This is a genomic window from Streptomyces sp. LN549 (assembly GCF_043203805.1).
Lineage (GTDB): Bacteria > Actinomycetota > Actinomycetes > Streptomycetales > Streptomycetaceae > Streptomyces.
In genome coordinates, this window is the sequence record NZ_JAZHRI010000002.1 from 3,491,339 (window position 1) to 3,548,480 (window position 57,142).

At 70.2% G+C, this 57,142-nt stretch carries 51 protein-coding genes, 1 tRNA gene, 1 pseudogene and 1 riboswitch (2 of these 54 cut by a window edge); of the genes and pseudogenes, 11 read left to right on the forward strand and 42 right to left on the reverse strand.

Annotated features, from left to right (window positions below):
- On the forward strand, positions 1-675 hold the 3' portion of the coding sequence (locus SH922_RS15590; RefSeq protein WP_393058559.1) for a hypothetical protein. It extends 195 nt beyond the left edge of the window; only the last 675 of its 870 coding nucleotides appear in the window; its start codon lies off the left edge, out of view; it ends in the stop codon at positions 673-675.
- Positions 676-867: 192 nt separating this feature from the next.
- On the opposite strand, the gene SH922_RS15595 is transcribed toward SH922_RS15590, so the two are convergent.
- A complete protein-coding gene (locus SH922_RS15595) occupies positions 868-1,185 on the reverse strand; it encodes a hypothetical protein (RefSeq protein ID WP_393058560.1) in 318 nt (105 codons plus the stop codon).
- 124 nt (positions 1,186-1,309) lie between these two features.
- The gene (locus SH922_RS15600) at positions 1,310-2,197 is read right to left on the reverse strand and encodes a Bax inhibitor-1/YccA family protein (RefSeq protein ID WP_393058561.1); all 888 of its coding nucleotides are present in this window, start codon (positions 2,195-2,197) and stop codon (positions 1,310-1,312) included.
- A gap of 194 nt (positions 2,198-2,391) precedes the next feature.
- On the opposite strand from SH922_RS15600, the gene SH922_RS15605 reads away from it, so the two are divergent.
- Entirely contained in the window at positions 2,392-2,835 is a 444-nt protein-coding gene (locus tag SH922_RS15605) for a GAP family protein (RefSeq protein WP_393058562.1), read from the forward strand.
- Positions 2,836-2,907: 72 nt separating this feature from the next.
- Here the strand turns inward: SH922_RS15605 and SH922_RS15610 are convergent, their stop codons facing one another.
- Positions 2,908-3,891, reverse strand: a complete 984-nt coding sequence (locus SH922_RS15610) for a transcriptional regulator (protein ID WP_393058563.1) — start codon at positions 3,889-3,891, stop codon at positions 2,908-2,910.
- Between the two features lie 59 nt (positions 3,892-3,950).
- Here SH922_RS15610 and SH922_RS15615 point away from each other — a divergent pair, with 59 nt between their 5' ends.
- Positions 3,951-5,216, forward strand: a complete 1,266-nt coding sequence (locus SH922_RS15615; protein ID WP_393058564.1) for an MFS transporter — start codon at positions 3,951-3,953, stop codon at positions 5,214-5,216.
- Positions 5,217-5,237: 21 nt separating this feature from the next.
- Here the strand turns inward: SH922_RS15615 and SH922_RS15620 are convergent, their stop codons facing one another.
- Positions 5,238-5,846, reverse strand: coding sequence for a DinB family protein (locus SH922_RS15620; RefSeq protein WP_393058565.1), 609 nt, complete (start codon positions 5,844-5,846; stop codon positions 5,238-5,240).
- Between the two features lie 170 nt (positions 5,847-6,016).
- Between SH922_RS15620 and SH922_RS15625 the strand changes: the two genes are divergently transcribed.
- Positions 6,017-6,559, forward strand: a complete 543-nt coding sequence (locus SH922_RS15625; protein ID WP_393058566.1) for a GNAT family N-acetyltransferase — start codon at positions 6,017-6,019, stop codon at positions 6,557-6,559.
- 321 nt (positions 6,560-6,880) lie between these two features.
- On the forward strand, positions 6,881-7,387 hold the full coding sequence (locus tag SH922_RS15630) for a cupin domain-containing protein (protein ID WP_393058567.1): 507 nt from the start codon (positions 6,881-6,883) through the stop codon (positions 7,385-7,387).
- Between the two features lie 127 nt (positions 7,388-7,514).
- Here the strand turns inward: SH922_RS15630 and SH922_RS15635 are convergent, their stop codons facing one another.
- Positions 7,515-7,898 (reverse strand): tautomerase family protein, encoded by a 384-nt coding sequence (locus SH922_RS15635; protein WP_393058568.1) that lies wholly within the window; start codon positions 7,896-7,898, stop codon positions 7,515-7,517.
- A gap of 247 nt (positions 7,899-8,145) precedes the next feature.
- Here SH922_RS15635 and SH922_RS15640 point away from each other — a divergent pair, with 247 nt between their 5' ends.
- On the forward strand, positions 8,146-9,081 hold the full coding sequence (locus SH922_RS15640) for an aldo/keto reductase (protein ID WP_393058569.1): 936 nt from the start codon (positions 8,146-8,148) through the stop codon (positions 9,079-9,081).
- A gap of 22 nt (positions 9,082-9,103) precedes the next feature.
- Positions 9,104-9,451: a MerR family transcriptional regulator gene (locus SH922_RS15645; protein WP_393058570.1), complete on the forward strand. Its 348-nt coding sequence runs from the start codon at positions 9,104-9,106 to the stop codon at positions 9,449-9,451.
- A gap of 73 nt (positions 9,452-9,524) precedes the next feature.
- On the opposite strand, the gene SH922_RS15650 is transcribed toward SH922_RS15645, so the two are convergent.
- From SH922_RS15650 to SH922_RS15670, 5 genes are all read right to left on the reverse strand, one after another.
- Positions 9,525-9,899: a DUF4259 domain-containing protein gene (locus SH922_RS15650; protein ID WP_393058571.1), complete on the reverse strand. Its 375-nt coding sequence runs from the start codon at positions 9,897-9,899 to the stop codon at positions 9,525-9,527.
- 88 nt (positions 9,900-9,987) lie between these two features.
- On the reverse strand, positions 9,988-10,401 hold the full coding sequence (locus SH922_RS15655) for a DUF3592 domain-containing protein (protein ID WP_393058572.1): 414 nt from the start codon (positions 10,399-10,401) through the stop codon (positions 9,988-9,990).
- Between the two features lie 10 nt (positions 10,402-10,411).
- Entirely contained in the window at positions 10,412-10,867 is a 456-nt protein-coding gene (locus SH922_RS15660; protein WP_393058573.1) for a hypothetical protein, read from the reverse strand.
- A gap of 36 nt (positions 10,868-10,903) precedes the next feature.
- Complete coding sequence (locus SH922_RS15665) at positions 10,904-11,494, reverse strand: hypothetical protein (RefSeq protein ID WP_393058574.1); 591 nt, start codon at positions 11,492-11,494, stop codon at positions 10,904-10,906.
- Positions 11,495-11,519: 25 nt separating this feature from the next.
- Entirely contained in the window at positions 11,520-13,076 is a 1,557-nt protein-coding gene (locus SH922_RS15670; protein ID WP_393058575.1) for a hypothetical protein, read from the reverse strand.
- Between the two features lie 241 nt (positions 13,077-13,317).
- On the opposite strand from SH922_RS15670, the gene SH922_RS15675 reads away from it, so the two are divergent.
- A complete protein-coding gene (locus SH922_RS15675) occupies positions 13,318-13,545 on the forward strand; it encodes a hypothetical protein (protein WP_393063581.1) in 228 nt (75 codons plus the stop codon).
- A gap of 23 nt (positions 13,546-13,568) precedes the next feature.
- On the opposite strand, the gene SH922_RS15680 is transcribed toward SH922_RS15675, so the two are convergent.
- The 11 genes from SH922_RS15680 to SH922_RS15730 form a co-directional block, all read right to left on the reverse strand.
- Positions 13,569-14,714, reverse strand: a complete 1,146-nt coding sequence (locus tag SH922_RS15680; protein ID WP_393058576.1) for a PP2C family protein-serine/threonine phosphatase — start codon at positions 14,712-14,714, stop codon at positions 13,569-13,571.
- Positions 14,715-14,940: 226 nt separating this feature from the next.
- Positions 14,941-18,330 carry a S8 family serine peptidase gene (locus SH922_RS15685; protein WP_393058577.1) on the reverse strand — a complete coding sequence of 1,130 codons (3,390 nt, stop codon included), beginning with the start codon at positions 18,328-18,330 and terminating at the stop codon, positions 14,941-14,943.
- A 232-nt stretch (positions 18,331-18,562) separates the two neighbouring features.
- Positions 18,563-19,591 carry a helix-turn-helix domain-containing protein gene (locus SH922_RS15690; protein ID WP_393058578.1) on the reverse strand — a complete coding sequence of 343 codons (1,029 nt, stop codon included), beginning with the start codon at positions 19,589-19,591 and terminating at the stop codon, positions 18,563-18,565.
- Positions 19,592-19,855: 264 nt separating this feature from the next.
- Positions 19,856-19,941 (reverse strand) — tRNA-Leu (locus tag SH922_RS15695).
- A gap of 248 nt (positions 19,942-20,189) precedes the next feature.
- Positions 20,190-22,598: a glycoside hydrolase family 2 TIM barrel-domain containing protein gene (locus tag SH922_RS15700; RefSeq protein ID WP_393058579.1), complete on the reverse strand. Its 2,409-nt coding sequence runs from the start codon at positions 22,596-22,598 to the stop codon at positions 20,190-20,192.
- The gene (locus tag SH922_RS15705; RefSeq protein ID WP_393058580.1) at positions 22,595-23,503 is read right to left on the reverse strand and encodes an ATP-binding cassette domain-containing protein; all 909 of its coding nucleotides are present in this window, start codon (positions 23,501-23,503) and stop codon (positions 22,595-22,597) included. The genes SH922_RS15700 and SH922_RS15705 overlap by 4 nt, the downstream gene beginning before the upstream one ends.
- Positions 23,488-24,429: an ABC transporter ATP-binding protein gene (locus tag SH922_RS15710; RefSeq protein ID WP_393058581.1), complete on the reverse strand. Its 942-nt coding sequence runs from the start codon at positions 24,427-24,429 to the stop codon at positions 23,488-23,490. Before SH922_RS15710 ends, SH922_RS15705 begins: the two co-directional genes overlap by 16 nt.
- Before the next feature lie 4 nt (positions 24,430-24,433).
- A complete protein-coding gene (locus SH922_RS15715) occupies positions 24,434-25,345 on the reverse strand; it encodes an ABC transporter permease (RefSeq protein WP_393058582.1) in 912 nt (303 codons plus the stop codon).
- Positions 25,342-26,337, reverse strand: coding sequence for an ABC transporter permease (locus tag SH922_RS15720; RefSeq protein ID WP_393058583.1), 996 nt, complete (start codon positions 26,335-26,337; stop codon positions 25,342-25,344). Before SH922_RS15720 ends, SH922_RS15715 begins: the two co-directional genes overlap by 4 nt.
- 217 nt (positions 26,338-26,554) lie before the next feature.
- Positions 26,555-28,282 carry an ABC transporter substrate-binding protein gene (locus SH922_RS15725; RefSeq protein WP_393058584.1) on the reverse strand — a complete coding sequence of 576 codons (1,728 nt, stop codon included), beginning with the start codon at positions 28,280-28,282 and terminating at the stop codon, positions 26,555-26,557.
- Between the two features lie 220 nt (positions 28,283-28,502).
- Complete coding sequence (locus SH922_RS15730) at positions 28,503-29,495, reverse strand: RNA-guided endonuclease InsQ/TnpB family protein (protein WP_393058585.1); 993 nt, start codon at positions 29,493-29,495, stop codon at positions 28,503-28,505.
- 374 nt (positions 29,496-29,869) lie between these two features.
- Between SH922_RS15730 and SH922_RS15735 the strand changes: the two genes are divergently transcribed.
- Together SH922_RS15735 and SH922_RS15740 are read left to right on the forward strand one after the other, a co-directional pair.
- Positions 29,870-30,640 carry an ABC transporter ATP-binding protein gene (locus tag SH922_RS15735; protein WP_393058586.1) on the forward strand — a complete coding sequence of 257 codons (771 nt, stop codon included), beginning with the start codon at positions 29,870-29,872 and terminating at the stop codon, positions 30,638-30,640.
- Positions 30,641-30,695: 55 nt separating this feature from the next.
- Positions 30,696-33,224, forward strand: coding sequence for an ABC transporter permease (locus SH922_RS15740; protein WP_393058587.1), 2,529 nt, complete (start codon positions 30,696-30,698; stop codon positions 33,222-33,224).
- 66 nt (positions 33,225-33,290) lie between these two features.
- Here SH922_RS15740 and SH922_RS15745 read toward each other — a convergent pair whose 3' ends face one another.
- The 19 genes and pseudogenes from SH922_RS15745 to SH922_RS15835 form a co-directional block, all read right to left on the reverse strand.
- Positions 33,291-34,595 (reverse strand): class I SAM-dependent methyltransferase, encoded by a 1,305-nt coding sequence (locus tag SH922_RS15745; RefSeq protein ID WP_393058588.1) that lies wholly within the window; start codon positions 34,593-34,595, stop codon positions 33,291-33,293.
- Between the two features lie 363 nt (positions 34,596-34,958).
- Positions 34,959-36,344: an NAD(P)/FAD-dependent oxidoreductase gene (locus SH922_RS15750; protein ID WP_351395635.1), complete on the reverse strand. Its 1,386-nt coding sequence runs from the start codon at positions 36,342-36,344 to the stop codon at positions 34,959-34,961.
- 435 nt (positions 36,345-36,779) lie between these two features.
- Positions 36,780-37,724, reverse strand: a complete 945-nt coding sequence (locus SH922_RS15755) for an exopolyphosphatase (RefSeq protein WP_393058589.1) — start codon at positions 37,722-37,724, stop codon at positions 36,780-36,782.
- A 62-nt stretch (positions 37,725-37,786) separates the two neighbouring features.
- Complete coding sequence (locus SH922_RS15760; protein ID WP_393058590.1) at positions 37,787-38,326, reverse strand: DUF501 domain-containing protein; 540 nt, start codon at positions 38,324-38,326, stop codon at positions 37,787-37,789.
- Positions 38,327-38,409: 83 nt separating this feature from the next.
- Positions 38,410-38,880 carry a septum formation initiator family protein gene (locus SH922_RS15765; RefSeq protein ID WP_393058591.1) on the reverse strand — a complete coding sequence of 157 codons (471 nt, stop codon included), beginning with the start codon at positions 38,878-38,880 and terminating at the stop codon, positions 38,410-38,412.
- Between the two features lie 118 nt (positions 38,881-38,998).
- Entirely contained in the window at positions 38,999-40,279 is a 1,281-nt protein-coding gene (gene eno, locus SH922_RS15770) for a phosphopyruvate hydratase (RefSeq protein ID WP_073738482.1), read from the reverse strand.
- A gap of 286 nt (positions 40,280-40,565) precedes the next feature.
- A pseudogene (locus SH922_RS15775) lies at positions 40,566-41,322 on the reverse strand (transglycosylase family protein).
- Between the two features lie 4 nt (positions 41,323-41,326).
- A riboswitch (cyclic di-AMP (ydaO/yuaA leader) is annotated at positions 41,327-41,498 on the reverse strand.
- A 300-nt stretch (positions 41,499-41,798) separates the two neighbouring features.
- The gene (locus SH922_RS15780; RefSeq protein WP_393058592.1) at positions 41,799-42,746 is read right to left on the reverse strand and encodes a transglycosylase family protein; all 948 of its coding nucleotides are present in this window, start codon (positions 42,744-42,746) and stop codon (positions 41,799-41,801) included.
- Positions 42,747-42,851: 105 nt separating this feature from the next.
- The gene (locus tag SH922_RS15785) at positions 42,852-44,177 is read right to left on the reverse strand and encodes a cytochrome P450 (protein ID WP_393058593.1); all 1,326 of its coding nucleotides are present in this window, start codon (positions 44,175-44,177) and stop codon (positions 42,852-42,854) included.
- Positions 44,178-44,200: 23 nt separating this feature from the next.
- Complete coding sequence (locus SH922_RS15790) at positions 44,201-45,169, reverse strand: nucleoside triphosphate pyrophosphohydrolase (RefSeq protein ID WP_393058594.1); 969 nt, start codon at positions 45,167-45,169, stop codon at positions 44,201-44,203.
- A 32-nt stretch (positions 45,170-45,201) separates the two neighbouring features.
- Positions 45,202-45,858 (reverse strand): SurA N-terminal domain-containing protein, encoded by a 657-nt coding sequence (locus tag SH922_RS15795; RefSeq protein WP_326736601.1) that lies wholly within the window; start codon positions 45,856-45,858, stop codon positions 45,202-45,204.
- Positions 45,859-46,227: 369 nt separating this feature from the next.
- Positions 46,228-46,671: a hypothetical protein gene (locus SH922_RS15800; RefSeq protein ID WP_393058595.1), complete on the reverse strand. Its 444-nt coding sequence runs from the start codon at positions 46,669-46,671 to the stop codon at positions 46,228-46,230.
- Positions 46,672-46,839: 168 nt separating this feature from the next.
- A complete protein-coding gene (locus SH922_RS15805) occupies positions 46,840-47,241 on the reverse strand; it encodes a GtrA family protein (RefSeq protein WP_327710767.1) in 402 nt (133 codons plus the stop codon).
- Positions 47,238-48,206 carry a glycosyltransferase family 2 protein gene (locus SH922_RS15810; RefSeq protein WP_326736604.1) on the reverse strand — a complete coding sequence of 323 codons (969 nt, stop codon included), beginning with the start codon at positions 48,204-48,206 and terminating at the stop codon, positions 47,238-47,240. The genes SH922_RS15805 and SH922_RS15810 overlap by 4 nt, the downstream gene beginning before the upstream one ends.
- A gap of 233 nt (positions 48,207-48,439) precedes the next feature.
- Positions 48,440-49,015 carry a suppressor of fused domain protein gene (locus SH922_RS15815; RefSeq protein ID WP_393058596.1) on the reverse strand — a complete coding sequence of 192 codons (576 nt, stop codon included), beginning with the start codon at positions 49,013-49,015 and terminating at the stop codon, positions 48,440-48,442.
- A 76-nt stretch (positions 49,016-49,091) separates the two neighbouring features.
- Positions 49,092-49,541 (reverse strand): SUKH-3 domain-containing protein, encoded by a 450-nt coding sequence (locus SH922_RS15820; RefSeq protein ID WP_393058597.1) that lies wholly within the window; start codon positions 49,539-49,541, stop codon positions 49,092-49,094.
- Positions 49,542-49,581: 40 nt separating this feature from the next.
- Positions 49,582-51,114, reverse strand: a complete 1,533-nt coding sequence (locus SH922_RS15825; RefSeq protein WP_393058598.1) for a protein kinase — start codon at positions 51,112-51,114, stop codon at positions 49,582-49,584.
- The gene (locus SH922_RS15830) at positions 51,111-51,782 is read right to left on the reverse strand and encodes a hypothetical protein (protein WP_393058599.1); all 672 of its coding nucleotides are present in this window, start codon (positions 51,780-51,782) and stop codon (positions 51,111-51,113) included. Before SH922_RS15830 ends, SH922_RS15825 begins: the two co-directional genes overlap by 4 nt.
- 121 nt (positions 51,783-51,903) lie before the next feature.
- The gene (locus tag SH922_RS15835) at positions 51,904-54,072 is read right to left on the reverse strand and encodes an N-6 DNA methylase (RefSeq protein WP_393058600.1); all 2,169 of its coding nucleotides are present in this window, start codon (positions 54,070-54,072) and stop codon (positions 51,904-51,906) included.
- 227 nt (positions 54,073-54,299) lie between these two features.
- Here SH922_RS15835 and SH922_RS15840 point away from each other — a divergent pair, with 227 nt between their 5' ends.
- Complete coding sequence (locus tag SH922_RS15840) at positions 54,300-55,184, forward strand: DUF4190 domain-containing protein (RefSeq protein ID WP_393058601.1); 885 nt, start codon at positions 54,300-54,302, stop codon at positions 55,182-55,184.
- An 89-nt stretch (positions 55,185-55,273) separates the two neighbouring features.
- On the opposite strand, the gene SH922_RS15845 is transcribed toward SH922_RS15840, so the two are convergent.
- Positions 55,274-56,248: a HEAT repeat domain-containing protein gene (locus SH922_RS15845; protein WP_393058602.1), complete on the reverse strand. Its 975-nt coding sequence runs from the start codon at positions 56,246-56,248 to the stop codon at positions 55,274-55,276.
- 96 nt (positions 56,249-56,344) lie between these two features.
- Positions 56,345-57,142, reverse strand: the 3' portion of a protein-coding gene (locus SH922_RS15850) for an MsnO8 family LLM class oxidoreductase (protein WP_393058603.1). The gene runs 204 nt beyond the window's last position; only the last 798 of its 1,002 coding nucleotides appear in the window; its start codon lies off the right edge, out of view; it ends in the stop codon at positions 56,345-56,347.

Below are 57,142 nucleotides of genomic sequence, written 5' to 3' on the forward strand. Positions count from 1 at the left end.
ATACGCGCGGCGGTCGCCGAGGCGCTGGCCGAGGAGCGCGAGCGCGAGCTCGCCGAGGCCCGTGCCTTCTGGGCCACGCAGGAGGCGCGCGACGCCGCCGACGCCCCGTCGCTGCTGGGCGGTCTGGCCGGGCTGGGCGAGGACGCCCCGTTCTTCGTCCCGCGCCAGAGCGACTTCGCCGGTCTGGAGTCGATGGACCTCGACGCCACCGAGGCGTTCGAGGAACTGACGGAACTGGCCGAGCTGACGGAACTGGCCGACATGGCCGAGCTCCCGGAGACGGCCGAGTTCGCCGAGGACTCCCCCGAGCTGGCCGCTGCGCGGCGCCGCCACCCCTCGCACCCGGACTTCGTGCCGGTGCAGACTCCCGTCGTCACCGATCACGAGCGCACGGTGAACCGCCTGGAGGAGCTGGCCGACAGCCGGACGGAGCTCTCCGACGTGCGCCCCGGCCCGCTCGGCACGCTCGACGTGTACGTCTTCGCGGACGGCACCACGCTCTGTATGACCCCCGGCCACCGCGAGACGGCCGAGCAGCTGGCCGCGTCGCTGCGGGCCGGCGAGCACCCTGTGCTCCTGGGCGGTTCCGGTGTCTCCGGCGCGTACGCGCTGACGTTCTCGTGCGGCAAGGACAACGTCTACATACTGGCCGACCGCGTCATCGCGAGCTTCTAGCCCGCGGACCGGTCTCCGGCCCCACCCCAGGTACAGCGGCCCTCGCCGGCCGCTGCCGCAGGACAGCGCGCGCGGTCACCGGGCGCGCACCACCCGAGCGAGTTCTCGCGCCCTTCCATGCGAACGCCGGCCCGCACCCCTCCTGGCGTACGCCCGCACGCACCACTTACGCGAAACGCCCGCACGCACCGCCTACGCGAACGCCCGCACGGCCGCTTCCTCGACGAACTGCACGGCCTCGTCCAGCTCCACGGACGGGGCCATTTCCAGTGCCACGGCCAGATCCCGCCCGGCGACGGCGAGCTGGTCGCCGATGGCGAAGATCCCGGCGTCCGGCATGATCCGCAACTCCCGCCCCGGCGCCTCGACGCGCTGGGCCCGCACCGCCAGTTCCCTGGCCACGGCCAGCCCCTCGGCCGCCGCTCCCCGCTGCAGCCTGCTCTGCGGGGCGGCGCGCAGCCGGTCGGCGAATCGGTCCACGGCGGTGATCAGGGGCGTCGTATCAAGCACCCCGCGACCCTACGCGCCCCTCCCGGACGGTTGCCAACGGGCCGAGGCGAACGAGAAACGGGCCGCAGGCTCCGTCGTTCCGGAGCCTGCGGGCCGTTCCCGCGATCAGGTGTCGGCGTGGTGACTAGTCGTCGCCGCTGAGGATGGAGAGCAGGCGCAGCATCTCCAGGTAGATCCACACCAGGGTCATGGTGAGGCCGAAGGCCGCCAGCCAGGACTCCTCGCGCGGAGCGCCGTACGCGATGCCGTCCTCGACCTGCTTGAAGTCAAGGGCCAGGAAGCACGCGCCGAGGATGATGCCGATGACACCGAAGAGGATGCCGAGGCCGCCGCTGCGGAAGCCCAGACCGTCCCCGCCACCGAACGCGGCGAACAGCAGGTTGACCATCATCAGGAGCATGAAGCCCATGGCGGCGGCCATCACGAAGCCGTAGAACCGGCGGGTGACGCGGATCCAGCGCATCTTGTACGCGAGCAGCACACCGGCGAAGACACACATGGTGCCCATCACCGCCTGCATCACGACGCCCGGTCCGATGTAGGTGCTGACCGCGCTGGAGATGACCCCGAGGAACACGCCCTCGAAGGCCGCGTACGAGATGATCAGCGCGGGGACGGGCTTGCGCTTGAAGGACTGGACGAGCGACAGCACGAAGGCGATGATCGCGGCGCCGATCGCGATGCCGTACGACTTGCCCAGGTTGGCCTCGTCGACCGGCAGCAGGGCCCAGGCGGCCGCGGCGCCGAGCACGACCGTGCCCAGCGTCAGCGCCGTGCGGGTGACGACGTCGTCGATCGTCATCGCACCGGAGCGCGCCGGCGCCTGCGGGGCGCCGTACTGGGTGTCCTGCTGGGCGTAGGGGTTGGTGGCGTACGGGTTCGGGGCGGTGCCCTGTGCGTACGGGTTGGCACCCGCTACGGGGGCCCCGGCCTGCGGTGACGCGTTGAAGCCCGCGTGACCGTTGTCGCGGCTGAAGCCCCGTCGCGAGAAGACCGGGTTGCTGCTCCTCATCTCACTCCTCCATGGCCACCCAGCGTGGCCTTCCCACAAGAGTAATGGCTAGGCAAAACAATCTCCCTAGTGCCAGGGGAGGATCTTTCCGCGATCGAAACACGGCCCGTCGGAAGACGCCGGAGGCCAGGCGGAGCATTACGTTCCGGAGGAATCCCCGGACCGGCCGGGCACCGGCAGGCAAGGGGCGTCCGTTGCTACTCCAGGCGATCGGGGCCGTGCTTCCCGCGGCACTCGCCGTCGCGCTCAGCCCGTTTCCCGTCATCGCCGTCGTGCTGATCCCGGCCGGTAGGCACGGCCGCCGGGACGGTCCGCTGTTCGCCGCCGGGTGGGTCGCCGGGCTGGCGGCCGTGGCCATGCTGGTCGTGTGGGTGTTCGGCGGCGCCGACGATCCCGACAGCCCCTCTTCCGCGATCGCCGACTGGGGGCGCGTGACCGCCGGGGCCGGACTCGTCGTCCTGGGGGTACGCAAGTGGCGAGCCCGGCCACGCGCCGGCGAGGAGGCTGCGCCCCCGCGCTGGATGGCGTCGCTGGACGACACGTCAGCCGCCCGGTCATCGGGCCTCGGCGCGCTGCTGTCCGGCGCCGACCCGAAGAAATTCGCCCTGACCGCCGCGGCCGCCGCGGCCGCGGTCTAAGCCGACGCCCACAACGCCGACCGCGCGGTGGCCGTGATCGTCTTCGTGCTCCTCGGCGATCAGGTCGCGCGGTCAGATCGCGTGCCGCGCCGCGAGGCGATCGCCGGTCTCGGTGCGCCGGTAGACGACGCGCCGGCCGACTCTCGTACCCACGATCAGGTCGGCGTCGCGCAGGACAGCCAGGTGGCCCCCGATGGTGCCGAGCGACTGGCCGAGGTGGATGGCGAGTTCGGTGCTGGTGGCGGGGCGTTCCAGCTCGTGGAGCAGGGCGGCGCGACCGGCGCCGATCAGCCGTTCCAGGGCGCGGGCGGGTCCCCGCTGCCCCGTGGGGTCAGCGGCGGACCCGCGAGCCGGGTAGACCAGGGCGTACCGGGCGGGTGGCTCCTCGGACAGCCAGGTGCCGGTCGTCACGCAGATCGGCACGAACAGCATTCCGTCCTCGCCGACGACACGGTCCGGGCCGGGCTGGTGGCTGAAGCGGATCGCGTCCGCGCCGACCCAGGCGCTGCGGCGGTTCATCTGCTGCAGGGCGCGGGGCCAGCCGTAGGCGGCCAGCAGCCCTGCCCGGTAGCTGATGTCTCGTTCCAGCAGCGCCCGGCGGCGCGTCCAGTCCGGAAGGACGTGCTCCTCCCACGTGTACCGGAACAGGTCGGCCGTCCGGGCCCCCCAGCCGTGCCCGGTCAGCCACCGCAGGTCGTGCCGCTCCCAGCTGTGTGCCACCGCGGCCTCCAGATCGACGCGCACGGTCTCGTCCCGTGCGGCCGCGACCGGCTTCAGCTCATCGGCGAGGGCGGTGCGCATCCCGCCGGACGGCGGGAGGGTCACGTAGCCGGGCAGGTACTTGGTCGAACAGATCAGCTCGACCAGCCCCTTGGCGAAGGGGTCGGCGTCGAGAACGGCATGGAAGGCGTCGTGGTGGCGGGTGTACCAGGGAGTGAGCCACGGATCGGAGCACGGCTTGGTCAGTACGCTCATCGACCCCAGGGTCTCGGCCAGCGGCGACAGCGCGAACCTGGACCGGGACAGGGCCATCGAGCTGAGCCGCAACAGCACCATCTTTCGCCTCCTGCCGAAACGTTAGCGCGCACCAGGAGGGTCTCCGCAGAATCCGGCCGATGTACTCCCTTCCTCCCCTCCTCAAGCAACCGCGGTTCCGTGCGTTCTACGCCGGACGTCTGGTGTCGCTGCTCGGCAGTTCGATGGCTCCGGTGGCGCTGGCATTCGCTGTCCTGGACGCCTCCGGAAGCGCTCAGGACCTCGGGGTCGTCCTGGCCGTCCACATGCTGCCGCTGCTGGCACTGCTCCTGGTGGGCGGGGCCGTCGCCGACCGCTCCTCACGCCGGAACGTGCTGGTGGCCGCCCACCTGGGCTCGGCGCTCACCCAGGGCGCCGTCGCGGCGCTCCTGCTGACCGGCCACTACTCACTGATGCCGGTGGCCGTACTGGAGTTCCTCAACGGCGCACTCGCCGCGTTCACCACCCCGGCCCTGCGCGGAGTCGTACCGCAACTCGTCGACAAGGCCCGGCTCCAGCAGGCGAACGCGCTGCTGGGAACGGCACGCAACGCCACGAAGATCCTCGGGCCGAGCCTGGCGGGCGTGCTCGTGTCGGCGGTCGGCAGCGGCCCCGCCATCGCCGTCGACGCGTTCAGCTACCTGCTCGCGGCAGGCTTCCTCGCGCGGCTCACGTTCACTCAGGACACGAACGCGGCGTCGCACCGGCCGACCACCCTCCTGACCGACATCCGTTACGGGTGGACGGAGTTCCGTGCGATCCGCTGGGTCTGGGTCGGCACACTGTCCTTCTGCCTGATGAATCTGGCCCAGACCGGCACCTGGCAGATCCTGGGCCCCCAGCTCACCCGTCAGATCAGCGGCGAGGCGACGTGGGGATTCGTGCTCAGCGCCCGCGGCATCGGCCTGCTGATGTCGAGCCTGCTGATGTACCGGCTGGTGGTCCGGCACCTGTTGCGGCTCGGGCAACTGACGAACGCGCTCGCCGCACTCCCCCTGCTCGCGCTCGGCGCGCATCTGCACGCCCCGTGGCTGCTCGCCGCCGCGTTCGTCGCCGGCCTCGGCTCCGCTGTGACCGCCGTCGCCTGGGACACCTCGCTGCAGGAGCACGTCCCGCCCCACGCGCTCTCCCGCGTCGCTTCGTACGACGACCTGCTGTCGTACGTCGCGATCCCGGTCGGCCAACTGTCCGTCGGCCCGCTGGCCCGGACGTACGGGGCCTTCCACGTCGCCGCAGTGGCCGGCATCCTCTCCGCCGCCGCGGCCGTCCTCCCCCTGGCCTCCCGCTCCGTACGCCGGCTGCCCCACGCCGGGCCCCCGCGACCCGAGCCCGCTCAGCCTGCCCCCGACCCGTCCCCCGCGGCGTGAGCCGGCCCGGTCCGGCCGCCCCTACGCGCTCCCGGACCCGCCCGAAGCCTCCCGAGCCGCGCGCTCCACCCGGCCCCGATGGCTCCCCCACCATGCCGAGTCGCCGGGCGCCATGTTCTCGCCCCCGATCCGCTGGCCCGTGGTCCCGTCGATCAGTTCCCGGACGATGTCGGCGTGACCGGCATGCCGCTGGGTCTCGGCGACCATGTGGACGAGAGCCCGGTGGAGCGTCAGCTCGTTCCCCTCTCCCCCGGGGAGCAGACCGGTCGCGTCGAGGTCCAGCGCTCCGATCGTCGCGTCGGAGTGGGCCCACACGCGCTTGTACTGCGCGACGATCTCGTCACGCGACTCGTCGGCCGTCGCCCACAGATCCGCGTTCGGCTCGGCGTCACCGGCGATCCAGAGCTCCGGCGCGTCGACCGGCCGCCCGAAGACATCGCCGAAGTAGAAGCCCTCGGCTCCGGTGACGTGTTTGACCAGGCCCAGCAGATTGGTGCCGGTGGCGGTCATGGGCCGCCGGATGTCGTACTCCGACAGCTCCTCCAGCTTCCACAGGAACGCGTCGCGGGCGTCCTGCAGGTACACGTGCAGGTCCTTCTTGTAGTCGGCCTCCTGGCCTGTCCCAGTCATGAAGCAACTCTGCCGGGCACCCGATCCGCATCCAAGGACTTTTCTCCCGGGAGGCCGGCAAAGGTGGTGTACCGCACCGCAGTTGGGACACGAGCGCAGCCGGAGCGCGAGATCCGGCGGTCGGTCCTATTGGTTTGCCGCCGGCCGGACGGGTCGGATAAGAAGCTTGCATGCTTAGCGGTAGCAAGGTCGGGCTCAGGGCCCGACACGAGGACGACATCCCGATCCTGCGGGCCGAGCTCTACGACGACGTGGTCAACGCCTCGCGGGCCGAAGGTGGACCGTGGCGGCCGATCACCCCTGGCACGGACGATCCGCGGCTCGTGGTGAACGACAAGGAGCAGGGGCATGTCCCGTTCTCCGTGGTGGAGCTGAAAGGCAACACCCTGATCGGTACCGCGACGCTGTGGGGCATCGACAACCACAACCGGTCCGCGCACATCGGGCTGGGGCTGCTGCCGTCCTGCCGCGGCAAGGGCTACGGCACCGACGTGGTCGCGGTGCTGTGCCACTACGGCTTCGTCGTACGCGGCCTGCAACGGCTGCAGATCGAGACGCTGTCGGACAACGCCGCGATGCTGCGCTCCGCCGAGCACAACGGCTTCGTCCGCGAGGGCGTACTGCGCGCCTCGGCCTGGGTGATGGGCGAGTTCCTGGACCAGGTGCTGCTCGGGCTCCTCGCCGCCGACTGGAAGCCGGACCTGAAGGCGTAGGCGACCGGCCCGGACCGTACGGCCGGGGCCTTCTCCGACGGATCATCCGCAAGGCCCGTACGGCCGGGAGCGTCACGTCCGACGGAGTACGCGCACAGCCTCGTGCCGCACAGGTCCAGCGCGTGCTGCGTGGCCGAGTTGGGCTTCCGCCGCCGCCCGTCGCGCGTTGGATCGCCCAGCCAGCCTGTCCTCCATGTGCAGAGGGGATCCAAGGACCAGGGATCTGTTCCGACGAGCTCAAGCTCATCCTGCCGGGCCCCTCCCAGCGGCGTAACGTTGAAGGGTGGCAGGTTCCCCGCATCGCGAGGGAAGGAGTCCGCCATGACCATCGATGTGCTGCACCCTGTCGTGGAAGCCGGTAAGGGCGAACGGGTCCGGCTGGGCGGAATCGGTGTCAACTACAAGGTTCCGGCGGAGGCCACCGGTGGCGGGTTCGCGATAGTCGAGCACCCGGTGGAGCCGGGTGTTCTGGTGCCTCCTCACGTACACACCCGCGAGGACGAGTTCTCGTTCGTCATCGAGGGCGAGGTGGGCGTGCGCATCGGGGACCACGTGTTCACCGCCAGGACCGGCGACTACGTGGTGAAACCCCGCGATGTACCGCACACGTTCTGGAACTCCGGCCCGGCGCATGCCCGTCTCCTGGAGATCCTCTCCCCACCGCAGTTCGGCCAGTACTTCCGGGAGATGGCCGCAATCCTGGCTGAGGGCGGCGAACCCGACTTCGAGCGCATCGCCTCGCTCGCCGGCCGCTACGGCGTGACCTTCCTGATGGACTGGGTGCCGGAGCTGTCGTCGACCTATGGCGTCACCGTGCTGGGCCGCTGAGTACGGCCCGGGGCTCCAGGACGGCATCGGCCGCCCCGCCCCGCCCCGTCCCGTTCGGCATGGAATCCGGAGGCCCGACGCAGGCGCGCCGTCGGGCCGGATCTGTGACCCTGGGCGGGATGTCCCGTCACGAGGCGTACTGCGCCACCCCGTTGCCGAACGACCAGTCGATCGACTCGTTCTCCGTCAGCGTGACGAACATGTTCCGCGGCTCGGTTCCCGCATACGTGCAGCCGAGTTCGGCGATCCGCCGGTACAGCGCCTTCTTCTGTTCGGGTGACCGTCCGGACCGCATCGTGATCGCAACGAACACGATGTCGTCGTCCCGGTGCACTCCGAGGTAGTCGTCGTAGCGGAGTGTGCTGCTGGTTCCGTCGTGACTGACCAGGACCTGGAACCGGTCATCGGGCGGAAAGCCGATCACCTCGCCCAAGGCGTCGTGCACCGCCCGGCCGAGCGCGTCGAGCCGTTCGGCGTCGGCCCTCAACGCGTCTATGCGAACAAATGGCATACCGACTACTCCCTCGTGGTCGAGGCCAAGGATCGTCGTACATACTAGTAGGTACAGTCACATGCGCGCAGAGACCTGTCCAACGGCCCTGCGCGAACCGCCCAGCAGGCCTGTCAGGATCGCCCCACGGAGGAGCATCGGCGCTCGTGTGCGGTGTACACGGTGTCAGGCCCTCGGAGGCCGGGTCCCGGACTGTTCGCCACCATCGCTTGACCTGGAGCGCGCTCCAGATCCGAGGATGGACGGCATGGATACCACCGATCCCCAGATCATCCTCGGCACCATGGACTTCGGCACCCGCGTCGCCCCGGACCGGGCCTTCGCGATCCTCGATTCCTTCGTCGCCGACGGCGGAGTCTGGCTCGACACCGCGAACTGCTACTCCTTCTGGACCGACCCCGCCGGTGTCGGCGGCGCCAGCGAGCGTGTCATCGGCGCGTGGCTCCAGGCCCGCCCGGGCGCGCGCGACACCGTACGGATCGCGACGAAGGTCCGTCACAACCCGCTCGTCCCGCACTCGCCGGAAAGCGCCGAGGGGCTCTCGGCGCGCGCCGTTCACGCCGGTGTGGAGGAGAGCCTGGGACGGCTCGGAGTCGACCACGTCGATCTGCTCTGGGCCCATGCGGAGGACCGTGACGTTCCGTTGGAGGAGACGGTAGGCGCCTTCGGCGAACTGGTCGCGAAGGGAGTGGCCCTGCGAATCGGGGCTGCGAACCATGCCGCCTGGCGCGTCGAGCGCGCCCGGTCACTGGCGCGGGAGCGGGGCGTGGAGCCGTGGACGTGCCTGCAGTTGCGCCACTCGCTCGTCCAGCCGCGCCCGCTCACCCCCGTCGCGGAGGGCGGTCACCGCATGCTCACCGCCGAGGATCTCGACCTCGCACGGTCGGAGGGGCTCGCGGTGTGGTCGTACAGCTCCCTGATGTGGGGTTCCTACGTGCGCGAGGACAAGCCGCTTCCGCCGACCTACGATCACCCCGGAACCACTCGGGTACTCGCCGTCCTGGACGACGTCGCCGACGAGCTCGCGGTCACGAGGAACCAGGTCGTCCTCGCATGGCTGATGCTGCAGGGGATCGACCCCATCGTCGGTGCAAGCCGGGTGGAGCAGATCGAGGAGGCACTCGCCGCACGCCGTGTGCGGCTGGGCGCCGAGCACCTGACACGCCTCGCCGGAGCACGGTAGCGGCGGTCCCGGGAGGAGCCCCATGACGACCATCACCCCGGCCGCGGCCGCCGACCGCACCGGCGTCTCCATCGACACACTGCGGTACTACGAGCGTGAAGGGCTGATCGGCCCGATCCGGCGCTCAGGAGGCGGCCGCAGGGAGTACACCGAGGACGACGTCTTCTGGATCGGTCTCGTCACGTGCTTCCGCGATGCCGGTCTCGGCATCGCGGACCTGCGGGGGTTCGTCGCCATCCTGCGCGCCGAACACCCTCCGCAGGAGCGCGTCGCCTTCCTGCGCGAGCGCCGTACCGCCCTGGAGCAGCGGGTGACAGCGCTGCACCGGGCCATGAAGGTCCTCGACGACAAGATCGCCCACTACAGCTGAGCCCGGGTGCACTCCCCGCGGTGCTGTCGGCGGCGATACGGAGCGGCGGCGCATCGCCCGCGCCCGGCGGCCGTTACTCCGCTGTCGCCGCCGACGCCTCGGCCAGGTGCTCGAACGTCTGGTTGAGCACCTTCCGGCGCTCGTCCTTGTACGCGGCGTCCGGCTCCAGGCCGTCGATCGTCGCCTCCCACACCGTCAGGAACGTCTCCTGCCACGACCGGATCACCTCGGGCGGCGGAAGGGTCACCCCCACCCAGCCCTGCCGGTCCAGGACGAGCAGCAGCTCCAGGTTGCAGGGGACGGTCACGCCCCAGTACTCGTCCGGTTCGAGCTCCACCGGATCGCCGGCCATCGCCTCGGTCACCTCGGCCACCAACCGGCCGGCCAGGTCCCCGAGATGATCCGCCGCCGTGTCGCTTTCGAAGTTGCCCGCGCCCCACGTTCCCACTGTTCCGCCTCCGCGCTGTGCGTCGTCGCCCGTCGTCGCTTCCGTACGTCATCACAGCAGAGGGCACTGACAGTCGGGGGACAGCCGGTCAGTTGAACAGGTTCTCCGGGAAGTCCGTGAGGAACATCAGCAGGACCAGCCCCATCAGCAGCAGTGAGACGGCCCCCTCGGCCAGCGCGGCGCGTGGGCCGCCCGCCAGGGTGGCCGTCCTGCCCGGGTCGGCGGGGTCGTAGCGCACCGTGACCCGCGCCCCCTCGTGGAAGCGCTTGTTGCCGCCGTTCTGGAACTCCACCCACTCACCGCTCTGCGCGGTGAACGCGAAGACGTGCCAGGCCCGCCGGTCGCCCGTCGAGCCCGTCGCCGAGTCCCGCTCGTACACCCGGATGCAGCGCGCCGGCGCGGTCACGCCGGAGCGGACGCCGCGCAGTTGCCGGACCGTCCGGCCCAGAGATCTGAGCGCCGCCAGCGCGACCACACCCGTGATGACGAGCGACGTGTCCATGGAGAACCTTCTAATCGTTGCGCAGCCTGTCGACGAGGAAGCCCACCGCACAGCCAACCACCAGGACGACCAGCTGCACCAGGAACGTGAGGACGGTGAGGTCGCCCCCCTGCGAGAAGAAGATCACCAGCTGCAGGGCGACGGCCGGGGTGAACGCCGCGACGCAGTGCCGTACCCGCGACTCCCGGGACGCCCCCTGGTGCACGGCCGCCGCGGCCCAGGTGCCCAGGGCGACGCAGGCCGCGGACGGCAGGTGGAGCAGCAGGACGGTGCGGACCGGTGAGTCCATGGTGGAGACGTCGTCGCCCGTGATGATGTCCCAGACGAGGATGGCGAGGGCCAGTTGCGTCGCCAGCATCACCACGATGCCCGCGGCCCAGGGCAGCATGAAGTTCAGCAGCCGCGGCCGGTCGTGGACGGGCGCGTGGGCGGGGGCGTACCCGCGGTGTACGTCGTATCGGGACATTCGGCTGCCTCTTCGTCGTCGCCCGGCGGTCGGGCGCTACTTCACCTGGATGCTGTCAACGATCTTCGTCCGGTCGGCGTCGCTGAGCTTGCCCTCCTGGGCGTCGATGCGGACGGAGTAGATCTTTCCCTCGGAGTCGACGCCCGTGATGACCACGCCGTCGACCGTCGCGCCCTTCGGAGGCGACTGCGGCACACCCGTACCGGTGTAGGTGAAGTCGATGCGCTTGGCATCCTTCGCACCCTTGATGTCCGCGTCCTTCGTGCCCTTCACCTCGGTGCTCGCCATGAGGAGGGCCCTGCCGACCGAGGCCGCGTCGTCACCGGTCGAGGCCTCGGCGAAGCCGCTCTGGATCGACACCTTCACCGTGGGCCGGTCGCCCTCGCTCTGCAGGGCCGCGGCGTCGTTGAGCTTGCCGCGCTCCGCCTTGCTCTGCTCGGTGAGGCCGGCCGGGTAGGTGAGCGACACCGTCGGTCCTGCGAGCTTCTTCCAGCCGCTCGGCGTGGCGGGCGCGGCCTTGTCCGAGCCCTCCTCGCCACCGCACGCGGTGAGCATCAGACCGGCGGTGAGTACAGCGGTGGCGACGGCGACAGCCCGCACCGTCCGCCGGACGGAAAGCTTGGTCATGATCACGTCTCCTTGTACCTGTGGATCATTTGGCACAGTAGCTGTACGGGAAGAACGAGCGCTGGCCACCGGAGGGAGCCCCCAGGAATTCCGCCTTCGTCAGGCTCTTCTGCGACTCGGAGCTGGTGTAGGCGCCGTTGATGCCGGCGACTTCCAGGTTGACGTCGAGGCCGATCTCCTCGGACGAGGAGGAGCCGTCGTACTCCTGCTTGCTGACCTGGCCGTGGTTGAACGCGTAGTGGCCGAACGGGTCGCCCGGACCGGGGTCCTCGGTCGGCACCGGCGTACCGGTGAAGAGGTAGTTGAAGGCGCTGTTCATGCCCTGGCCGGAGAACATCTGGGCCTTGATGGCGTCGGACTCGGCCTTGGACATGTTCTTGTCGTCCAGGGGGACGGTGGTGGTGATGACCTGGGTGGTGGTCCCGCCGCCCTTCGCGTTCCCGTTGACGTCGCCCTTGAGACCGGCGCTGGCGTCCGCCTTGCCCTCCAGGGTCCGCGTCATCGTGATGCTCTTCACCTTGCCGGTCTTGCTGTCGACCGTGACGGTGATGGCACCCGCCGCCGAACCGGAGGCCTCCGCACCCGCCTTGGCCGGGCCGGCCTCGCCCTTCGCGTACGCACCGCCGGTGGCCTTGGCCTGGTAGGTGTACGCGTCGGTGTTGTTGATGTGGTTCTGCGTCAGCGTGACTTCCTGGGCCTCGGAGATCTTGAGGCCGGCCTCGACGGTGGCGCCGGGCTTGGGAGCCGGGGTGGTCGTGCCGTCGGCGTTCGTCGTGTCGGGGGCGTTCATGCCCGCGCCGAACTGGAACCCGGCCTGGGCGGCGACTTCGAGGCTGATCTTCTGCGTGGTGATGTGCTTGTTGCCGAGCTTGTCCTCGATGTTCTGCTTGAGGCGGCTCTCCTCGGCCTTCGGCCCCTTGCCGAACCAGCTGGCTATCTCGGTGGAACCGCCCACGATCGGGCTGAGGTTGGAGAGCTTGTTCAGCCGGCTGAGCTTCTTGTACTCCTGGAGGTCCTTGCGGAACTGGTCCGCCTCCTCCTGGCTGTCGAAGACCCAGGTGTCGCCCGTGGTGACGGTGAGACCGGCGGCGATCTCCACCTTGTCCTTGCCCACGTCGCCGATCTTGATACGGCCCTTGGGCTTCTCCGTGCCCTTGATCGAGCCGGCGTCGGTGAAGGTGAGCGAGACCTGCTCGTCGTTGTCGTCGATCTTGCCGTCTTTGTTGACGTCCGTCTTCGCCTTGGTCGTCGTCTCCTCGAAACCGAACTCGCCGCCGAACTCGACGCCGAGCGTCTCGAACGAGACCCCGAACTTGCCGCCCTGGGTTCCGGACTTGGTCACCGTGGCGCAGGTGAGGGGCTCGAACTCGGCGTTGGGATCGCCGCCCGCCTCGCTCCCGCCACCGCCGGTGCATCCACCGCCGCCCGTGACGGAGGAGATGGCGCACGAGAACCGCTCGCTGATCTGCCCGGCGAGGCCGGTCACCAGCAGGGCGCCCACGATGGCCACGGCGACCATGACCATGCCGACGTACTCCAGGGCGGTTCCACCCCGGTCGTCCCATGCACTACGCGAGGACATGGCCCCCCGACACCTCGTCCGTGGCATGTTGTTGTCCTCCCCGATGGCCTTAGGGGTCGGAGGTTACGAGAGGTGTGTGTGTTCGGGCACGGGCCCGTGGGCCCAAATACGGGGCCCCATTCCGGACGTACGAGCGAGTGACCGTGGGCCCAGTGGGTCCGGACGGACCTTGCGGAGATTCCGCGGAGCCGGTCCGCGGCCTGCGGCCGCTCACTACACTCCCCCGATGACCAACACCCCGATGGACAACATGCGATGCACCCAGTGTGGTGCGGTCGGGCTGGAACCCGGCTTCGTCGAGGACTCCGGGCAGGGCTCCCGCGGATACGCGCGCTGGATCGCCGGCCCCCTCCAGCGCGGCCTGTTCGGCGGCGCGCGGAGAATGGGGCTGCCGCACTGGCAGATCGACGCCTACCGCTGCCCCGCCTGTTCACACCTGGAACTGTTCGCCACCCAGCGCGTCAACTGACGGCGCTCCGGTGGAGGTCGGCCCTACGGCGCCTGGCGCGGGGCACGGCGTACCGCGAGGACCGCCAGGTCATCCTGCTGTACCCCGGCGGTGAAGTCCCGCACGTCGTCGACGAGTGAACTGATCAGCCGGCCGGCGGTGATGTCGACGCGGCCGCCGAGACGCGTCTCCAGCGGATAGAAGGCGCCGTCCCGCGAACGGGCCTCGGTCAGGCCGTCGGTGCACAGCAGCAGCGTGGCCCCGGCGGGGAAGGCGAACCATGCCACCGTGCGCGGTTCGTCGACCAGATTCGCCAGGCCCAGCGGTACGTGTTCCTCCCCCGCGCCGACGGCGGTGACGACGCCCTCGTGCAGCAGGTAGGGCGGGATGTGGCCGCACCCCACGACCTGGGTGTCGGTGCCCGTGTCCACGCCCAGGACGAGCGCGGTGACGAACCGTTCGGGCTCGCCGCGCTGTCCGGCGTAGTCGTTGTGCCGGACGACCGCCGCCTCCAGTGCGTCGACGAGCGCGGTCACCGTGGGCTCGCGGTGGGCGGCTTCCCGGAACGCCCCCACCACGTCGATGGCCATCCCGATGGCGGCCAGCCCCTTCCCCTGGACATCGCCGATCAGGACCCGGGTGCCCCAGGGAGTGGCGACCACGTCGTAGATGTCGCCCCCGACGAGCTTGTCCTCCTGCAAGGGCTCGTACACGCCGTCCACCAGGACATCGTCGGTGAGCAGCGGCAACGGCCGCAGGATCTGCCGCTGCATCGCCGCTGCGGTCGACCGCAGCCGCACCAGGGCGCCCTCACGCGCGATGCGCATCCGGGCACCGTAGACGGCCAGGGCGCCGAAGCCGACGGCGAACAGCGTCAGGATCACCCGGTCGAGGACCCGCTCCCCGGGCTGGAAGACCACCGGCGCGATGACGACGAGGCTCACCCAGGCGGAGACCAGCGCCGTCTGGCGCGGGCTGCACAGGGCGGCGGCGAACGCCGGCAGGAACACCAGCAGCCCGAGAAGGAGAACCGCGGTCCCGGTCAGCAGACCGAGGACGACCACCACGGCCGTCGTCGCCAAGGTCGCCAGGACGACGTCGCGGGTGGCGGGCGTGCGGATGGCGGTGATGTCGTCGCGGTCGGTCGAGTTCCGTGCCGAGGACATCGCTGCGCGCAGCGGACGGAACATGCGGGCATCCTCCAGCGGCGATGTGGTCGCGCATGCGCGTGCCGCTCGTGGCAGCGGACCGGGAGGCCCCGATCATCCACTCCCGTCGAGGGGCCGTAGGGAGGCTGGCCGCCGCCCCGCTGAAGTGCGCCCGTACGAGTGGCGCCCCGATCGCTCCTGCGGCCGCACGCGGAAGGCCGGGCGGTCCCCTGTCGTGGGAGACCGCCCGGCCTGGGGCGTGGTGCGGTTACCGCACGTCGTAGGCGCGGGTGATGGTCTGCGTGACCGCGTTGTGGTGGGAGTCGGTGAGGCCGACCTTCAGCATGACCTGCTCACCGGTGGCGCCGGTGTGATCGACGACGGCCGTCCACTTGCCGTCCTTGTGCCGGGTCGGCGCCTGGGTCCAGGTGGCACCGCCGTCGTAGGAGTAGGACAGCGAGGCCTCGGTGATCGCGCCCGGGGTGTATCCGGCGTGGCCCTCGGCCGACAGGCCGACCTTGATGCCGCCGCGCGCGGGCAGCGTGTTCATACCGTCCGCCGGCAGGTCGTACGCCGGGAAGACGATCGGCAGGCCGCGGGAGTAGACGTCCGGCTCCAGGCGGGAGCGGAAACTCCAGGTGGTGGTGACCGAGGTGGAGCGCAGCCAGGGCTTGTCCGAGGTGGGGATCTTGTCCAGGTTCTGGGTGAGCTCGTAGGCGGAGTCCTCGGCCGGGACCTCGAACGCGTCGTACGGATAGGTGCTGGTGGCGATCTGCTCACCGTTGCGCTTCAGCGCGAGGTTGCCGAGGTCGCCGAACGACCCGCCGTAGGACCAGTGGTCACCGGAGCCGTCGACCCACAGGGCGGTCTGGATGCCGATCAGGTCGCCCTGCCGCTCGGCTGCCAGCGCCAGGTCGCCGGCGCGGTCCCGGGCGGCGCCCGGCCGCATGGGGCCGCCGTACCACTCCTCGGAACGCCGCTCCCCGGCCCGGTAGGTGCGGTCCCGGTCGTTCATGAACGCCGCGAACGGGAAGCTGGTCAGCGCACCGTGCAGCCAGACGTCGTCACCGGTCGTGTAGTAGGCGGTACGGGTGCCGGGCACCGGGACCGGGTCGAGCAGGTTGACCGTGATGGAGGTGTTGGGGTTCCAGGAGGGGACGATGAACAGTCCGTCGAGGTAGTCGGTCTCCTTCCCGAGGGCGTTCCACTTCTCGGTGACCTGGGCCAGCTTGGAGTCTCCGACCCGGTAGGTCCGGTCGGAGAGCACCGGGCCCTGGGTCGGGAACGTGAGGTTGTAGACGTAGGGCGAGCCGCCCTCGGAACCGTTCGCGCGCCAGGTGGGGCGGAACTCGAAGAAGCCGTTCTTGGCACGCCCGTCGACGGAGGCGTAGAACTTCTGCACGGCGCTGCCCGCCATGAGCGATCCGCTCAGCTGCCAGGTGTCGTCCCAGGTGCGGGCGTAGCTGAACGTGGTGTGGCTGATCTTCGAGGGCCGGTCGGTGCGCACGCTCAGCCGGTGGGCCTTGCGGGCGTCGAGCACGACGGTGGTGTCACCGGTGATGCGGAGCTGCGGGCGCCCGACGTAGCTGATGGAGTCGGGCGTGCTGTCCGCGTTGGTGGTGACCACGAAACCGGAGAGGGCGTAGTCGCCCGGGCGCACGCTGAACGTCTGGTCGGCCGCGCCCTGGTTGCTGCGGCGCTCGCCCTTGTCGGCGTCGAGGCTGACCAGGTCCAGGGAGGAGGCGCCGGCCGCGGGCTTGCCGTTGCGGTCGATGACCTTGACGCGGAGGGTGACCGTTTCCGGCTGGACGTAGAGCGTGACCGGCACGGAGATGTGGGTACCGCCGCCGGACGCCATGATCCGGCCCGTGACGGCACCGTACTGGGAGGCCTTGAGACGGGCGACGGGGTCGATCCGCACCGGCACCTGGACCGTGGCGCCCGCGGGAACGGTCACCTTGTCCTGCGCCGCCTTGATGACGGCGGAGCTGACATCGCTGCCGTCGTTGCCGTGCACCCCGCTCACCTTGAGACTCAGGGTGAGGTCGTCGGTACCGGTGTTGGTGAAGGGCACCTGGACGGTGCTGCGGTCCGATGCGTCCTGCGGCCAGTCGTAGCTGCCGCCCTGGACCGCGGGTGCCGAGAGCACCTTCTGGTGGACCGCCGCGTACACGTCGAGGACGCCGGCGCCTGTCTCGTCGGCGCCCGCGACGTTGCCGCCGGTGCGGGCGGAGGAGACCAGGGCGGCCTTGATCTGCTGCGCGGTCCAGTCCGGGTGGGCCTGCCGGACGACTGCTGCCGCGCCCGCGACGTGCGGGGTGGCCATGGAGGTGCCCGACATCGACTGGTAGGCGTAGACGCCACGCCCGCCTGCTGCGGCCGCCGAGATGCCGACGCCGGGTGCGGCGATCTCGGGCTTGAGGGTGTGGGTGACGGCCACCGGACCGCGGCTGGAGAACCAGGCGGTGGTGTCGTCGCGGTCGACGGCGCCGACGGTCAGCACGCCGGGCACGCAGCCGGGTGAGGAGACCGTCTCGGTGCCGGAGCCCGAGTTGCCCGCGGCGATCACGAACAGGCTGTGGGTGTTCTGGGAGAGCTGCTGCGCGGCCTGGGCCAGCGGATCGGCGCAGTCACCGATCTCGGGGTTGCCCAGGCTCATGGAGACGACGTCGGCCTTCTGGTCGACGGCCCACTGCATGCCGGCGATGATCCAGGAGCTCAGGCCGGAGCCGCCGTCGTTGAGGACCTTGCCGATGAGCAGTCCGGTTCCGGGGGCGACGCCCTTCTTGCGGCCCTCGCTGGCCGCACCGGAACCGCCGACGGTGGAGGCCGTGTGGGTGCCGTGGCCCTGCCGGTCGGCGGTGTCGGCGGAGTCCGTGAAGTTCTTCGCCGCCTCGACCCGGTTCACCAGGTCGGGGTGCTCGGCGTCCACACCCGTGTCCAGCACGGCGACCTTGGTGCCCTTGCCGTCGTAGCCCTCGGCCCAGGCCTCCGGCGCGTGCACCTGCTTGGTGGAACGGTCCAGCGTGGCCTTGACCTTGCCGTCCAGCCACAGCTTCTTCAACGGAGCGGCCGTACGTGAACGGGGTGCGTTGACGTCCTGCCAGAAGGCGGCGGCACCGTCCTTGTCGGCCTTGAGGGCGACGCCGTTCACCGCCGGGAGGCTCAGGCCCCGCTCGGCTCCACGAGGGGTCGCCTGCGCGGCGGCGGCGACGTCGACCCGGTTCTCGTACGTCGCGATGAGGGGCAGCTCGTCGGCGTGGGCGTCGTCGTACCCCTGGCGTATGAGCCCGCTGACGTTGAACAGCTGCTCGTCGACCCTGCCCTCGGCGATCGCCTGCGAGGCGTCCTCCGGGTAGACGTAGAGGTCCTTGCCCAGCTGATAGGTCTGCACGATCGGCTGCGACCCGTCCTTGCGCGGCAGGACGGCTGCCGAGCTGCGGCCCGAGGGGTCCGTGGTCACCAGCACCTTGTCACCGGTGACGAGGGTGACCGTCACCTGCTTGCCACCGGAAGCCGCAGTTCCGCTGCCGATGAGGGGTCTCTTCCCCGAGGCGCCGTCGGTGGGTGTACCCGCCGCCCCGGAAGGCGTGACCGCGGTCAGGACCAGGACGGCGGCGGTCGCCGCGCCCAAGGCTATTCGCCCTGTTGGATGCATGATTCTCCCTGCTCAAATCCATGAACATGCCGTGCTGCGGCTGCATCCTGGCAGGGATATGGACCGCTCAGGGGTGCCACGCATGGCGGGTTTCCCACGTGGCGGAAGTCCGACATCCCGTCATAATTGGAGTACCGGACGCGCAACTTCCGTACGGTGAAGGGCAGTCGGAGCTTGCGAGCGCGCTGTCACAGCCTGATCCCCCGCCGCGGTTCCGCGGGGGCGGGCCGGCTCAGAGCCAGCCGACGCGCGCCGCGTGCCAGCCCAGCTGGAGCCGCGACTCCACGCCGGAGAGATCCATCAGACGCCGCACCCGTCGTTCCACCGTGCGGATGGACAGTCCCAGTTCGGAGGCTGCCCGCCGGTCGGAGATCCCGGCCAGCAGGAGGGCGAGGACCTCCAGCTCCTCATCGGTCGGCTGCTGATCGACCGCCGGCTCCTCGCGCACGCCCGCGCCGGTGGTGAACATCGGTCGGCCCTGGGCCCACTCCCTCTCGAAGAGATGGACCAGGGCCGTCAGCAGGCCGCTGGGGTGGACCACGATCGCGCTCGGCTCGCCCCCGGACTCGGTCATGTCCAGCGGCACCATGGCGCGCTCGCGGTCCGAGATGACCATCTTCAGCGGGAGCGAGTCGGCCAGCCGGAGCACGAGGCCCGCCGCCACGGCCTGCCGCACGTCCTGCACCACCTCATGACCGGCGAGGTAGTCCTTGTCGGCCACGACACGGAAGTCGACTCCCCGGTCGAGCGCGGAACTCTCCGAGGTGTCGGTGTCCTCGCGCGGCACGGCGGTGGGCTCGCCGACCAGGAAGACGAGCAACTCCCGCTGCGCCCCGCGCTGCAGCTGGAGGAAGCGGTGAGCGACCTGCTCCACGCCCACGACCACCTCCACGACGCCGCCGGCCGTGTGCGCGGCGGTGGTGCGGTACTGCTCGGTCAGCTTGGAGAACGCGGTCTCGGCCAGGTGCAGGGCGTTGCGCTGCTCGGCGAGGAGAGGGGCCAGGGCCACCGACGGCGGCGTGAGCCGGTAGCGGGCGGACCGCGGTCCGTCCTTGCCGCCGGCCGAGTCCGGTCCGTCGGCCACGGCCTCCCGGGCGACGGCAACCAGACCCCGCGCGGCGAGGTCGAGCAGGATCCTCTCGCTCTCGCCCTCCCCGAGTCCGGCCTGCAGGGCGACATCCCGGACGGAGGCGGACGGTCGGACCAGCAGTGCCGTGTAGACGGCCTCCTCGGACGGGCTCAGTCCCAGCGCCTGCAGCATCCGGCTCCTCCCCGGGCGGCGCGCCCGTGTCCGGTCCTGGCGCGGCTCGCGCGCACCGAGCGGATTCCTCTCGCTCGGAACCCTATCCCTCGCGCCCCCGGCGCGGACGGTGCCTGTTCCACCGGGAGGAGGGCTGCTCGCGGGGCGCGCGTCCGCGCCGGTCCCGGAGACGGAACGGGGTGCGGGGCGGGGCGGGTCCGACGTCAGGTCCTCGATGGGCGGGTCGCCGCCGGCCGGCAGGCCCCCCAGGGACGAACCGCGCGATGGTGCCCGGAGCCGGACTCGAACCGGCACGCCCCCGAGGGGCAGCGAGGTTTAAGCTCGCCGTGTCTGCATTCCACCATCCGGGCTTGGCGCGCGGCTCCGCGTTGGCACATGACCCCATCCGGGGGCTTCCCCCGAGCAGACGGACAGTGGCTCGATGTTGTCCTATTTTATTGATCTCTTGAGTGTCCGTCAGCACAGGCGGACGGCATAGTCACACGCCTGGGCGGGATGGCGGGTGCGGCGGCCCCCTATCCGAATTGACGGAAAGTCGCCGCACCCACACAACCGATTCGCCAGGCGCACGCCATGGATCGCCAGGGTCGCGCCACCCCTACCGGTTGACGGAGTCGTTCACACAGCGCAGGACCGGGCGCGCGCCCAGGGCTTCCGGGTCTGCCAGGACCGCTCCTGTGATCATGAACACCGTGCTCTCCCCGGGCAGCAGCGTGACGAGCATCTCGTCCACCTCGGCCGCCGGGTCCAGCCGGTCGGGGAAGAGCGCGAGGTCCCGCAGAAGGGTGCGGGCCGTCACCTCGACGCGGTAGCCGGGCGTCTCGCCCCCGCTCTCCGTCACCGTGACGTCGTACCGGGCCGGCGGCAGCGCGAGGCGGGTGTCCTCCTCGTAGAACTCCACCGCCCGGGTCTCGCCGAGGCGCGCGACCAGGACCTCGCGGGTCCGGTCGGCCGGTTCGGCCACCGCCGGCGGCAGCGGGACCCGGCTGACCGAGCGCGCGGCCGTGCTCACCACCACCTCCTCCTCGGCCAGCACCGCCCCGTCCAGGCCGTGCCGGGTCAGCCGCAGCGCGCCGGCCCAGGGCGTGGGGGCGTCGTTGACGAGGTGCACGGCTCCGTCGCGCACGGCGATCAGTCGGTCCGCGTACACGGCCCGCAGGGCGTACCAGAGCGGCTTGCGGCGGCCGTCGCCGTCGACGGCCGACCAGGAGACGACCGGCCAGCAGTCGTTGAGCTGCCACACGATCGTGCCCATGCAGTACGGGGTGTGGGAGCGGAAATGGCGGATGCCGAACGCCACGGCGCGGGCCTGGTTGAGCTGGGTGAGCCAGTGCCAGTCGTCGAAGTCCGCCCCCGGCTGCGGCAGGTGGTCGCCCAGGCCCCGGAGCAGCTTGGCGTTGCCGTCATCGGCCTTCTGGTGGTGGGCCAGGAGCGGGGCGTCCGGGGTGAGGGGGCCGCTGACCGCGCGGCGCAGGGTGGCGTACGCGGGCGGGCCCTGGAAGCCGAACTCGGCGACGAAGCGGGGCACCCGGTCCGCGTAGGCGCGGTAGTCGGCCCGGTTCCACACGTCCCAGATGTGGATGGTGCCGCGGGCCGGGTCCTGCGGGTGCGCCTCCGGAGTGCCGGAGTAGGGCGAGCCGGGCCAGTAGGGGCGGGTCGGGTCGGTCTCCGCGACGATCGCGGGGAGCAGCTCGTGGTAGTAGCCGTACCCCCAGGTCCGGTCGCCCAGTTCCTTCTGCCAGTCCCAGTCGGCGTGGCCCTCCAGGTTCTCGTTGTTGCCGCACCACAGGACGAGGGAGGGGTGCGGGGCGAGGCGGGTGACGTTCTCCCGGGCCTCGGCCGCCACCTCGTCCCACAGCGGCTGCTCCTCCGGGTAGGCGGCGCAGGCGAAGGGGAAGTCCTGCCAGACCAACAGGCCCTTCTCGTCAGCCAGTTCGTAGAAGTCATCGCTCTCGTAGAGGCCGCCGCCCCAGATCCTGACCAGGTTGACCCCGGCGGCGACCGCCTGGTCGAGGCGGTCGGAGATCCGCTGCCGGGTGAGGCGGGTGGGGAAGCAGTCCTCGGGGATCCAGTTGACGCCACGTACGAAGACGGGTTCGCCGTTCACGACGATGCGGAACGCCTCGCGCTCCAGCGTGACGCCACGGAACCCGGTCCTGCCCCGCCAGGTCCGCTCGCCGAGGCGGACCGTGACGTCGTACAGGGGCTGCTCCCCGTGGCTGCGCGGCCACCAGAGCCCGGCGTCCGGGACGGACAAGGTCACGGTGGCACGGTCCTCACCGGCGAGGACGGTGAACGCCGCACGCTCGTCCGCCACCTCCACGACCGCTTCGAGGGCCTCCTGGCCGGACCGGTCGATGTCGAGCGTGACGGTGAGCCGCGGCACTCCGGCATCGTCGAGGTCGGGCAGCAGCTTCACCGAGGCGATCCGCGGACCGCTCCACGTCTCCAGGGCGACCGGCCGCCAGATACCGGAGGTGACCAGCGTCGGCCCCCAGTCCCAGCCGAAGTTGCAGGCCATCTTGCGGATGAAGGCGTACGGCTCCGCATACGCGCCGGGCCGGTCGCCGAGCCGCTCGCGCAGCTCCTCGGCGTAGGTGTACGGGGCGGTGAACCGTACGTCGAGGGTGTTGGCGCCCTCGGCCAGCAGCGGGCGGACGGGGAAGCGGTGGCTGCGGTGCTGGTTGGCGCTGCGGCCCACCTCGATGCCGTTGAGCAGGACGGTGGCGACGGTGTCGAGGCCGTCGAAGCACAGGTCGGCGTGGTCGTGCCCGTCCGGCGTCCAGTCGAACGTGGTCCGGTACGTCCAGTCGGTGCGGCCGATCCAGGTCAGCCGGTTCTCGTTGTCGTCCAGATACGGGTCGTCGATCAGGCCCGCCGCGAGCAGGTCGGTGTGGACGCAGCCGGGCACGGTGGCGGGCACGCCCCCTGTGGGGAGCCCCACGGGCACGGGGCTGTCCGCGGTGAGCGTCCAGCCGTCGTGCAGGGGCAGGTGGCGAAGGGTCACGCGGAGGTCCTTCCGCAGTCGGGGAGCTGGGCACAGGCGACGAAGTGGTCCGGCTCGGTCTCGTACAGATCGGTGTCCCGGTCGCCGCCCTCGTGGAAGGCGCAGCTCTCCAGGGGCTCCGGCGGGTCCCACGGGGTGTTGAGCCGGGGCACGGCGGCCAGCAGGGTGCGGGTGTAGGGGTGGAGCGGGTTGCCGAACACCTTCTGGGTGTCGCCGCGTTCGACGACGCGGCCGCGGCGCAGCACCACGGTCTTCTCGGCGAGATAGGTGCCGAGCGCCAGGTCGTGGGTGATGTAGAGGACCCCGAGGCCGCGTTCCTTGAGGACGGCCAGGAGGTTGAGGACGTCGATGCGGGTGGAGGCGTCGAGCATGCTGGTGATCTCGTCGGCGACCAGGAAGCTCAGGTCGAGCAGGAGGGCGCGGGCGATGAGGAGGCGTTGCAGCTGGCCGCCGCTGAGCTGGTGCGGGTAGCGGCCGAGCACCTGACCGGGGTCCAGGCGCACGTCCCGTACGGCCTTCTCGACGCGGTCGGCCCACTCCTTGTCGGAGACGCCCGGGTGGTAGGCGCGGCGGACGAGGGAGAAGACGCGGTCGGCCCGGAAGACCGGGTTGTAGCAGGAGAAGGGGTCCTGGAAGACGCCCTGGACGCGGCGGTAGAAGTCCTTTCCGGGGCGGACCTGCTGTCCGTCCAGGGTGAGGCTGCCGGAGCTGACGCCGGTCAGTCCGAGGATCATCCGGCCGATGGTGGACTTCCCGCTGCCGCTCTCCCCGATGAGGGAGACGACCTCGCCGGGTGCGGCGGTGAAGGACACCCGGTCCACCGCGGTGACGGAACCGCCGCCGAACGCTCCGGCGCGGTAGGTCTTGGTGACGTGGTCGAGGGTCAGCATCAGGCCTTCCAGCATGCGACGGAGTGACGGGGGGCGATCTCCACGACCGGGGGCTCCTCGGCGCACCGCTCGTCGGCGATGGGGCAGCGGTCGCGGAAGCGGCAGCCGGCCGGGGGGTTCAGGAGGGAGGGCGGTGCGCCCGCGATGCCCTTGAGAGGCTTGTCGGCGTACCGGGCACCTACCTCGGGGAGCGAGCCGAGCAGGAGCTTGGTGTACGGGTGGCGGGGCTCGGTCGTCAGGACCTTCGTGGGCGCCTTCTCGGCGAGCTTGCCCGCGTACATCACCATGATGGAGTCGGCGATGTGCGAGGTGAGGCCGAGGTCGTGCGTCACGAAGATCATGCTGGTGACCAGGCCCTTGTCGCGCAGCCCGGTGAGAGCGCCGACGACGGCCCGCTGGGTGGAGACGTCGAGGGCCGAGGTGACCTCGTCCGCGATGAGGACGGACGGGTCGAGGAGCGTGGAGATCACCATGACGGTGCGCTGTTTCATGCCTCCGGAGAGCTCGATCGGGTAGCGGTTCAGGACGTCGTGGTCCAGGCCCACCAGGTCGAGGCGGCGGTGCAGTTCGGCGGTGTCCACGCTGACGCCGCGCGAGGCGAGCAGTTCGCGGATCATGCGTCCGATGCGGCGGGTCGGGTTGAGGGCGCTCATGGAGTACTGCGGGACGAGCGATATCCGGTGGAAGCGGAAATCGTTCATCGCCCGGTCGTCGGAGATCGGAACGTCGTCACCGTCGAGGGTGATGGTGCCGCCCGCGTGCCGCATCCGGCCGTCGAGGCGGATCAGCGACTTGCCGAGTGTCGTCTTGCCGCAGCCTGACTCACCCGCCAGGCCCAGGATCTCCCCGTCGGCCAGGTCGAAGGAGACGCCGTCCAGGGCCCGGACCTCGCCGCGCAGCGTGCGGTAGTGGACCCGGAGATCGGTCACGGTCAGGGTCATGTGCTCAGGCCTCCCGGAGCTTCGGGTTGAAGACCTCGTCGAGGCCGACGTTGGCGACGTAGAGCGCGCCGACGATCGCGGTGATCCCGGCGCCCGGCGGGACGAACCACCACCACATGCCGAGTTGGAGCGCGCTCCACTGCTGGGCGCTCTGCAGCATCATCCCGAGCGAGACGCCCTCGGTGGGGCCGAGCCCGATGAAGTCGAGCGACGAGGCGATCAGGACGGAGCCGCCGAAGAGCAGGATGAACATCATGAAGAGGTACGAGCTCATGTTGGGAGCGATCTCGCGGAAGACGATCCGCCAGGTGCCGCTGCCGCTGAGCCGGGCCAGGTCCACGAACTCCCGCGTGCGCAGCGAGAAGGTCTGCGCCCGGATCGCGCGCGCAGCCCAAGGCCAGGAGGTGAGCCCGATGAACAGGCCCTGCACCGGAACCGACCGGACCCCGAGGTAGGCGTTGATGATCAGCAGCACGGCGAGTGCGGGCAGCACCAGGACCACGTTGGTGATCATGTTGAGGATCTCGTCGACCGCTCCGCCGCGGTACCCGGCCAGGAAGCCGACGAGCATGGCGATGACGGCGGCGATGGCCCCGCCGACGACGCCGACCAGGAAGGTGGCGCGCAGCCCGTGCACGAACTGGGCGTACACGTCCTGGCCGAAGGTGGTGGTGCCCATCCAGTACGTGCCGCCCGGCGGCGCGGCCTGCGGGCCCACGTACTCGTTGGGGTCGGTGTTGTCGAGCAGCGGCGGGCCGAAGATGCCGACGAGCAGGAGCAGCACGACGACGGTGAACCCGATGATGAGCTTGGGGTTGCGCACGGCGTAGTGGAGCGTCTCGCGGCCGGGACGGGCGGCGGCGGTGGCGGGTGCGGGTGAGGCGGTGTCGGTGGCCGGTTCGGGCACGGTGCTCATGACTGGCCTCCTGCCATGCCGGTACGGGTCCGGGGGTCGACGACGACGTACACGATGTCGATGAGGAAGTTGGCGATCAGTACGCCGATGACGATGAACAGGAACGCGCCCTGGAGCAGGAAGAAGTCCTGGTTCTGGATGGCGGCCAGGATCAGCGAGCCGAGCCCGGGATAGGCGAACACGATCTCGGTGACGAGGGCCCCCGCCACCAGCACGCCCAGCTGGAGGGCGAGTCCGGTGATCTGGGGCAGGACGGCGTTGCGGAAGGCGTAGCGGCGGATGAGCCGCTGCGGTGCGCCGAGGGCCGACAGATACGAGGAGTAGTCGGACTCCAGCTCGTAGATGATCATGTTGCGCATGCCGATGGCCCAGCCGCCGAGCGCGACCAGGAAGAGCGAGAGGAACGGCAGCACCCAGTGCTGGAGCAGGTCCACGGCGAAGGCGATGGACCAGCTCGGCTGGATGTCGAGGCTGTAGCCGCCGGAGAGCGGGAACCAGCCCGCCTTGGAGCCCAGGGCCCAGGCGAGGATCACGGCGATCCACATGTAGGGCATCGCGGTCAGCAGATATCCGGCCGGCAGCACGGTGTTGTCGAGCACCTTGCGGCGGGCGGCGAGCGCCCCGGCCCAGTTGCCGACGAACCAGCTGAGCAGGACGGACGGGATCATCAGCCCCAGCGTGTACGGGAGTGCGTCGAGCAGCACGTCGGCGACGGGTTTGGGGAAGACCCAGATGGACAGCCCGAAGTCGCCCTGCAGCAGGGCGCCCCAGAAGTGGAGGTACTGCTGCCAGACGGGCTCGTCGAAGCCGAAGAGGTTGTTGTAGTAGGCGCGCATGGCCTCGACGGCCTCGGGCTGCGAGACCCGGGCCCTGGCCACCATGGCGGCGACGGGGTCGCCGGGCATGAAGCGCGGGATCATCCAGTTGACGGTGACGGCGACGACGAAGGTCAGTGCGTAGATCAGAAGTTTGCGGGCGAAGTAACGGCGCAAGGGAGCTCCCCGGAGAGAGCCCCGCCGTGCGGGCGGCGGTCAGGGCGACATGCGCACGGCGGGGCGGTCATGGAATCGAGAGCGACCGGCACGGGGCCGGCCGCTCTCTCGGAACGGCCGGCGCAGAGTCGGCCGCCCTCTCGGAACGGCCGGCGCAGAGTCGGCCGCGCTCTCGGAACGGCCGGCGCGGGGCGGCCGCTCTCTCAGAACAGCCGCGTCACTTGGCGGGCTTGATCTGGGTGAGGGCTTCGAAGCCGCCCATCTCCAGCCAGTTGCGCCACAACGCCGGTGCGTACTTGGGCGCACCCGCGGCATCCGACGGCCAGTTCGTCCAGCTTCCGGTGGTGGACTGGGCCCAGAGGCCGTTGTACCAGAGCGGAATGACCGGCATCTCCTTGAGCTGGATCGCCTGGATCTTCGAGATGACCTTCTTCATGCCCTCGGTGTCATCCGTCTTCACCCCGCCGAGCTCCTGGACGAGTTTCCAGGCCTCAGGGTTCTCGTACCGGCCGAAGTTGACCGTGTTCTGCTGCTTCTGGACGGGCAGCTGGAACATGTACTCGTAGTACGTCCACGGGGTGCTGGACAGCTGGCGCTCGTTGTTGACGACCAGGTCGAAGTTGCCCTTGCCGCGCGTCTCGTTGAGGGCGTTCGCGTCGGGGAACTCGGTGGTGATGCTGATGCCCGCGTCCTTGGCGGACGAGGCGATGACCTTGGCTGCCTCCATCCAGTCGGTCCAGCCCGTGGGCACGGCCAGCTTCAGACTGATCTTGGAGCCGTCCTTGTTCTCCACCAGGCCGTCGCCGTTGGTGTCCTTGTACCCGGCGTCCGCGAGGATCTGCTTGGCCTTGGCGGTGTCGAAGGAGAAGCCCTCCGTTGAGACCAGGTCCTGATCGACGAACTTGTCCCACTGCGGGAGCAGACCGGTCGGGTTGGCCGGCTTGACCAGCTCCCCGTACACGCCCTTGACGATCTTCCCGGTGTCGACCGAGGCGGCGAGAGCCCTGCGGAAGGCCGCGTCGTTCATCGGCTTCTTCGTGGTGTTGGGCACCAGCCAGGCCGTGTTGGCGGAGAGCATGTAGGGCGGCTTGTCGTAGTACGAGACGACCTTCTTGCTCTTGATCAGAGAGGAGGCGCCGGGCAGGAAGTTGTTGCTGAGGTCCAGCTGGCCCTGGCCCAGCTGGCCGATGACGACCTCGTTGCTCGGGTTGGAGACGTCGACGATGTACCGGGGTGCGGGCTTCATGTCGAGCGCCTTGACGCCCCACCAGTCGTCACGCCGCTGCCACACGACCCGGTCCTGGGAGCTGCTCTTGAGCGTGTACGCGCCGGTGCCGACCGGCTTGTCGTTGACGCCGTCGAGGATCTCCTTCTCGGCGCGCTTGCTCCAGATGTGCTCCGGGACGATCGGCTGCCCGTAGAGGGTGAAGTCCCACTCCTGGTAGCGGGCTTCCTTGAAGGTGAAGCGGACCGTCGTGGCGTCCACCGCCTTCGCGTCCGACAGCCAGCTCCACAGGGTGTGGAAGGACGAGGCCTCGATCTTGCCGATCCCGTAGGAGTACGCGACGTCCTTGGCGGTCAGCGGCTTGCCGTCCGACCAGGTGATACCGGGGCGGAGCTTCAGTTCGTAGGTCTTGTCGCCGGTCCAGCTTCCCGACTCCGCCAGCCAGGGCGTCAGTTTGCCCGCGTTGGGGTCGAAGTGGAACAGCGTCTCGTAGACCAGCCCCTTGGTGCCGGTGGCGTGGTCCCAGTTGTGCAGCGGGTTGTAGTTGGCCGGCGGCCCCCATTGCGTACCGGTGGTGTAGAGCGTCTCGTTGCGCGGAAGCGCACCGCCGCCCCCGCCGCCCGAGCCGCCCGCCGAGGAACCGCCCCCCGTGCACGCGGTGGCGGCGAGTGCGATCACGGCGAGCGTGGCCGCGGTCCGTCCCCGGAATCCCGTGCCCATCGTCCCTCCTTCTCCCCGCCGTCCTTGCCGAGCGGAGTTACTGAACCGGGTAAGTGCCGTGAAGCTAAGGCCGCCAGGAGGGCATGTCAAGAGAGCGGGAGCGCTCCCATCCCTTTATTTTCAGGGGCAGTTGAGGGATCATTACTTTCGCTACAAGAATCGCACGCAAGAGAACACGTCAACAGGTTGACGTTATACATAAACCGGTTAAGCAAGGTCGTTATGCCCAGGCAACGTTCCACGCAGCACGGGCCCGTGCCCTGTGCTGGCCCGTCCGACTCCTCGGCGTCTCGGCATGGAACCGTTCTTCGTGACTCCTCCCCGCCCTGAGGGGCGGGGCTTCTCGCCATGCCGTGTTGGCGTTGCGACGGACCAGCCCGGTCCGTAGAACATTGCGCGCCCCGACCTCGTCAGCGTGAGCCTGGTGGCCGCAGTCGACGCAGTGGAACTTCTCCTGTGTGGGCCGGTTCTCCTTCGCGGTGTGCCCGCATGCGGGACACCGCCGGGAAGTGTTGCGGGGGTCCACGGCCATCACTTCCCACCCGGCACTCTCAGCCTTTGCATTCAGGATCGTCAGGAACACCCCCCAACTGTGGGTGCCGTTGGAGTCGGTGAGGAACGAGGCGATCCCGAGGTCGATGCCGATGTCGGAGCCGGTCGCGGGCAGCGGTTCGGGCAGGGGCTGTTCGGCGGTGATCACGACGAACCATTTACGGCCCTCACGCTTCACGCTGACGGTCTTGACCGTGCCCAGCACCGCGCGGTGCTGGTTGACCCTGACGTGCCCGACGCCCTGGAGGCGGACTCGGGTGACATGGTCGTGCGGGGTGGAGTCCAAGCGGCAGCCGTCCCCGTCCCGGGGGAAGTCCACCGTGTCAAACCAGTTCACCCCGCGAAAGCGGGGGTAACCGGGCTTGTCCCCGGCCTTGATCCGGCGGAAGAACGCGGCGAATGCTTTATCGAGTCGCCGCAGCGTGGCCTGCTGGGAGCTGAACGACCAGCGGCCCTGGCGTTCGGGGTCGAAGGTCCGGATGTCCTTGAGCTGCTCGGACTGCATCCCGTACTTGATGCTCGTCTTCGAGGGGTGCCGGTAGGCGTCACGGCGTTCCTGCAACGCACCGTTGTAGAGCGAGCAGTGATCACGCAGCATCTCACCGAGCGCGATCGCCTGACCCACGGTGGGCCGTAAGAGGAACTTGTACGCACGAATCACCCGGCCCACCCCCTTCGCCCGACTCCACGAACCAACGTACCGCTGACAAACATCAGCACGATGCGAACCAACCCGCTTCACTCGCCGGAGTGACAACGTCTGCCAGTCCTTCGAGGCCGACGCGTCCGTTCTGGCCATCACGCCGGGACAGCCGCGTCGAAGGCAACAAAACGGCTTTGAGTGTCATACCGCAGGAGGACGCAGGACCCCCCGCGATGCGACTCAAGGCGGCCCCCGGAACGGGCACCGGGAGTGACGACCGGCGGCCGATCGGCGGAGACGATGGAGATGTGCCCCTCCCCCGGGCCCCCGCCGCCCGGCGGGGCCGTCGGGCGGGCTCCCCGTCCCGTACGAACCCGACCCTGGAGTCTCCCGTGACCACCATGTCCACCGCTCACCGCGCCACCGCGGTGGCCGCCCGCGCCACGGAACTCTCCAAGGTCTACGGAGAGGGCGAGACCAAGGTGACCGCCCTGGACCGGGTCACCGTGGACTTCCCGCAGGGCGAGTTCACCGCGATCATGGGCCCGTCGGGATCCGGCAAGTCCACGCTGATGCACTGCGTGGCCGGTCTCGACAGCTTCAGCAGCGGTTCGGTGCGCATCGGCGAGACGGAGCTGGGGTCCCTCAAGGACAAGCAGCTCACCCAGCTGCGCCGGGACAAGATCGGATTCATCTTCCAGGCGTTCAACCTGCTGCCGACGCTGACCGCGCTGGAGAACATCACGCTGCCGATGGACATCGCGGGCCGCAAGCCCGACCAGGACTGGCTGCGCAAGGTCATCGACATGGTCGGCCTCGCCGACCGGCTGAAGCACCGGCCCACCGAACTCTCCGGCGGACAGCAGCAGCGCGTCGCGGTGGCCCGCGCCCTGGCCTCGCAGCCCGAGATCATCTTCGGTGACGAGCCCACCGGAAACCTGGACTCCCGCTCCGGCGCCGAGGTCCTCGGCTTCCTGCGCAACTCGGTGCGTGAGCTCGGCCAGACCGTGGTGATGGTGACCCACGACCCGGCCGCCGCCTCCTACGCGGACCGGGTGATCTTCCTCGCGGACGGGGCGATCGTCGACCAGATGATGCACCCCACCGCGGACGGGGTGCTGGACCGGATGAAGGCGTTCGACGCCAAGGGCCGCACCAGCTGAGCCCGGGCTCCTCCCGCGCCCCCTTCCGGACCCCCTCTCCCCAGGACTGACAGACATGTTCCGTACCGCCCTGCGCAATGTGCTCTCGCACAAGGCCAGGCTGCTGATGACCGTCCTCGCCGTGATGCTCGGCGTGGCCTTCGTCTCCGGCACCCTGGTCTTCACCGACACCCTCGGCAACGCCTTCCGCAACCAGTCGGCGAAGAGCTACGACGACATCGCCGTCGCCGTCACCACCTACGCCGACCAGCGCGACGAGAAGTCCGCCTCCATCGACGCCGCCACCCTGAAGAAGATCCAGGCCCTGGACGGCGTGGCCTCCGCCACCGGCCGGGTCGACGGCTTCGCCGGGGTCGCGGACCCCGACGGCAAGCTCATCGGCAACGGCTGGTCCAACACCGGCTCCAACTTCGCCCCCGGCAAGGACGGCAAGGACGCGCAGTACACCTTCACCGACGGCTCCGGACCGACCGCGGCAGGCAGCGTCGCCCTGGACACGGACACCGCGAAGAAGGGCGAGTACGAGGTCGGCGACAAGGTACGGGTCGCGACCAACGGGCCGGTGAAGGAGTACACCCTGTCCGGGGTCTTCACCACCGAGGACGGCGCCGTCAACGCCGGCGGCAGCCTGGTCCTGTTCGACACCCCCGTCGCCCAGAAGCTGTTCCTGCGGCCGGGCGAGTTCAGGGACGTCACCGTCACCGCCGCCCCCGGCACCTCCGACCAGCAGTTGCTGACCGCCGTCAAGCCGCTGCTGCCCGAGGACGCCGAGGCCAAGACCGGCAAGGTACGCGCGGACGAGCAGGCCGACCAGACCGAGACCGCCCTGAGCAGCCTCAACAAGCTGCTGCTCGCCTTCGCGGGCATCGCCCTCTTCGTCGGCATCTTCCTGATCGCCAACACCTTCACCATGCTGGTCGCCCAGCGCACCAAGGAGCTGGCGCTGCTGCGCGCCGTCGGCGCCTCGCGCCGCCAGGTCAAGCGCTCGGTGCTGCTCGAAGCGGCCGTGGTCGGTCTGATCGCGTCCGTCGTCGGCTTCGCGCTGGGCCTCGGCCTCGCCACCGGACTGCGCTCCGCAATGAGCCTGATCGGCGGAAAGATCCCGGCCGGGCCGCTGGTCGTCGCGCCGCTCACCGTCGCCGCCGCCTTCGGCGTCGGCGTCCTGATCACCGTGCTGGCCGCCTGGCTGCCCGCCCGCCGGGCCGCGAAGATCCCGCCGGTCGCGGCGATGAACAGCCAGTACGCGGTCGCCACGGTGAAGTCCCTGGTGCTGCGCAACTCGATCGGTGGCGTCATCACGCTGCTCGGCGGCGCGGCCGTCGTGGGAGGCGCGGCGAAGGCCGGGTCGAACGGTCAGATGCTCCTCGCGGGCGGCGCCTTCCTGGCCCTGATCGGCGTCATTATCCTGATCCCGCTGCTGTCCCGTCCCGTGATCGCCCTGGTGCGCCCGCTGCTGCGGCGGCTGTTCGGGGTCTCCGGCAAGCTGGCCGCGCAGAACGCGGTCCGCAACCCGCGGCGTACCGGAGCCACCGCGTCCGCGCTGGCGATCGGGCTCACCCTCGTCACCGGTATCTCGGTGCTCGGCGTCACCCTCGGCCAGGCGGTCGACAAGGTGACGACGGACAACATCAAGGCCGACTACATGGTCTCGATGGCCAGCGGCGACGCGCTCGACGAGTCGGCGCTCACCGCCCTGGAGAAGGCCGCCGGCGTCACCGCGGTTTCGCCCCAGCAGGCGGTCTGGCTGGACATCGGCGACACCTCGCTCTCGGCGTCCGGTGTCACCCCCGGCGATGTGCAGAAGGTCCTCACCGTCGACACCGTCGCGGGCTCCCTGGACTCCCTGGGCAAGGGCGAGATCGCCATCTCGGACAAGACCGCGAAGTCGCACGGCTGGAAGACCGGGGACAGCGTCCCGGTCACGTACGAGGACGACAAGAAGGGCAGCCTGAAGGTCGGCGCTCTCTACAAGGACAACGAGTTCCTCTCGCCGGTCCTGATCCCCCGTGACGTCGTGGCCCCGCACCAGGGCCGTGCGGACATCCGCGAGATCTGGGTGAAGACGGACGGCGGCGCGAGCGCGGCCCACGAGCAGGCGCTGGTCGACGCCCTGGGCGACAACCCCGGCATGAGCATCATGGACCGCAAGGACATCCGCGACATGTTCGGCGGCTCCATCAACCTCGCGATGAACATCATGTACGGGCTGCTGGCCATGGCGCTGATCATCGCGGTGCTCGGGGTCGTCAACACCCTGGCCATGTCGGTGTTCGAACGGCAGCAGGAGATCGGCATGCTGCGGGCCATCGGCCTGGACCGGCGCAAGGTCAAGCGCATGATCCGGCTGGAGGCCGTCGTCATCTCGCTCTTCGGCGCGGTGGTCGGCATCGGGCTCGGCATGTTCCTCGGCTGGGCGATCGGCCAGACCGTGGCGGCCGAGATCCCGCAGTACGTCCTGGTCGTGCCCTGGGGCCGGATCGCGGTCTTCCTGCTCCTGGCCGGTCTGGTGGGGGTGCTGGCCGCCCTGTGGCCGGCCCGCAACGCCGCGAAGCTGAACATGCTGACGGCGATCAAGACGGAGTAGTACGGAGCAGGACACGGCAGAGGGCCGGTACCCGCCATGGCGGGTACCGGCCCTCTGCCGTGTGGATCAGCCTGCCGCCGAGGCCTTCCAGTCGCGGGCGCGCAGCGGCATGCGGGCGCCCCCGCCCTCGGCCGGGCGGACCGCGAGAATCTGGTTCACACCGATCTTGTTGTGCTCGAAGGAGAGCGCGGAGGCGGCCATGTAGAGGCGCCAGACCCTGGCCCGTCCGGGTGTGGTCATCCGCACCGCACGGTCCCAGTCCCTTTCCAGGTTGGCGACCCAGCGGCGCAGGGTCAGGGCGTAGTGCTCGCGGAGCGACTCGACGTCGCGCGTCTCGAAACCGGCCTCTTCGAGCGTCGCGACGGTCCGGCCCACCGGGGCCAGTTCGCCGTCCGGGAAGACATAGGCGTCGATGAACTCGTCCACGTGGTACGCGGACTCGTCCCTCTCCGGGCGGCGGGCGATCTGGTGGTTGAGCAGGCGCCCGCCGGGCTTGAGGAGTGCGTAGAGGTCGTCGGCGTATTCGCGGTATTGGACCGAGCCGACGTGTTCGGCCATGCCGATCGAGGAGATGGCGTCGTACGGGCCGTCCCTGACGTCCCGGTAGTCCTGGACCCGGATCTCGATCCGGTCGGTCAGTCCCTCCTCGGCGATGCGCTTCCTGGCGAAGGCGGCCTGTTCGACGGAGAGGGTCACTCCGGTGACGCGGGCGCCGTACTCACGGGCGGCGTGTATGGCCATCGAGCCCCAGCCGCAGCCGACGTCCAGAAGGCGGTCGTCCTGCTTCAACGCGAGCTTTCGGCAGACCAGGTCGAGCTTGTCGCGCTGGGCGTCCTCGAGGTTCCCGCCGTCCTCCCAGTAGGCGCAGGAGTAGACCATGGACGGGCCGAGGACCAGTTCGTAGAAGTCGTTGCCCACGTCGTAGTGGTGGCTGATGGCCTCCTTGTCGCGGCGCTTGGTGTGCAGCGTGCCGGTGCGGCGGCGTACCTCCTCGGGCGGCGGCGGGGGCGGGGGCCAGGGGCCGGCCAGTTGCAGCAGCCCCTTGGCGGCGGCGCGTAGCTTCGGGTCGCGGACCGGGTGGACGCTGTCCTTCGCGTCGCCGCCGCGTTCCCAGATCAGCCCGGCCATCAGGTCCAGGGCGGCGTACAGATCGCCTTCGATGTCGAGTTCCCCGGCCACCCAGGCGCGGGCCAGGCCCAGTTCGCCCGGCTTCCACAGCAGGCGGCGCAGGGCACGGCGGTTCCTGATGACGAGGGCAGGGGCACCGGGAGGTCCGGACTCGCTGCCGTCCCAGGCCCGGATGCGGACCGGTAGGGGTTCTCCCAGCAACTCCTGGGCGAGAGCGGTCAGCCGCAACGCGGCGTCTGCCATGGCGCACACCTCCGTGATGGTGTTTCCCAACGTGCCCAGACATGCCCACACATGTCTCGGACCACGCCCTGGCACCCTTGGCGCCACGGCGAGGTACACCCCCCTCAACAGTTTCCGGCAGCCGGGCCATCCCGCTACTGCGCAACGGAACGGCAAAATACCTGTACCGCACACGCATCCGCCGGGGTGCTGACTCCCGTACTCCTCCGGCGGCTGCCGCGGCGACCTGCACCGATACGCCGAAGGGACCGCCCGCACCACGGATGGCGGACGGCCCCTTCGGGCGTCGTACGACTGTCTGTCACGGATACGGAGATCCGCGGACCGGACCGGAGGGCCGGGCCCTCCCGTCCGGGTGCGGGACTAGGAGGCCTTGGCCTTCTCGCCCACGGGCTTGGCGGCGGCGGGGGCCGGCGCCGGCTTGGCGGCCTCGTAGAACTCCTCGCGGGGAGTCTCCATGGCGCCGAGCGAGACGACCTCGCGCTTGAGGAACATCGCCAGGGTCCAGTCGGCGAAGATCCGGATCTTGCGGTTCCAGGTCGGCATCGCCATGCCGTGGTAGCCACGGTGCATGTACCAGGCGAGACGGCCCTTGAGCTTGATCTTCACCTTGCCCATGACGATCATCGCGACGCCCTTGTGCAGGCCCAGACCGGCGACCGCACCCTTGTTGGCGTGGCTGTAGTCGGCCTGCGGGAAGCCGCGCATCCCGGAGATGACGTTGTCACCGAGGACCTTGGCCTGACGCAGCGCGTGCTGGGCGTTCGGCGGGCACCAGGCGTTCGGGTTGCCGGCCTTGCGGCCGACCAGGTCCGGCACCTGGGCGTTGTCGCCCGCGGCCCAGATGTAGTCGGTGCCCTGCACCTGGAGCTTCTCGGAGGTGTCGACGTGGCCGCGCGGACCGAGCGGCAGGCCGAAGCGGGCCAGCGCCGGGTTCGGCTTCACACCGGCGGTCCACACGATGGTGTTGGAGTCGACCTCCAGGCCGTTCTTCAGCACCACGTGACCGTCGACGCAGGAGTCCATGGAGGTCGAGAGGAAGACCTCGACACCGCGGGACTCCAGGTGCTCCCGGCCCCAGGTGCCCAGCTTCGGGCCGACCTCGGGAAGGATCTTGTCGGCGGCGTCGACGAGGATGAAGCGCATGTCCTCGCGCTTCACGTTCGTGTAGTACTTCGCCGCGTCGCGGGCCATGTCCTCGACCTCGCCGATGGTCTCCGCACCGGCGAAACCGCCGCCCACGAAGACGAACGTCAGCGCCCTGCGGCGGACGTCCTCGTCGGTCGTCGAGTCAGCCTTGTCCAGCTGCTCGAGGACGTGGTTGCGCAGGCCGATGGCCTCCTCGATGCCCTTCATACCGATGCCCTGTTCGGCCAGGCCGGGGATCGGGAAGGTACGGGAGACGGCGCCCATCGCGATGACCAGGTAGTCGAAGGGCAGCTCATAGGCCTCGCCGACGAGCGGCGCAACCGTGGCGACCTTGCGGTCCTGGTCGATGGTCGTGACGCGGCCGGTGAGGACCTCTGCCTTGGGCAGCACGCGTCGCAGCGGGACGACGACATGCCGAGGCGAGATGCTGCCGGCAGCAGCTTCGGGGAGGAAGGGCTGGTAGGTCATGTACGACCGGGGGTCGACGACCGTGACGGTCGCCTCGCCGTAGCGCATCTTCTTCAGAATGCGCCGAGCTGCGTACAGGCCTACGTACCCACCGCCTACTACGAGGATCCTGGGACGCTCCGTGGTGCTCATGCCATCGAGTATCCACCCCCCTCGGGGGGCACGCTCGTGAGCCCCTTCACAAGGTATGGCCCACCCTCTGCTACACTTCGCCGCCCACGTGACCCAGGTCATGGCCCGGAAGGGGAACCACGACACCCTGGCGAACGTTGTTCACCGCTTGTGAGCTGGCCCTTGAGCCGCCGAGCGGGGTGAACCACCCCCCTGATTCACACTCCCGCAACGCGCCCGGAACCGCCCCGTATAAAGCGCGGGCGACCCCGTGCACCCTCCCGCGGGCCCGTTCGGAGCAGAAGTCCGCCCCTAGGGGCCGAATTCCTTGTGAAGAAGTTCACGAACTTCGTCGCGCCGTGTCTCCGAAGGTGCCCGCAGGGGGGCTCCGAGCAGCTCAAAAGTGCAGGCCGGAGTGCTGATGAGCGGCGTTCGCGGCCGGCTGCGGGACAGCCCTCAGCGGGCCGCGTAGAAGGCGATGCCGTCGAGAATGTCGTGTTCGCTGACGACGACCTCGCGCGCCCCGGTCCGCTCCATCACGGCCAGCAGGATCAGCGCCCCCGAGGTGATCACATCGACCCGCCCCGGGTGCATCGCACCGATCGCCGCACGCTCGGCGTGGGTCGAGGCGACGAGCCGCCCGGTGATCTCCCGGACCTGGTCCAGGGAGATCCGGGAGTGATGGATCGCCTCGGGGTCGTACGCGTCGAGCCCCAGCGCGATGGCGGCCATCGTGGTGACCGTACCGGCGAGGCCGACGAGCGTGGCCGCCGAGGCGAGCGGGACGGTCTCCTCGGCGAGGTCCAGGGCGGCGTCGACATCGGCCCGGATCGCGTCGACCGCGGCCGGGGCCGGCGGGTCGCCGACGACACCGTCCCGCACGAGGTGGCGCTCGGTCATCCGGACACAGCCGATGTCCACGGACCGGGCGGCCCGCACCCGGTCGTCGCCGACGACGAACTCGGTGGAGCCGCCGCCGATGTCCACGACGAGGTACGGCTTCGCCAGGTCGTCACGCCCGACGAGCTCCTTGGTGGCCCCGTCGAACGAGAACTCGGCCTCCTGGTCGCCCGTGATCACCTCGGGCTCGACGCCCAGGATGTCCAGCACCCCGCGGACGAAGTCGGCCCTGTTCTCCGCGTCCCGGGAGGCGGAGGTGGCGACGAAGCGGACCCTCTCCGCACCGTGCTCCTTGATCACCGCCGCGTACTGCCGGCAGGCGGCGAAGGTCCGCTCCAGCGCCTCGGGGGCGAGCCGGCCGGTCCGGTCGACGCCCTGCCCCAGCCGGACGATCTCCATCCGCCGGTCGAGCTCGACGAGCTCACCCGTGACCGGGTCGGCGTCCGCGACCAGCAGGCGGATGGAATTGGTACCGCAGTCGATGGCGGCCACGCGTGTCATCTTCAAGCCTCTCCGGCGATTGAGGAGCGGGGGTCCGGGGGCGGAGCCCCCGAGGGGGAACCTCAGTCCTCGTCCCCGCCCGGCTCGCCGCACGGCGACACGCACGGCCCCTTGCGCCACCACTCCGGCAGCATCGCGATCGCCTCGTCCCCGAGCGGGTTCACACCCGGCCCCGCGGCCAGCGAGTGCCCGACGAGCACGTGCAGGCACTTCACCCGGTCCGGCATGCCGCCCGCGCTCGGGAAGCCCTCCAGCACCTCGATGGCGTCCCGCCGCGCGATGTAGTCCTCGTGCGCGGCCCGGTACGCCGCAGCCAGCTCGGGGTCCGAACCGAGGCGCTCGGTCATCTCCTTCATGACCCCGTTCGCCTCCAGCGTGCCGATCGCGGACGCCGCACGCGGGCACGTCAGGTAGAACGTCGTCGGGAACGGCGTACCGTCCTCCAGCCGGGGCTGCGTCTCGACCACGTCCGGGTTGCCGCACGGGCAGCGGTGCGCGATCGCGCGCAGCCCCCGCGGCGGGCGCCCCAGCTGCTGCTGGAACGCGGCGATGTCCGCGTCGGTGGGCGCGGTGGACTCGGTCTGGGGAGGGGGCGTTTCCATGCCTGCCTAGGGGTTCTGATCGGACTGCTCGAACTGCGGTTCCGCAGATGTACAGGAGCAGATGTGCGAGAGAGGAATGCGGCTCAGCCGCGGTCGGCGCTGTCGACGCCGTCCCACAGGTTGGAGTGCCACGGCCGGTCGGTCTCCTCCGGCTTCCCGTTGCGCTCCCTGACCGCGTCGGGGTCGACCACGGTGTAGGCGGTCTCCCCGGGAAGAAGGTAGTGCAGGTGCTCACGGGCCAGCCGCTTGATGTAGGCGTCGTCCTGGAGCCGCGCCTTCTCGTCGCGCAGCTCCTCGGTACGGACCTCGGCCTCCTGCGCCAGCCGCTCCTGGTCGGCGATCTCGTCCCGCTGCGACACGTACTGCCGCATCGGGTACGCGAGGGCGACGACCAGTGAGCAGAGGACCAGGGCCAGGAAGGCGGCCCGGCCGGTGAGCCGGGAGCGGCGGGCCTGACGGCGGTTCTGGGACCGGTAGACGCGGGCTGCGGTCTGCTCTCCGAGCAACCGCAGCCGGGTCGCGGTGGAGAACCGGTCCCGGTCCTTCGCGGCCATGTCTCCGCCTCCCCATTACGCACGTCCGTCCCCGCACACGGTACGGGACCGAGTGCGGGGACGGACGGAGGCCGGGGCACTTGACCCCGCCGGGCTTTGTGGGCCCTTGCTGTACGTGTCAGCCCTTGAAGCGCGGGAACGCCGAGCGGCCGGCGTACACCGCGGCGTCGTCGAGGATCTCCTCGATGCGCAGCAGCTGGTTGTACTTGGCGACGCGGTCCGAGCGGGCCGGGGCGCCGGTCTTGATCTGGCCGCAGTTCACGGCGACCGCGAGGTCGGCGATGGTGACGTCCTCGGTCTCGCCGGAGCGGTGCGACATCATGCACTTGAAGCCGTTGCGCTGGGCCAGCTCGACGGCGTCCAGGGTCTCGGTCAGCGAACCGATCTGGTTGACCTTGACGAGCAGGGCGTTGGCGGAGCCCTCCTCGATGCCGCGGGCCAGACGCTCCGGGTTGGTGACGAAGAGGTCGTCGCCGACGATCTGCACCTTGGCGCCGATCTTGTCGGTGATGACCTTCCAGCCGGCCCAGTCGTCCTCGTACAGCGGGTCCTCGATGGAGACCAGCGGGTACGCGGAGACGAGCTCCTCGTAGTACTCGGTCATCTCGGCGGCCGAGCGGGACTTGCCCTCGAACTCGTACTTGCCGTCCTTGTAGAACTCCGAGGCGGCGACGTCGAGCGCGAGCGCGATGTCCTTGCCCGGGGCGTAGCCGGCTTCCTTGATGGCCTCGACGATGAGGTCGAGCGCGGCGCGGTTCGACTCCAGGTTCGGCGCGAAGCCGCCCTCGTCACCGAGACCGGTGGACAGGCCCTTGGTCTTCAGGACCTTCTTCAGCGTGTGGTAGACCTCGGCGCCCCAGCGCAGGGCCTCGGAGAAGGACTCCGCGCCGATCGGGGCGATCATGAACTCCTGGATGTCCACGTTGGAGTCGGCGTGCGACCCACCGTTGAGGATGTTCATCATCGGGACGGGCAGCAGGTGCGCGTTCGGGCCACCGAGGTAGCGGAACAGCGGCAGGTCCGAGGCCTCGGAGGCGGCGTGGGCCACGGCGAGCGAGACGCCGAGGATGGCGTTGGCGCCGAGCGAGCCCTTGTTCTCCGTGGCGTCCAGGTCGAACATCGCCTGGTCGATCAGCCGCTGCTCGGTCGCGTCGTAACCGACGAGCTCCGGGCCGATCTGCTCGATCACGGCGAGGACGGCCTTCTCGACGCCCTTGCCGTGGTAGCGGTTGGGGTCTCCGTCGCGAAGCTCGATGGCCTCGAACGCACCGGTGGAGGCGCCGGACGGAACGGCAGCACGGCCCGTGCTGCCGTCGTCGAGGCCGACCTCGACCTCGACCGTGGGGTTTCCGCGGGAGTCGAGGATTTCCCTGGCTACGACGACGTCGATGGACGGCACGAGGCATCTCCTTCTGGGATATGACGCTGGTGGTGCAGGGTCGCTTTGGCCTTGCGACAAGAGCCTAACCGGCCGGGCCGCCTCAACCGGCCGACCGCCCGTCCCCTGGGACGAAAAAGGACTCAAGAGCGGGCACGGCAGGACAAAGGGCCAGAATTCTACTGACTAGTAACTACAACAGTTGAACGATCACGCCGAAAACCGGCCGACCCCGACCCGGCACGCACGGGGGGAAGATGCGCACCGGGCCGGGGCGGCCGGAGTGATCAGCGAGGAGAGATCGCGACTACTTCGTCAGGTGGAGCTGCTGACCCGGGTAGATCAGGTCGGCGTCCGTGACGATGTCCTTGTTCAGCTTGAAGAGCTGCTCCCAGCCACCCTTGACCTTGTGGTCGGCAGCGATCTTGCTCAGGGAGTCGCCGGCGACGACCTTGTACTCGCCGTCACCCTTCTCGACCTTCTTGCCGGTCGGGGTGGTGACGGTCTTCGACTCGGACCTTGGGGGCGGCCGAGCGGTCCGAGCGGTTGGTGGAGGGGGCCTCGGTGCGCTCGGCCTTCTTCGGCTCGGCCTGCTGGACCGGCGCCGACTCCTGCTTCGGGGCGGCCTTGGGAGCGGCCTCGGTCTTGGCGGCGGAGGAGCCGGTGTCGACACCCGGGTCGACACCGTCGTTGCTCAGGTTGCCGGCACCGGCACAGGCCCAGGCGCCCGGGCCCTGAAGGTCGAGGAGCTTCTCGGCGACGGCGATCTGCTGGGCCTTGGTGGCCAGGTCGGCGCGGGCCGCGTACTGGGTACCGCCGGCGGCGGCCCAGCTGGACTGCGAGAACTGCAGGCCACCGTAGTAACCGTTGCCGGTGTTGATGGACCAGTTGCCACCGGACTCGCACTGGGCGACGGCGTCCCACGTGGACACGGAGGCGGCGGAGGCGCCGGTGGCACCCATCAGAGGCACGGCGATGGCGGCACCGGCGACACCGGCGAGCGTGGCGATACGGACGGCCTTGGACGGGCGACGGTGCTTGTTGCCCTTGCTGTTGAGCAGCATCGAGACTTCTCCTCACCGACGCCTACGAGGTGAGCTGTCGGGTTCGGGCCAAGTGAGTTGCCCGGTCGCACGTCCTAGCGCACGACTTCACCCCAAGCCGGTCCTGATGCGTCTTGCGACGACCGGGCCCGGCGCTTACCTGGGTCCCCCGCTCCTGCCTACGGCGCTTTACGCGTCTGTTCCCTTCGACCGACGGCAGGATTCGGCGTGACGATCGACGGGGCCCGCGGTGCGAGCGGTTCCGACCGTAAACACACCACCCCGCATATCCAAAGATGGACATACCGGATAAACAGCCCCTCCTTGCATCCGAAGAACCGTCGTTTGCGCAGGTGGGAACGGATACGGCGGGACCTCCCGGACAAGATGCGCCAGTTCACGCAAAGAGACCCATGTCTCACTTAGTCAAAAGTGGGACATAGGCCTCTTAACTACCCCAATTTTTGGGGTGTTTTCAGCTGATCATCAGACCGCTCTCACTCGGCCTTCACGCCGAGATCGAGGCTCTGGCCAGGCAGGATGAGGTCGGGGTCGGAGCCGACTTCCGCCTTGTTGGCCTCGTACAGCTGGGTCCAGCCGCCGGACAGCTTCTGTGCATCAGCAATGGCCCAGAGGTTGTCGCCGGCTCGCACGGTGTACGTACCGTCAGCAGCCGCGGCACCGCTGTCGCGTGCGTCACCGTCACCACGCGAGGCGTGCCGCCCCGCGTCCCGGTCACTGCCGTTGCCGCTCCCCCGGGTCTCCTCGGGCGCCGGAGCGCCCCGGTGCTTGCCGGCCTTCTCCTGCCCCCCGGAGGGATCCTCCTCGGCGCCGGAGGCGTCACCCGAGGGCGACGTGGAGGGCGTGGCCGACGGGGACGCGGACGCGTCCGGCTTCCCGCCCTTGTCCTCCGCCTCGTCCGTGGCCCCGTCCGCCGGCTTCGTCGCGTCCGAGGACGCGCCGTCCGACGCGGTCGCGTCCCCGGAGGGGTCGCTGCCCGCGGACGGGTCCGCGCTACCGGTGGGGTCGCCGGACGGCGTGCTGCCCGGATCCACACCCGGCAGGCCGGTGTCCACCGCGAGGCCCGAGATGACCGCGCAACTGGGCCACGCCTTCGGCCCCTGGTCGTCCAGGACCTTCTCCGCCACGGCGATCTGCTGCGAGCGGCTGGCGAGGTCCGCGCGCTCCGCGTACGACTCGCCGCCGTACGACTTCCAGACCTCCTGCGAGAACTGCAGGCCGCCGTAGTAGCCGTTGCCGAGGTCGGCGCTCCACATGCCGCCGCTCTCGCACTCGGCCACCCGGTCCCAGGTCGAGGCGTCGGCGGCGTGCGCACCTGCCGCGCCGAGCAGCGGGATGGCGATGGCCGAGCCGGTCACGCCTGCGGCGACGATGATCGCGGGTGCCTGCCGAGGGCGACGGTGTCTGCCGTTCGCGGAGCCCATGGGGATGCCTTCCGTGTGACTGACGAGTGACTGGTGAGTCGAACGGTGAACCTAGCGGGACTCGAACGTGTGTCACAAGTCGATGCAGCAGAGATCACGTGAAAGTCACAGAGTTGACAGAGTGTCACCTTCACCGAGCGCCGATCCCGGGGTGAACTCCACCGGCAGGGTGCGCAGTCCACGCATGATGAGCCCGCCACGCCACCGCAAATCGGCAGGTTCCCCCGCAAGTCGCAGGTCCGGAAGGCGTTTCAGGAGCGTGGCGAGAGCGGCCTGCCCCTCCAGCCGGGCGAGCGGTGCTCCCAGGCAGTAGTGGATTCCGTGACCGTAACCGAGGTGCTGATTGTCACGCCGCGAGAGGTCCAGCGTGTCCGGTCCGCCGAAGCGTTCGGGGTCCCGGTCGGCGGCCGCCAGCACGACGAGGACGGGGTCACCCTCGGCCACCCCCTGCCCACCGATCGTCAGCGCCTCGGTGGCGTACCGCCAAGTCGCCAGCTCCACCGGACCGTCGTACCGCAGCAGTTCCTCGACACCCATGGCCAACAGCTCCGTCTCCCCCGCGGCGAGGGAACGCTGGAGCTGCGCGCGCTGCTCCGGGTGACCCAGCAGGGTGTGGACGCTGTTGCCGATCAGGTTGACGGTGGTCTCGAAACCGGCAAAAAGGAGGATAAAGGCCATTGCGGCGGCCTCGTTCTCCGTCAGGTGCTCACCGTGGTCGCTCGCCCGGATCAGCCCTGAGATCAGGTCGTCCCCCGGGTTCTCGCGCTTGCGGTGGATCAGTTCGAGGAGATAGCCCCGCATCTTCTTCACGGAGCGGGCCACCCCGCCGCGTGGGCCGCCGCCATGGCGGATCATCATGCCCGCCCAGTCCCGGAAGTCGTCCTGGTCCTCGCTCGGCACGCCCAGCAGGTCGCAGATCGCGTAGATGGGGAGCGGGAAGGCGAACTCGTGGATGAGGTCCGCTTCCCCCTTCTCGATGAAACCGTCGATGAGCCGGTCGGTCAGCTCCTGCACACGTGGGGCGAACTCCGCGATACGACGCGGGGTGAACGCCTTGGACACGAGGCGGCGCAGCCGGGTGTGGTCGGGCGGGTCGATGTTCAGCAGATGCGTCATCAACTCCGCCTTGCGCTCGCCCGGGATCCCCGTCTTCCCCTTGGCGTGCGCGGACCCGGCGTGGTGCGCCGGGTTCTTGGACAGCCGGCTGTCGGCGAGGGCCTCCCTGGCGTCCGCGTACCGCGTCACCAGCCAGGCCTCGACCCCGCTGGGCAGCGTGGTGCGGTGCACGGGGCTGTGCTCGCGCAGCCAGGCGTAGGCGGGGTACGGGTCGGTGGCGAACTCCCACGTGAAGAGTTCGGGTGCGGCGGGGGCCCCGTGGGCGGGGCAGCCGATGGGGGCTTCAGCGGGGGTCTCGGCGGGGTGGTCGTTCACCCCCCGACGTTATCCGCTGCCGTCTACCGCTGACCGACGCCCTCCGCCGCCCTGATCGCGTCCCGGTAGGCGCGCCCCGCGGCCCGCAGGGCGGCCTCCGGGTCGATGCCGTCCTCCTGGGCGCGCACGGCCAGGGCGAGGAGCCGGTAGCCGATGTCGTCGCCCTCGGGGAGCGCCACGTCGAGTCCGGCGGTACGGACCCGGCTTGCCAGCTTCGCGGCGAGCGCCAGACCGGGCTGGCCGAGCGGCACCCCGTCGGTGACGGACTCGCGCTGCTTCTCGATGGCCTTGGTGCGCAGCCAGTGCGCGTGGACGTCCTCCGGCGTCTCGGCGGTCTCGTCGCCGAAGACGTGCGGGTGGCGGTGGATCAGCTTCTCTACGAGCGTGGCCGCGACGTCGTCCACGGAGAACGGCTCGTCCTCGTCCTCTTCCGCGATGCGCGCATGGAAGACGACCTGGAGCAGTACGTCCCCGAGCTCCTCGCGGAGTTCCTCGCGGTTGCCGTCCTCGATCGCCTCGACGAGTTCGTACGCCTCCTCGATGGCGTACTTGGCGAGGCCCTGGTGGGTCTTCTGCGAGGTCCAGGGGCATTCGAGGCGGATGCGGTCCATGACCTGGACGAGGTCGAGGAGCCGGGCGCCGGGAAGATCGTACGAACCGGGCAGCAGCTCCAGGTTCGGCATCCGCACCCGTCCCGAACCGGCCAGCCGGGCCAGACCGTCGGTCAGCGGCTGGTTGCCCTCGCCACCGGTGAGGACGACCACGGTCCGGCCCCCGGCGCACGCGTCCACGAGTTCCTGCGCGTCGGGGACGCCGGGCGTGACGGTGATGCCCGCCTCGCGCAGATACGGCAACTGGGGCTGGTCCTGCTCCCCGCAGTGCACGTGGTCGGCGGCGTGCAGGGTCTGCCAGGCGGGCCAGGACAGCAGTCCGGGCGCGACGCGGTGGCTGGCGGTGAGCAGGACGATGCGGCCGGGGTCTTCAGCGTTCACGATTCGAATCTACCCCGGCCGTCGGACAGTCCTCAGGCCCCGGCCTCCGCGGCCGACTGGGCGGGCTTGGTGACCTGGGTGATCCAGGGGGCCTTGTACTCCGCGAGCTGGATCTGCTGGTTGTTCCAGGTGCCGAAGCGCGGGTTGACGTCGACCTTCAGCGACTTGGACGCCTTCGTCAGCGCGTCGCCGAGGACCTTCGTACCGGCCGGGGTCGTCGGGTCGGCGCCAAGTGCCTGGCCGAGCTTGTTCAGCTGGACCTGCTCGCGCAGGAAGGCGTCGATCTGGTCCGGGGCGATCCAGCGTTCCTGGAGCACCGCGGCACGCAGTCCGGCCTCTCCCTTGTACTGAGCGACGGCCGACTGCCGCATCTGCTGGATCTCGGCACGGGAGACGGTCACTCCCGCGTCCGCCGATGCCTTGTCCAGGACGCGGTCCAGGATCAGCCCGTGCAGTTTGGCGCGGACGAGCTGGCCGGACTGGTTGGTGATCTGGGCGGCCTGCTTCGAGCTGTCCTGCGCCTGGCGCACGTCGGCCACCTGGCCCTGCACGGTGGCCACCGTGATCCGGTCCCCGCCCACGAGGGCCGCGGCGCCCGGGTGGGCCTGGCTGCCGCAGGCGGCGAGGAGCGGCGCTGCGGCGAGCAGTGCGGCGGAGACGGTGAGCGCGGTGCGACGGCGGCGGTGCAAAGGAGCCTCCCGAGGAGATTGTGCGGCGGTGCACAAAGCCTTGCGGTGATCGATGCTAGAGCATCCGGCACTTGGGGGGCGGGAAAAGGAGCGGGTCTGGGTGCGTGCAGCTGCAAGGCGGAGGATTGAGGCAACGCGGAGCGTTGTTGATTGACGACAACGCCGCAGATGCGCGTGCCCAGACCCGCGACGCCGCCCCCCAAGTGCCGGATGCTCTCGGGCAGTGGAACTGGTCGGGGCCACTGATTCGACCAACGATTCGGGAGGAGTTGGGGATGTGGGGTGCCGGCGGCGCGGCTCGGGCGGCGCGTTCGCCGGGTTTCGGCGGGTCTCTCGTGGGTCGAGGCCCGCCCCCGGACCTTCTGGCCGCTACACCGTCGCTGTCGCCGTAGGAACGAGTCCTGCCACGGCGTCCATGTCCTTGACGCCGAACCACGGGAAGAAGATGCGCAGGGCGCTCCCCGCGGACTCGTCGATCAGGATGAACGAGTGCTTCACGAATCCGCGCTTGATCTCGGTCCGCTTCACGTCCTTGATCTCGAACGTGGCCAGGTGCCGGTCCGGCTTCGCGAAGGTCGGGTTGGCCTGGAAGAGGAAGAGTCGTTCGCGGCTGGCCGCGAGATACATCGGCTGGGGGGCTGCCGCAGCGATCATCGTCCCGCCGCTCAGGACCGCCGCGGCGATGCCCATCGCCACGTTCTTCTTGACGGAGACCTCGCTGAGGTTCACCAGCGACGTCGCCTCGATCTGTTCACCGGGCTCCAGCATGACCGTGACGGCTTTCAGCAGGGCCCGGCGTCTTCTCGCGTTCACAACACACCTCTGGATGATCAAGGACTGGGGTGCGGTGAGCCGGTCGCAAGAGGTCATGCCGCGAGGCAGCGCCTCACCGGGGCTGCGCGGCGCGACGGCTTTGCCCGGTTCAGCGCATATGACCGGGACACTTTGCCACACGGAAGGACCGGCTCCGCACCGTCCGGCTCAGCCGACCCGTTCGACCGGTTTCGGCGGGGTGTCCGGCCGCAGCATGATCGTGCGCGAGACGACGAAGGTGATGGGGATGGCGGCTGCGGCCGCCACCAGTGGGGCGTACCGGCTGCTGAATCCGGCCAGGTCGACCAGCAGGTAGACGCCGCCGGTGGTGATGACGAAGTTGGCCGCGTTGGTGAGCGGGAAGAGCAGGAACTTCCGCCAGGTGGGCCGGGTGCGGTAGGTGAAGTAGGAGTTGAGGAAGAACGAGCCGGTCATGCTGAGCGTGAAGGCCAGCACGTGCGCGGCGATGTACGGCAGCCAGTGCAGCAGGACGAGGTAGCAGCCGTAGTACGTGCCGGTGTTCACGGCGCCCACGAGGGCGAAGCGGGCCAGTTGTGCCTTGACCGTCATCGGCGTACGGACTCCAGGGGTTCCGGCTCCGGTGCCGGCCTGCGGACCTGGGTGTTGGTGGCCTTCACCAGGAAGTGCGGGCGGCGCTTCACCTCGTAGTAGATCCGGCCGACGTACTCCCCGACCACCCCGACCATCACCATCTGGACCCCGGCGAGGGCGGTGAAGACCACGATCAGGGTGACGTATCCGGGGGTGTCGACGCCCTGCACGAGTGCGACGCCGACGATCCAGGCGGCGTAGGCGAGGGCCACGGACATCAGCAGCATGCCGAGATAGAGCGCGGCGCGCAGTGGCTTGTTGTTGAAGGAGAGGAGTCCGTCGAGGCCGTAGTTCAGGAGCTTGCCGAAGGTCCAGGCGGAGCGTCCCTGTTCCCGGACGGCGTTCTCGTAGCTGAATGTCGAGGTGGGGAAGCCGACCCAGGCGAAGAGGCCCTTGGAGAAGCGGTTGTACTCGGTGAGTTCGAGTACGGCGTCGGCGGCCCGCCGTGACAGCAGCCGGAAGTCGCCGACTCCGTCGACGAGTTCGACGTCGACGAGGCGGTTGATGAGCCAGTAGTAGGCGCGGGCGGTGAGGGTGCGGGTGACGCGGTCGCCCTTGCGGGTGCGGCGGGCGATCACCTGGTCGTAGCCCTGTGCGTGCTCCTGCAGCATGCGGCCGACGAGTTCCGGCGGGTGCTGGAGGTCGGCGTCCATGATGACGACGGCGTCGCCCTCGGCGTGCTGGAGACCGGCCAGCATGGCGGCCTCCTTGCCGAAGTTGCGGCTGAAGGAGACGTAGCGAGCGCGGGGGTCGGCGGCTGCCAGCTCCTGGAGGATCGGCAGGGTCCGGTCCGCACTTCCGTCGTCCACGTAGACGATCTGGAACGCATGACCGAGGCGGGTCAGCTCATCCGTCACGCGTTCATGGAAGCGTTCGAGGATCTCTTCCTCGTTGAAGCAGGGCACCACCAGGGAGATCAGCACGAATGTACATCAGCCGGTCAAAGTGTCGGGAGCGGATGGCGGGTGTGGCCTGGGGGCGACGTTTGGGTGAACTGGCCCCGGAGCCCGGTCGGGTGAGGCCGCACGCGCGGTGTCACGGACGGCGGTGCTCGGCGCCGGACGGCTCCCCGCCCCGGCCGGCCTCGGGTCCCCTGGTCCCCCTCCGCCAGACGCTTCTCCTTGCACGGGCCGGAGCGCCGCGCGGGCGTCGGGTTCTACAGGCTCATCTGCGGGCGGCCGAGGTCGAACAGGTCGGGGTTCTGCTTCGTCAGTTCGCCCTCGAAGTCCGGCCAGCCGTGCTTCTCCACGTACTCCGCCTCGATGCCGTGCAGCGGCACCAGCCACACCACGGACACATGCGTCCCGTTCTCCAACGTGACGGAGAAGAAGGAGTCGTCGAAGCAGACCGGCATGGCCGCGTACAGCGCGGTCAGGGAACCGCCCGGGGTCAACGGCATCGGCAAGGGCACGACGTCCCCGCGAAGGACCGCTCGCCCGGTGGTCGCCAGGCGCTCCGCCACCCACTCCAGCACTCCTGGAAACGGGCCGTACTCGTCCCCGGCAAGGGGGCGGCCGCAGCCGAGCAGTTCCAGGTGCTGGGGCTCCCCGGTGGTGGGTGAGACGAGGTGCGTCCGGTGCAGGGTGGTGGTGGCACAGGACTGGATGTCCTCGAAGACACCACCAGTGAACCAGCCCACCTGCGCCGCGCCTTCGGGAGCGCCGTCCCTGACCGACCACGCTCCGGCCAGTCGGCCCAGACGTGCCTCCAGGTGGTCGATCAGAACAGCCACGGTCACCTCTCACGTCGTTTCGATGCGAGCCTGTCGTGTCCGTACGAGCGTGGCTCATGGCGGGCACGGACTCTGCTCAGAAGAAGGTCTTGTCCCAGGTGCTGGTGACGAATGCCTCCACCGCCGCAGCGAACCCGTTTCCGATGCGCTGCATCCCGGCGTCACCGGCGAAGATGATGTCGCCGTTCGCTGCCAGCAGCACGTTCTCCTCGGTCACCAGGGCGATTCCGATCGGCACCGCAGGCATTCCGAGCTGACGGGAGTAACTGCGTACGTTCAGTGGATAGACGCCCATCGCCTCCTCGACGGAGATCGTCAGGACAAGCTCCTCGCCCGTTCTCGGTGCTGTCCGGCCGACGACGATCTCGCCGTAGTTTCCCAGGAACTCCCGAAGCGCAGGGGTGACTTGGTAGCCGGCCCGCTCGTAGGCCGCGCAGGCTGCCTCGATGTCGACCTCGCCGAACTCGGCCTTCTCCACTCCTGCCAGTGCCGCCCGGAGGGCCCGGCGCTCTTCACTCGGCGGCATACCGCTCATCGTTCGTCCCATTTCTCGGTCCGGGGGCGGTTCAGCCGCCCCTGACCTTCAGCTGGCGCTCCAGTTGCCGGCGCAGTTCGACGGGCAGCGGGTGGTGCGGGCCGTACATCCGCTCGGTATCGTACAGCAGTGCCTGGAGCTGGCCGCGGGCGCCCGTGTGGTCGCCGAGGGCCAGCAGGAGCTGGCAGATGCGGTGGCGGATCTCGTACGAGCGTGCCGGGTCGTTGTTCGTCGCGTACTGGTTCTCGTAGTACGGGAGGACCGCGCGGTACTCGGCGAGTGCGGCGGCGGGTTCGCCGAGCTGTTCCAGGCACTGTGCGGCTTCGTACCGGAACTGCAGGGTCTGGAGGTCGGCCGGGCCGGCCTCCGCGGCCCGGTCGTCGGCCAGCCGGCGCAGTTCGGGCAGGGCGCGGCGGTACTGGCCGTCGTCCATCAGTGTTGCCGCGTACTGCTTGCGCAGGATGCGGACGACCGGGGAGCCCTCGCCGTGCTGCTCGGCGGCGGCCGGGAGGATGCCGCCGAGCATGTCGACGGCCTGGGTGATCCGGCCTTCGCCCAGCAGCCTCTTGACCTCGTCGACGGCGGCCGCGACATCCGGCCGGGCAGGCATCGGAGCGGGCCGGTCGGCGGGTGGGGTAGTGGCGCGGTCGGGCCACGGGGCGTGCGGGCGCAGGAAGGGGCGGGTCGGGTCGAGCGGGCCCGAGGGGTGCCCTGTGTTCCTGGTGGGCAGCAGGGGGGCGAGGTGTTCGTACACCTCCTGGGCGCTGGCCGGGCGGTGCTGCGGGTCCTTGGCGAGCAGGCGCAGGACGAGGGCTTCGAGCGGTTCGGGGATGTCGGGGCGGATCGTGCGGACGGGGGCCGGCGGCTCGTAGAGGTGGCGGTGCAGCACGCCGAGGGCGGTGGAGCCTGCGAACGGCACGTCTCCGCTGAGGAGTTCGTGCAGGAGTACGCCGAGGGCGTACAGGTCGGTGTACGGGCCGACGGCACCGCCCATGGCCTGTTCGGGGGCCATGTAGGCCGGGGAGCCGATCGGCGAGCCGGTGTGGGTGAGGCGGGTGGTGTCGGTGTCCAGGACGGAGGCGACGCCGAGGTCGAGCACGACGACGGTGCCGTCCGGGCGCACCATCAGATTGCGGGGCTTGAGGTCCCGGTGGACGATCGGCACCGCGTGCACGGCGCACAGGACGGCGCAGAGCTGGGCGGCGACTGCGACGGCCCACTGCCAGGGGTACGGATCGTGCTCGGCGAGATGGTCGCCGAGGTCGGCGCCCTCGACGTACTGCATGACGAGGAACAGTTCGTCGCCGTCGCTGCCGGCGTCGTGGACGGTGACGAGGCCGGGGTGGTCGACCTGCGCGGTGACCCGGCACTCGCGGACGAAGCGGCGGCGCAGCTCGCCCGCTGCGTCGCTGCCGATGGGGCCGGTGACCCGGTCGGGGCGCAGCAGCTTGACCGCGACCCGGCGGTCCAGGCGCTGGTCGTAGGCCGTCCAGACCTGGCCCATGCCGCCTTGGCCGAGGATCGTCGCCAGCTCGTACCGCCCGCCGATGAGGCGACCGCTCACCGGCCCTCCTCCTTACGGAGGTAGTCGCTCAGCTCGTCGAGCTCGGCGCGGACCTGGTCGAGGCGCTGGGGGTGGGGCGTGGGGTGCGGCTGGGAGGTGGGCGGCTGCGGCTGGTGGGTGGGGGGCGCGGGCCGGGGCGCGGGGTGGGGCTGAGGCGTGGGGTGGGGCTGTTGGTACTGCGGCGGGGCATAGGGCTGCGGTGCGTAGTGCTGCGGGGCCGGGGGCTGTCCGAGTGGCCGTGCGGGTGTCTGCATGGGCACCGTGGGCGCGTATGCGTAGCCCGGCACCGGTGGCATGGGGCCGCTCCTCACGTTCTGCCGCGTCAGCTGCGCGTAGTGGCGGATGTCGGCGACGATGTAGTGCACGGGGGCACCCACCATGGCGAGCAGCAGCAGCGGTATGAGGACGTTGTCGACTCCGTGGGGATCGGTGTCGCCGCCGTCCCTTCCGATGATCGGCAGCAGCACGCAGACGAAAGCGAAGCCGGCCCCGGTCACCCACCAGTCGAAGGCTCTGCGGCGCACGATCGCAAGGCGCAGCAGGGGAGCCCACAGGAGCAGGCCCAAGGAACACACCGAGAGCACGGTGAACAGCACGCGCATCGACACGATCCAGGCCCTGCTGGGGACTCTGCGCGGCGCCGTCGGCGGCTGGCCCGGGGCGTACATGGCTGCTCCTGGATACCTGGTCATGGGACGTCCGCGCGCAGCTGGGCGTGCGCGCAGAACCGAGCGTAAAGGGCGACACCGACAAGGGGCCCCGGGTTGTACGGAACCGTTGTGGTTCCGCTCACTTCGGCGTGACCGTTCCGTCCGTCAGTCCGTCGTACATCCCCTGGACGAGCCGTCCGCCGAGTTGGCCGGCGAGGCGTAGGGCGTCCTCGAACGCGGCCAGGGTGCGGAAGCGTTCGCCGTACCGCTGCTGCTCGGCCAGCGGCAGCCGGGGCAGTTGGAGGCGGCGGGCGTCGAGCCGGGTCGCGGTGGAGGCGTAGCTGCTGGCCTGGCGGTTGTTGGCGGTGCCACGCAGGAAGCCGGCGAGGAACCAGGGGTCGAGTGCGGCCGGATCGGGGCGCAGCAGCTGGAGGTTGCGGCCGAGCGCGGCGCCCGCAGTGGCGTCGTCGATGACGCGGGCGACGGAGCCGCCGCCGAGGACGGGGACGACGACGTCGCCCGGTTCGACGAGCACGGGTTCCTCGTGCGGTCCGTCGGCGGGCAGGCTCCCCGAGGGGGCGGCGGAGCCGAGGACGTCGTGCTCGGTGAGCACGGGGCCCGTGCCGGTACCGGATCCGCCGGTGCGGAGCTGGAGGGCGCCGGCCCTGGCCAGTTCGCCGACCGTGGTGAGCGGCCAGCGGGCGGGGGCGGAGACCTCCACGGGCGGCGGGGTCAGGCTGTCCGCGAGGCCCAGACTCTTCGTGAGCCGTTCCCTTACGTCGATCAGCTCGGCGGGCCCGTCCGCCGCGGCTGCGGCGGGCAGATGGCGGGCGGGGGCCAGGTCGACATCGTCGTCGAGGAGTTCGATGACCGGGACGACGCGGCTGGTGCCGAGCCGGAAGCGGCTGTTCTCACCGTTCGCGAGGCTCCCGTGCCCGGCCCTTGTCGCGCCGGTTCGCCCCGCCCCAGCGGTTTTCCCGGTCTCACCGGTCCCACCGGTCTCACCGCTCTCACCGCTGAACGGCTGCCAGGCGTCGAGCACGGCGGCGTGCAGGGCCGGCCAGTCGAGCCGGTCGCGGCCGCTCTGGGAGGAGGCCTGTTCGGTGGGCTCGGTGGTGTCGACCAGGAGCAGTTCGGGCGAGTGGTGCGGCCCCGCGTCCGGCTTGCGCAGGACCCAGAGGTGGAGCGGGATGCCGTACGGGGGTGCGGCGCCGGCCGGGAGCGCGATGACGGCCCGCAAGGCACCGCGCCGCAGCAGATCGGCGCGGATACGTCGGCCGGAACGGCGCGACGCGGCGGCGGGCGGCATCAGCAGGACCGCGGTGCCACCCTCGTGCAGATGGGCCAGCGCATGCTGCACCCAGGCGAGTTCGGACTCCGTACGGGCGGGGAAGCCGTACTCCCAGCGCGGGTCGTAGGCGAGCTCGTCGTGGCCCCAGTTGCGCTCGTTGAACGGCGGATGGCAGAGCACCGCATCGACGGTGAGGCCGGGGAAGGCATCGGCGCGCAGGGTGTCACCGGTGCGCACGGTGAGCGTGCACTCGGTGGAATCGGCGTGCAGGGCGAGGCGGAGTGCGGTGAGTGCCGCCAGGTCCGGGTCGTTCTCCTGCACGTACAGCGCGCCCGGCTGCGAGACAGCACCCAGCAGGGCCCCGGTGCCCGCCGCCGGGTCGAGCACCGTGCGCAGGGGCCGGCCGCCGGTGTCCGCCAGCGCGGCCATCAGTTCGGCAAGACCGGGCGGGGTGAGTGTGTACTGGCGCGGGTTGGCGTCGAGCTGACGCCCGAGCAGGAACTCGAAGGTCTCCCGGACGCCCGCCGTGTCAGCGAGCTCGGCGGCGCCCCGCAGCAGCGGGACGGACGGCAGGAGTTCGGAGCGGTCCGGGCTGTGAACCGCGCGCCCGGTCTCGGCGGCCGGTCCGAACCGGGCGGTGAGCACCTCGTTCAGCGCGAGGGAGAGCACGCCCGCCATCCGTTCGTCGGACACCCCCGTGATCTCCCGCCAGGCGGAGGGACTCTCCCGCACGAGGAGCAGGGCGCATCCGACGTGGAACAGGGCCGGGACGGCGCCTGCCGGGTGTCCGGCCAACTGCTGCCAGACGCGTTCACGGAGCGGCACCTCGGCGAGTTTCCCCTGGTCACGCAGCCACTGCTCGACCTCGGGCAGGGCGAACGACGGGCTTGTCTCGGTACCTCCGACGGGCTTGGGGAAGTCGGCGTGACGGCGGCGCCAGTTACTCACGGCGGCGCGCCCCACCCCTGCCAGCCGGGCGATCCCTGCGGCGGTCACCTCTGTCGCGTTCTCCGGCACTTGCTGTCTCCCTGGTGCTCGTACCGCTGCTGGCCCGTCCGTGTGCACTGCTGTGTCGGCGAGCATACCGATCTGTTCACATCACCGGTTCACGGCTCACACTCCCCAAAACCCTGTGAACCACGTTGACTCGGTTCACAGGAAATGGTGTCATTGACCTGTCGCTGCACAAGGCGGCGCGTGGAACCGCTCACCACTCAACTCCGCACTTGCCGAAGGGCACAGCCATGTCCCAGTTCACCCAGCCGCCGCAGTCCCCGCAGTCCCCCCAGCAGCAGCCGCAGCAGCCGTACGTCCCCACCCAGACGCCTGGCCTGCGCCCCGCACGCAACGGGCTCGGCATCGCGGCGCTGGTCCTCGGCCTCATCGGCGCCGTCTCGGGTCTGATCCCGTTCCTCTTCTGGCTCGCAGGCACCCTCGGTCTGATCGCGCTGATCCTGGGCCTGGTGGGCCGGGGCCGCGCCAAGAGGGGCGAGGCGACGAACAAGAACATGGCCACGTTCGGCGCGGTCCTCGGCCTGATCGCGATGATCCTCTCGGTGGTCGGCGCCGTGATCACGTTCAAGGCGGTCGACGACGCGGTGAGCGACCTCAACAAGGCGGTGTCGGACACCACGGCCTCCGCGAAGCCGAAGGCGGGCGGGGACACCGGCAAGAACGCGGACGACGCGAGCCCCGAGGCCAAGGGGAAGAACGACGAGGCCAAGAAGGAGGACATCGCCGAGGCCCTGGAGGCCGGCGACTCAGCGGTGTACGACGACGACCTCACTGTCACGGTCGGCGACGCGACCTCGTACTCCGCGGGCTCTTTCGCTGCCGGTCACACCAAGGGCAACAAGGCCTACCGCGTCGCCGTCGTCATCGAGAACGCGGGCAAGGAGAAGTTCGACTCCGCGCTCGTCAGCGTCGAGGCGCGCGCCGGGCAGGACGGGGTCGACGCCGAGCAGATCTTCGACGGCAAGGTCGGCGAGGGCTTCAGCGGCACGGTCCTGCCGGGCAAGAAGGTCACCGTCCTCTACGCCTTCGACGCCCCCGCGGACGCCAAGAACCTGACCGTCGAGGTCAACCCCGGCTTCACGTACGAAGCGACCCAGTGGGACCTGAAGCTCTGACCCGCGCCGAAGCACCCGCACGCACGACACCACGGAACCCGCCCCGGGGCGGGTTCCGTTCGTGCATTCTCCCCGCCCCGCACCGGCCGCTACGAGGCCCAGCCGGCGCGGCCGAGGAGGTCGGCCGCCGCCATCCTGACGTTCGGGTTCTCGTCGCGCAGGAGGGCGCGGGCCGCGGAGCCGTAGGCGGGCTCATCGTCGGTGACCCGCAGCAGATGGACCAGGGCCCGCCGCCTGACCCAGTGATCGGGATCCCCCAGCGCCCGCGCGAGTGCGTCGGCCACCCCTGTGTACACGTCCGCCAGGGTCTTCGCCGCCTCCATGCGGACACCGCGGACGGGGTCGCCGGCGAGGGCGGCGAGCAACACGTCCCGGGCCCGGCTGCCGAGCGGGGGACGACTACCCAGGGTGTAGGCAGCGGCAAGCCGCTCGCAGGAGGAATCCGAACCGGCCAGTTGGTCGATGAGTTCCTCGTCGCTGCCCCGGGACTGACCACGGAAGTCAGGGGCAAGCCTCCCCTGCGGCAATCCGTCCAGCCAGTGCTCGTACCAGCGGAGAAAGTCCGGCGCGGGATGGAACACCGGGGGTACGGCAGTGTTCCCGAGGTCGGCGTCGAGGAGTCGGCCCCGGGCGGGCCCGGTGATGACCAGCAAGGTCACCTCCAGGCCGCCCCGTTGGACGACGGGACGGGTTCCCCCGTACGGATCCTCCTGATCGGCACAGAGACGCGCCCACTCCTCGGGCACACAGCCGGTCGGCCCCAGCGCGAAAGTCGTCCCCAGGCGCTGACGGGCGTCAGGGATGTCACGGATGTTCCAGCGCGTCAGCGGCTCAAGGCCGCAGTCCGGGCCGATGCCTCCGTCGCCGACCTCACGCAGGAACGTGCGATACGCGGAGGGAAGACGGATGCCGTGGACCGCCTCGAAGGCGGCCACGCGCTGCTCGCCGAGCGGGAGACCCAGCCGTCGGCCACCGGGCGCCCGCACGAAGGTCCTCGGCCGCGGGACCGGCTCCGGGCACGCTGCGGACAGCTTTGCGTGGATGCGGGCGACCATGTCGTCCATGGGTGCTTCTTCCGGATGCGGCGGCACTCTGCGCGTGCCGCGCTCGCCCGCATCGTAAGCAGAGGCGGCCCGGTACCGGGAGCGCCGCCTGCGGGTTCACGTCAGCGCCGGAATCATCTGCGGTAACGCGGTACGGAAGCGCGCGGCCAGGAGCTCGTAGGACGCCATCCGGTCCTCGGGGGACGCGGCGAGGGTGTTGATCATGATCTCGGTGGCCCGGTGCGCACGGGCCAGGGAAGCGAGGTGGACGTGGAGCTGCTCCGGGGTGCCGTGGAGGATCGTCGGCCGGTGCATGGCGGCCTGGGCGCGTTCCTCCGGGGTCCAGATGTGACGGGCCGCCGTGGTCGGCGTGGGGATCGGGCCGTCGTGGCCGAGGTCCTTGCGGGCACGCCACAGCAGCATGGCCTGGGCCAGGGCTGCGGCGTGGCGAGGATCCTCGGCGGTGACGGCGCGGACGGCCAGGACGGTCGACGGACTGCTCCCGGCGCGCAGGTGTCGCCGGTACTCGGCGACGGCCGTGGGGCCGTTCCTCGGAGCGAAGAAGTGGCCGAAGGCGTAGCCCGCGCCGAGACTGCCGGCCAGCGGGGCGGTGGAGCCGCCCGCGCCGAGCAGCCACAGGTTGCCCACCGGTTCTCCGGCATCGGCGGTCGCACCCGTGCCCGGTTCCGTGAGGCGTTGGTACAGGCGCTGGAGCCTGTCGCCGAAGTCGGCGGACGGGCCGCCGCCGCGGGCGATGCCGACATCCACGCGGCCGGGGTGCAGCCGGCGCAGCAGCGTCATCGTCTCGGCGGCCTTGTCGGGGTGGTACCGGGGCAGCAGGATGCCGCCCGTGCCGACCCGCAGGCGCGCGGTGCTCTGCAGCAGCAGTCCGGTCAGGACTTCGGGTGCGGTGCC

Bases quoted from the DNA above. Each gene is read 5' to 3' on its own strand.
- SH922_RS15760 (WP_393058590.1), bottom strand. From the start codon at position 38,326: ATGGAAACGCCCCCTCCCCAGACCGAGTCCACCGCGCCCACCGACGCG.
- SH922_RS15615 (WP_393058564.1), top strand. From the start codon at position 3,951: ATGTACTCCCTTCCTCCCCTCCTCAAGCAACCGCGGTTCCGTGCGTTC.
- SH922_RS15805 (WP_327710767.1), bottom strand. From the start codon at position 47,241: ATGACGGTCAAGGCACAACTGGCCCGCTTCGCCCTCGTGGGCGCCGTG.
- SH922_RS15710 (WP_393058581.1), bottom strand. From the start codon at position 24,429: ATGACCCTGACCGTGACCGATCTCCGGGTCCACTACCGCACGCTGCGC.
- SH922_RS15750 (WP_351395635.1), bottom strand. From the start codon at position 36,344: ATGAGCACCACGGAGCGTCCCAGGATCCTCGTAGTAGGCGGTGGGTAC.
- SH922_RS15690 (WP_393058578.1), bottom strand. From the start codon at position 19,591: ATGCTGCAGGCGCTGGGACTGAGCCCGTCCGAGGAGGCCGTCTACACG.
- SH922_RS15635 (WP_393058568.1), bottom strand. From the start codon at position 7,898: ATGCCATTTGTTCGCATAGACGCGTTGAGGGCCGACGCCGAACGGCTC.
- SH922_RS15845 (WP_393058602.1), bottom strand. From the start codon at position 56,248: ATGGACGACATGGTCGCCCGCATCCACGCAAAGCTGTCCGCAGCGTGC.
- SH922_RS15655 (WP_393058572.1), bottom strand. From the start codon at position 10,401: ATGGACACGTCGCTCGTCATCACGGGTGTGGTCGCGCTGGCGGCGCTC.
- SH922_RS15780 (WP_393058592.1), bottom strand. From the start codon at position 42,746: ATGGGCTCCGCGAACGGCAGACACCGTCGCCCTCGGCAGGCACCCGCG.
- SH922_RS15715 (WP_393058582.1), bottom strand. From the start codon at position 25,345: ATGAGCACCGTGCCCGAACCGGCCACCGACACCGCCTCACCCGCACCC.
- SH922_RS15705 (WP_393058580.1), bottom strand. From the start codon at position 23,503: ATGCTGGAAGGCCTGATGCTGACCCTCGACCACGTCACCAAGACCTAC.
- SH922_RS15745 (WP_393058588.1), bottom strand. From the start codon at position 34,595: ATGGCAGACGCCGCGTTGCGGCTGACCGCTCTCGCCCAGGAGTTGCTG.
- SH922_RS15610 (WP_393058563.1), bottom strand. From the start codon at position 3,891: ATGGTGCTGTTGCGGCTCAGCTCGATGGCCCTGTCCCGGTCCAGGTTC.
- SH922_RS15675 (WP_393063581.1), top strand. From the start codon at position 13,318: ATGGACAACATGCGATGCACCCAGTGTGGTGCGGTCGGGCTGGAACCC.
- SH922_RS15665 (WP_393058574.1), bottom strand. From the start codon at position 11,494: ATGACCAAGCTTTCCGTCCGGCGGACGGTGCGGGCTGTCGCCGTCGCC.
- SH922_RS15685 (WP_393058577.1), bottom strand. From the start codon at position 18,330: ATGCATCCAACAGGGCGAATAGCCTTGGGCGCGGCGACCGCCGCCGTC.
- SH922_RS15755 (WP_393058589.1), bottom strand. From the start codon at position 37,724: ATGACACGCGTGGCCGCCATCGACTGCGGTACCAATTCCATCCGCCTG.
- SH922_RS15660 (WP_393058573.1), bottom strand. From the start codon at position 10,867: ATGTCCCGATACGACGTACACCGCGGGTACGCCCCCGCCCACGCGCCC.
- SH922_RS15620 (WP_393058565.1), bottom strand. From the start codon at position 5,846: ATGACTGGGACAGGCCAGGAGGCCGACTACAAGAAGGACCTGCACGTG.
- SH922_RS15765 (WP_393058591.1), bottom strand. From the start codon at position 38,880: ATGGCCGCGAAGGACCGGGACCGGTTCTCCACCGCGACCCGGCTGCGG.
- SH922_RS15640 (WP_393058569.1), top strand. From the start codon at position 8,146: ATGGATACCACCGATCCCCAGATCATCCTCGGCACCATGGACTTCGGC.
- SH922_RS15680 (WP_393058576.1), bottom strand. From the start codon at position 14,714: ATGTTCCGTCCGCTGCGCGCAGCGATGTCCTCGGCACGGAACTCGACC.
- SH922_RS15830 (WP_393058599.1), bottom strand. From the start codon at position 51,782: ATGTACGCCCCGGGCCAGCCGCCGACGGCGCCGCGCAGAGTCCCCAGC.
- SH922_RS15740 (WP_393058587.1), top strand. From the start codon at position 30,696: ATGTTCCGTACCGCCCTGCGCAATGTGCTCTCGCACAAGGCCAGGCTG.
- SH922_RS15670 (WP_393058575.1), bottom strand. From the start codon at position 13,076: ATGTCCTCGCGTAGTGCATGGGACGACCGGGGTGGAACCGCCCTGGAG.
- SH922_RS15600 (WP_393058561.1), bottom strand. From the start codon at position 2,197: ATGAGGAGCAGCAACCCGGTCTTCTCGCGACGGGGCTTCAGCCGCGAC.
- SH922_RS15840 (WP_393058601.1), top strand. From the start codon at position 54,300: ATGTCCCAGTTCACCCAGCCGCCGCAGTCCCCGCAGTCCCCCCAGCAG.
- SH922_RS15820 (WP_393058597.1), bottom strand. From the start codon at position 49,541: ATGCCGCCGAGTGAAGAGCGCCGGGCCCTCCGGGCGGCACTGGCAGGA.
- SH922_RS15630 (WP_393058567.1), top strand. From the start codon at position 6,881: ATGACCATCGATGTGCTGCACCCTGTCGTGGAAGCCGGTAAGGGCGAA.
- SH922_RS15725 (WP_393058584.1), bottom strand. From the start codon at position 28,282: ATGGGCACGGGATTCCGGGGACGGACCGCGGCCACGCTCGCCGTGATC.
- SH922_RS15625 (WP_393058566.1), top strand. From the start codon at position 6,017: ATGCTTAGCGGTAGCAAGGTCGGGCTCAGGGCCCGACACGAGGACGAC.
- SH922_RS15645 (WP_393058570.1), top strand. From the start codon at position 9,104: ATGACGACCATCACCCCGGCCGCGGCCGCCGACCGCACCGGCGTCTCC.